Origin of the sequence: Haloechinothrix halophila YIM 93223 (assembly GCF_000504245.1) — a bacterium.
GTDB classification, from domain to species: Bacteria; Actinomycetota; Actinomycetes; order Mycobacteriales; family Pseudonocardiaceae; genus Haloechinothrix_A; species Haloechinothrix_A halophila.
In genome coordinates, this window is record NZ_KI632509.1 from 3311599 (window position 1) to 3367044 (window position 55446).

Genomic DNA, 55446 nt, shown 5'->3' on the forward strand with positions numbered 1-55446 from the left:
GCTGGCAGCGCCTCGACTCCCGCGACAGAAGCGTCCTGTGCCGACGCGTCCTGCGCCTGCTGCTCATCGAGGAAGTCGGCCCGGAAGACGGAGGTTCGCTCCGGAGCCTCTTCTGGGGGAACGCCGGGCCCGTCGTTCGTGCTCACCTGGACTCTCCTTACGCGCTGCTCTATCTGGGACTCGCGATCGTGTGGTTGCCAACGTACCGTGCCCGCGTGCTCACGTCCCCCCTGACTCCCCAAAACCCGCCAGGAAAGTGGCGGTCTCACGCACCCGTGCCGCTTGCCGGTTCCGCCCGGCCTTTACGCGCTATACGGACTCCCCGGATCGCCAGCACTGTTTGCACTGCGTACAGCACCCCTGACCACACGTAGAGCACGCCGCCCCAGATCATGAAGGCGTAGGCGAGCGGACGGACGATCTCGACCACCCATGCGGCGGCGAACGCGCCTTGGACCAGCAGCAACAGTGGAAAGGCGTACATCAGCACGAATGTCGCGCCCTTACCGATGTAGGTGACCTCGGGATAGCCGAACCGGTAGCGCCGCAGCGCGAGCACGCACAACACCAGCAACAGTTCGCGGGCCACCAGCGCGCCGATCACCCACGGCGGCAAGATGTCCCGCAGCAGGAAGGCGATCAGCAAGGCCACGATGTAGAGCCGGTCCGCCGCGGGGTCGAGCAGTTGTCCGAGCTTGCTCGTCTGGTCCAGCCAGCGGGCGAGCTTGCCGTCGAGCCAGTCGCTGACGCCCGCGAAGATCAGCACCGCGATCGCGAGGCCGTCCTCCTCCGGCCCGAGCAGCAGCCACAGGAACACCGGCACCAACGCCAGCCGAAGCAGCGACAGCAGGTTCGGTAGCGTCACCACCTGCTTCAGTCGCGAGGGCGTGTCGCCAGCGGCGTGTCCCACGCTGTCCCGAGTGCTCACCAGACCACCATAGGCGACATCGGTGACGAGGCTGGCCAGGTCAGCCTGCCGATCTGATCACGTACCGGGCCAGTGCGCTTACCATGGTGAGCACCCGGTCGGGCGACGTCCCGCACTGGTGCGGTGAGGAGATGAGGAGGTCAGGCAGTGAGGAACGCGGCATCGGGGTCTCACGCCCCCCACGACGGCTCGGCGCGGGCCACGCGCCCGCTCACGCTCGCTCCACTCGAACTCGCGGGCGCCTTCACCTGGAATGACTTCCGGCTCGAGTACACCGAGTACGGCAGGGGCGACAAGGTCGTCGTGCTGACTCACGGCCTGCTGATGACCCGCAGGCTGCACCGGGATCTCGCGCGCAGGCTGGCGCGGGAAGGCTTCCGCGTGATCACCCTCGATCTGCTCGGCCACGGCGGCTCCGACCGGCCGGAAGAGTCCTGGCGGTACTCCATGACCGACTGCGCGGCGCAGGTCGTGGCGCTGCTGGATCACCTGGGGATCGACAAGGCCGTCGTCGGTGGGACCTCGCTCGGCGCGAATGTCTCGCTGGAGGTCGCCGTGCTGGCGCCTGACCGGCTCACCGGACTTCTGGTCGAGATGCCGGTGCTGGACAACGCGATCTTCGCGGGCCTGATCGCCTTCCCGCCGTTGCTGTTCGCGGGACGGTTCGCGCCGATCACAGTGCGCGTCGTCGCCCGGCTGGCTGCGATGGTGCCGCAGGGCAACCAGTGGATCGATGTCGTCACCGACACGCTGCGCCAAGAGCCAGCCGCGATGGCTGCGGTGCTGCACGGGCTGCTGTTCGGCAGACTCGCCCCGCCCCGGCGACTGCGGCAGGAGATCGAGACCTCGACGCTCGTCATCGGGCATGCCAGGGACCCGATTCACCCGTTCGGTGACGCTGACGCGCTGGCGGCCGACCTGCCGGACGCGCGGTTCGTCAAGGCGAGTAGCCCGGTGGAGCTGCGGTTCCGCCCGGAACGGCTCACCGAGACGATCATCACGTTCCTGCGGGAACGGTTCGACGCCGCCGACACCACCGTCGCGGCGGGGGCCTGAGCGGGTCACGGCGTCGTGTCCGACACTCAGCACGTCGTGTCCGACGTTCGGGGCGTCGTGTTCTCGCTCAGCTGAGCTCGGTGTACAGACCCGCGACCGGGCCGATCACGATCACGGCTGGCGGGCGGATGTCCTCGGCCGTGATGTCGTCGGCGACGTCGTGCAGTGTCGTGCGCACCACTCGCTGCCGCCGGGTGCTGCCGTCCTGAATCACCGCGACCGGAGTGTCACCCTTCCTGCCGCCAGCGAGTAGCACGTCGGCGAACTGCCGGATGCGCTGCACGCCCATCATCAGCACGATGGTGCCGCTGAGCTTGGCGAGCGCGTCCCAGTCGACGAGGCACTCGTCGCTGTCCGGTGCCACATGCCCAGACACCACCGCGACCTCGTGCGTCACGCCCCGGTGCGTCACCGGCACGTTCGCCAGCGCGGGCACCGAGAACGCGCTGGTGATGCCGGGCACGACGCTGACAGGGATCCCTGCCTGCGAGCAGGCGATGAACTCCTCGAAGCCCCGGCCGTACAGGTACGGATCGCCGCCCTTGAGGCGGACGACGAACTTGCCCTGCGTGGCCTTCTCGATCAGCGTGGAGTTGATCACGTCCTGGCTGGCGGAGCGACCGTAAGGGATCTTGGCCGCGTCGACGACCTCCACGTGCGGCGGCAGGTCGTCCAGCAGTTCACGAGGTGCGAGCCGGTCGGCGACGACGACGTCGGCCCTGCTGAGCAACCTGCGCCCAGCGACGGTGATCAGTTCGGGATCGCCAGGCCCGCCACCGACGAGCACCACAGAGCCGGTGCGCTGCTCGCCAGGGCCCGGTTCCGGCCGCTTGTCGGCGACCCTGCCCTCGTGCAGCGCGTCGAGCAGGCCGTCGCGCACGGCGGCCGAGCGCAGCGGTTCACCACCGGAGAGCACCCCGACCAGCAGCCCCTCGTGGTTCCCTGTCGCTGGCGTGACGGCGCTGCCCAACTCACCGGCATCCGCCCGCACGCAGAACACGGCACGACGATCCGCTTCGGCGCACACCGCCGCGTTGACCTCGGGATCGTCGGTGCAGGCGAGCGCGTACCAGGCGCCGTCGAGGTCGCCCTCGACGTAGCCGCGCTGCTGCCAGGTCACCTCACCCGCGTCGATCATGCCTTCCACGGACGGCGTCGTCTCCGGGGAGATCACCACCACCCGCGCACCGGCACCAACCAACCGTGGCAGCCGCCGCTGGGCGACCGTTCCACCACCCACCATGACAACCTTGCGTCCGGTGAGATCGAGGCCTGCGAGGTAGTGCTGTTCCGGCATGCCCTAAGCATGACGGGCGTCCCGCTGGGCGGCGCGATGAGGTGGCGAGCTTCATGTCGCGCCCCACACCAGGGGTTACAGCACGCCACGGAAGCCGTAGGCTGCCGCGACCCCCGCCCGCGCCTCGTCCCGCGTGGCGAAACCGTAATTCTCCACAGCGGCGAGTTCCGGCACAGTGAGCGTGGCAGCAGCGATATGCCAGGCCGCCGGGAGCGCCCCGACTGCTCCCGACGGCCGCGCCCCAGAGTCAGAGCCGCCCTGGCTTACCTGGATACGGCAGCAGCGCCATCTCCCTGGCGTTCTTGATCGCGGCAGCCACCTCGCGTTGCTGCCTCGGCGTCAGGCCGGTCACCCTGCGCGCCCGAATCTTGCCCCGGTCGCTGATGAACTTCCGGAGCAGGTCGACGTCGGTGTAGCGGACCTCGGTGACGTTCGCGTCGAGCAACATGTTGCGCTTGCGCTTCGGGTATCGCTGCGGTCGTGGCATGGTCACCAGCTCGCCTTCGATACGCCGGGCAGCTCGCCGCGATGCGCCATCTCCCGCAGCCGGATCCGGGACAGCCCGAACGCGCGGTAGTACGCCCTCGGCCTGCCGTCCACGACGTCGCGGTTGCGCAGCCGGGTCGGGCTGGCGTCGCGCGGCATGCGCTGCAACGCCGACACCGCCGCGGCCTTGTCCCCCTGCGAGGACGACGGCGACGCGATGATCGCCTTGAGCTCGGTCCTACGTTCGGCGTAGCGCGTCACGACGGCCCGCCGCTGCGCGTCCTTGGCGATCTTGGACTTCTTCGCCATCAGCGCTCCTCCTTGAACTCGACGTGGGCCCGCGCCACGGGGTCGTATTTGCGCAGCACCATGCGGTCGGGGTCGTTGCGCCGGTTCTTGCGGGTCACGTAGGTGTAGCCGGTGCCAGCCGTCGACCGGAGCTTGACCAGCTGGCGGATCTCGGTGCGGGCCATCAGCAGCGCACCCCCTTCGCGCGCAGCCCGGCCACGACGGCCTCGATACCGCGCTTCTCGATCGTCTTCATGCCCTTGACCGACACCCGGAGCCGCACCCAGCGCCCCTCGCTCGGCACCCAGTACTTGCGCCGCTGCAGGTTCGGCTCCCAGCGCCGCGAGGTGCGCCGGTGTGAGTGCGACACCCGCTTGCCATAACCGGGCTTGCGCCCGGTGACCTGGCATATCGCCGACATGAACCCTCCTCTTAGTAATGACATTCGTTTTCAATTACACTACACGGTATGCCAACCGACTCCCGCACCCCGCTGGTGCTCATCAGCGGTCTCGCCCTGACGCCAGCCACCGAGTTCGCCGAACGCTTCCTCGCCCAGCCGGGCACGGCCGTGGTCGAGTACAACCTCAGGCAGGTCACCGAAGGCGTCGTCACCCGCAGACTGCGGCAGGGCCAAGCGAACCAGCTCAGCGTGCTCGAACTCGCCCACGGCTGCGTGTCCTGCACGTTGCGCCACGACATGCTGCCGCTGTTGCGCAAGCTGTCCCAGCGGCCCGAGGTGCGCCGGATCGCCGTCCGCCTCGACGAGGCGATGGAGCCGGAGCCGGTCTGCTACGCCATGCAGCACGTCCTCGTCGGCGACGCGCCGGTGGACGACTTCGTGCGCCTCGACGGCGTCTACACCGTCATCGACCGAGGCAGCTGGCTCGACGCGGCGACCGGCGACGAGCTGCTCGCCGACTACGACCTCATCGCGAGTCCCGAGGACGACCGCACCCTCGCGCAGGTCGCGATCTCCCAGGTGGAGTTCGCCGACGTGCTCGTCGAGGCGGGCAGGGAGCCGGACACCTGGACGGCCGCCCGCACGAACGCCGTGCTGGACCGCGTCGCGCCGGGAACGCCGAGGGTTCCGCTGTCCAATCTGGACGCCGCGGGCGCGCTGGCCCGCGTACCGGACGACGCCCGGCTCGGCGAACTGATCGATATGCACGGCGCGCTGCTGCACGGCCAACCGCCACTGCACGACGAATGCGGGGTCAGCACCGTGCTGTTCAGCGCCACCCGCCCGTTCCACCCCGAGCGTCTGCACGAGGCCATCGACGTCCTGCTCGACGGCGTCGTCCGGACCAGGGGCAGGGCCTGGGTCGCCAGCCAGCCCGACGCCGCGCTCTGGGTGGAGTCAGCGGGCGGCGGGCTCGGGATCGGCCACGCCGGTCCGTGGCTGGCGTCGGAGGATGGCCCTGGCTGGGAGAACGTCAGCGACGAACGCAGCGCCCTGGCGTCGTTGCGCTGGGACCCGAGGTTCGGCGATCGCGCCCAGGAGCTGGTGATCGTCGCGCACCGGGCCACCGCGACGGAGATCGAGACCGCGCTGACCGAAGCCCTGCTCACCGACGCCGAACTCGTTGCCGGTGAACAGGCGTGGTCGCGCTACCCGGACCCGTTTGGCGAGTGGCACACCGACCCCTGTGAGGACTCCCAGGTCCCCGACAACCGCACCGACGCGACCCGCACCGACGAGCACTAGACAAGAAAGGGGTGACCGCTGATGGCCGTCCCCAAGCGCAAGAAGTCCCGCGCCAACACCCGCTCCCGCCGGTCGCAGTGGAAGGCCACGGTGCCCGACCTGGTGCCCATCACGGTCGCGGGTGAGCGCAAGCTCGTGCCGCGCAGGCTGGTGAAGTACTACCAGACGCTGGGCCGGTAACCCCGCTACGAAGTGTCGGTGCCTCGGGGCACAATGCGAGCATGACCCGCTCCCCTGGCTCACCGACGCTCGCGACCGCCGACCTGGCCACGCCAGTGGGCCGGGTGGCGGTCGCGGTGAGCGACGCGGGCGTTCGTGCCATCGGCTGGTGTTCGGCAGGCGAGCTCGCCGACCGTGCCGTCTCAGACGAACGCGCCGACACCGTCCTGGCCCAGCTCGCGGAATACTTCCGGGGCGAGCGACGCGAGTTCGACGTCCCGCTCGACTGGAGCGGCACGACCGAGACCCAGCGCCGAGTCCTGCGCGCGCTGTACGAGCAGGTCCCGTACGGCACCTCGGTGACCTACGGCGAGTTGGCGGTGCTGTCCGGCACCGGGGTGCCCGCGCGGGCGATCGGCTCGATCATGGGCAGCAACCCGATCCCGATCGTGGTGCCGTGTCACAGGGTGCTGGCCCACGACGGTCTCGGCGGTTACAGCGGCGGCGGTGCGGGCCATGGCTTCGAGGTGAAGCGCTGGTTGCTCACCCTGGAAGGCGCGCTGCCACCCACGCTGGACTGGAGCCCCGCCGGACTGCCGTGAAGCGTCACGGCGTACCCCGGAGCCGCCAGCCCTGGCTAACTCAGAACGACATCAGCCGCCGCACGCAGGCGCGACGCGTCGCCCTGCAACAGCAGCGTCGTCGCACACGTCTCGCGCCAGCGGTCCAGCTCGTCGCGGATCTTGGCGGCCGGGCCGATCAGCGCGACGTCCTCCACCAGCGCGGTCGGGATCGTCGCGGTCGCCTCGTCCTTGCGGCCGTCCAGGTACAGCTCCTGGACGGTGTCCGCGACCGACTCGTAGCCCATGCGCACGAACACTTCGTGGTGGAAGTTCGCCTGCTTGGCTCCCATGCCGCCCATGTAGAGCGCGAGGAACGGCCGGATCATGTCGGCGGCCTGCTCGACGTCGTCGTGCACGATCAGCGGCACCGACGCCGCCACCTCGAAGTCGTCCCAGCCGCGCCGCGCGCCGGGCCGGGCGAAACCCTCGGCAAGACGTTCCCGGTAGAACGACTCCATCTTCGGCGAGAAGAAGATCGGGAACCACCCGTCGGCGATCTCGGCGGCGAGCGAGACGTTCTTCGGCCCCTCAGCGCCCAGGTAGATCGGGATGTCCTCGCGCAGCGGGTGCACGATCGACTTGAGCGGTTTCCCGAGGTTCGCCCCGCCCTGGTAGGGCAGTTGGTAGTGCTTGCCGTCGTAGGTGACCGGCCCCTTACGCGCCAGGACCTGCCGCACGATGTCGATGTACTCGCGGGTCCGCTCCAACGGCCTCGGGTACGGCTGCCCGTACCAGCCCTCCACGACCTGCGGCCCGGACGCACCGAGCCCGAGGATGAAGCGACCGCCGGACAGGTGATCGAGGGTGAGCGCGCTCATCGCGGTGGCGACCGGGGTGCGGGCCGACATCTGGACGATGTTGGTACCCAGCTTGATCCGCGACGTCGACGCGCCCCACCAGGCCAGCGGAGTGAAGGCGTCGGAGCCGTACGCCTCGGCCGTCCACACCGAGTCGAACCCGAGCCGCTCGGCCTCCAGGATCGTCTCCTGTGCGCCCTCCGGCGGACCGGCCGACCAGTACCCGATGTGGTAGCCGAGCTTCACACGATCTCCTTTGATCGGACTCACGCCGTCGCCCCTGCGCGACGTCGCGTGCGATGTTCAGACTCGCGGCGAATAGTGCTTCGGATCGTCGCGCCGTGCAAGAGGCGGCAGGTTCCGCGCCGGGGTTTCGACAACCGGCTCGCCCGGCGCGCTGGCGCCACGGGCGCGCTGCCACCCTGCTCTCGCCCTCGGATGGAAGCGCCACTCGAACGGCAGTAGCGAGAACATGAAATTGATCACTCTACCCGCGAGCCGGTGCAGCCGGGCGTCCCGCGACGTCCAGCGGTAGCCGAGCCGCCGCCGCACCGCGGGGTGGTAGAAGCCGACGCTCAGCCACAGGTAGCCGCGTGCGATCGGGATCCGCAGCACCCGCCACAGCGGGTCGGGCAGCCACGCCACGAGCGGCGGCTTCGGCAGGTCGGAGAGGTCGAGCACGTCGCGGGTGGCCTTGTTGTCCTCCAGCACCTCGGTGCACATGTGGTCGTAGTAGTCGAGGAACTCTTCCCACGTCGCGGGCACCGGCCGCATGCTCATGCCGTAGAGCCGGTACCACTGCACGTGCTCGTCGAACAGCCTGCGCTTGTCGGCTTCGCTGAGCCCGCCGGCGAACACCTCCGCGGTGTGCAGGGTGACCAGGAAGAACGTCGCGTGCGCCCAGTAGTAGGTGTCCGGGTCCAGCGCGTGGTAGCGCCTGCCGTGTTTGTCGACGCCCTTGATCGTGTCGTGGTAGCCGCGCACCTGCAGCGCCGTTTCGTGCGCCCGAGGGCCGTCGTAGACGACGCCGCCGATCGGGTAGAGCGAACGAAACAGCCGTTCGAAGCGCTCTTCGAAGAACTCGGAGTGCTCCTCGACGCCCGCGCCCAGGCCGGGATGCATGTTCTGCATCGACCCCGCCCAGAGTGCGACAAGCAGTCCGCGCCAGTCGCCGAAGTAGCGCCAGGTCAGCGAGTCAGGCCCCAGCGGCTCCGGCTCGCCCTCCGCGAGTCTCACCTTATTCGCTCCGAGTCGCACCGTGTCGGGCCGCGAGTCACCCGTTCCCGCATCGCGAGTTCCGCCATCCTGACGCGCGACGTCGTGGCTCATTACGGCCCCTTTCCGGCGTTTCCCTATCTGACTACGCCCGTTGTCACGTTAGAATTGACAACGACCGTAGTCAAGCGAGGAGCGACCCCCGTGACCGCCGAGCAGCGCACCTGGGCAGGAACGACGCTGGCCGATCGCAAGGCGACGAGACGCGGCCAGCTCATCGAGGCGGGACTGGAACTGCTCGGCACGACGGGCACACCGGCCGTGTCGGTGCGCGCGGTGTGCCGCACCGCCAAGCTCACTGAGCGCTATTTCTACGAGAGCTTCGCCGACCGGGACGCGCTGCTGCTCGCCGTCTACGACCAAGTGGCCCAGGAGGCACACGACGCGCTGGTGGCGGCGGTGCGCGACGCGCGGGACGAGCTGACCGCGCTGGTCCGCGCCGCGGTGACGTCGTTCGTCGAGCTGATCATCGACGACCCGCGTAAGGGCACCGTGCTGCTGCTCGCGCCGCTGACCGACCCAGCGCTGGTCCAGCGCGGCGCCGAACTGCTGCCGAACTTCACCGCGCTCATCCACGACCAGCTCCCGGCCAGCATCGACGACACCGAGCGGCGGCTGATCGCGGTGGGCGTCACCGGGGCGCTGACGAACCTGTTCACCGCCTACCTCAACGGCAGCCTCGACGTCCCCCGCGACCGGCTCGTGGAGCACTGCGTGCGGATGCTGCTCGCGGCGGCGCATGGCGCGCGGTGAGCGACGGGGCTCGGCACGGTGAGACAGGAGTTGATCACGGCCCCTGCTCGTAGTACCAAATCGTGTCCGCTTTGCCCGATGCTGATGGGCCTACGAGCAGGGTCCCTGATCAACTCGTCAGCGACGCGGTGATGGCGCCGATCGGCCGGGCGCTCAGTCCCGCTCCGACGAGCGTCCGACCAGCTGGAAGTCGGTGGGCTTGACCTTGCGGGTGCCGAGCCAGTACTTCCACGTGAAGCCCGGCCAGATGGTGCGGTTCACGCCCTGCGAGTCCAGGTACCAGGACGTGCAGCCACCCGTGGTCCAGATGCCGTCCGCGAGCTTGCGCTGGATGTCGTCCTGGAACTCGTCCTGCACCTCGGGACGCACCTCCAGCGCGGCTGCTTCGGTGCGCTCGGCGAGCCGGATGGCGTCCAGCACGTAGCGGGCCTGCGACTCGATCATGAACACCACGGACATGTGGCCAAGGCCGGTGTTCGGGCCGAGCAGGAAGAACAGGTTCGGGAACCCGGCGACGGTGATGCCCTTGTGGGTGGTCATGCCCTCGTCGCGCCAGGTCTTGGCCAAGTCCCTGCCGCCGACGCCGGTGATCTCGATGTAGTCGAACGCGTCGGTGACGTGGAAGCCGGTGCCGTAGATGATGACGTCGACCTCGTGCTCCACCCCGGCGGCGTCGACCACGCTGTGCTCGCGAACCTCGGTGATGCCCTCGGTGACGACGTCGACGTTCTCCCTGGCTAGCGCCGGGTAGTAGTCGTTGGCCTGCAGCACTCGCTTACAGCCCATGGTGTAGTCCGGGGTGAGCTTGGCCCGCAGCTCCGGGTCCTTGATCGCGCGCCGCATGTGCCACTTCGCGATCCGCTCAGCGGCGCGCATCAGCGCCGGATGGCCGTTGAAGCCGATGGCGCGGGCCTCGAGGAACCAGTACAGGAACGTGCGCACCAGTCGCTGGGTGAACGGCAGCGCGCGAAACAGGGCCTTCGCGAACGCGGGCACCTGGTGGTCCGGTTTCGGCATCACCCACGGCGCGGTGCGCTGGAACAGCGTGAGCTTGTCCACTTCGGGCGCGATCTGCGGTACGAACTGGATCGCGCTGGCCCCGGTCCCGACCACGGCGACGCGCTTGCCGCGCAGGTCGACGTCGTGGTCCCAATCGGCGGAGTGGAACGACGGCCCCTGGAAACTCTCCACCCCAGCCAGCTTGGGGATATTCGGGATGTGCAGCGCTCCGATGCCGGAGACCAGGAAACGTCCGGTGAAGCTCTCCCCCTTGGCGCCGGTGACGGTCCAGGTCTGGGCGTCCTCATCCCAGCGGGCGCTGGTCATCTCGACGCCGAACCGCATGTGCTCGCGCAGCCCGTACTTGTCGGCGACACCCTTGAGGTAGTCGAAGATCTCCGGCTGCCCGGAAAACGCCCGCGACCAGTTCGGGTTCTGCTCGTAGGAGAACGAGTACATGTGCGACTGGATGTCGCAGGCGCAGCCGGGGTAGGTGTTGTCGCGCCAGGTGCCGCCGACCTCATCAGCCTTCTCAATGATGACGAAGTCGTCGATACCCGCGTTCTTGAGCTGGATGCCCATACCAAGGCCGGAGAACCCGGTACCGACGATGATCACCTTGGCACGCTCGGGCTGCGCCATGCTTCCTCCACACCCTCGGGGCTGCACTTGTGTTACCAGAGGTAACGGTTACCTACTGGTAGCATGAGCGACCAGGTCCAATCGTGTCAAGTGCAACTGCAAGCACCCCGCAAGCACACGACCGGCTATCCTGGATTCTTGAGCAACGGCGCTCAACGCACGACGACGTGCCCGTGACAGCGAAGGATCGGCAGGCTTTTCGCAACGCAGCGGAAACCCGACGAGGCGCACATCCCAGACCTGGCTACGCCACGGTAGGGGTATGCGGGGCGTGATTACCCCGCAGGAGCGTCAACCTCGCGTGGGATTTCCCACGACTCGGCCCGCAGGTATCCACATAACCCGAATTTCACACTAAAGTAATCTGACCCCGGAAATCCCGGGGCGCAGCGAAGTGCGCGCCTGCGGCCTCCGCCAATCCGGAGGCGACGCGGAGCGCGCAGGGACACACGACGAGGTGTGTCAGCAGGTCACACAGTGCGGTGTGATCGCCTGCCTAATCGGGCAGCTCAGTCTCACTATCGCGACTCCGGGCGGCATCGTTAGCTGCCGGTCTCAGCAACGCTGGATCGGACTAATCAGCGCACGATCAGCCGCGACCGGCAGCGCCGACACCCATGGGAGGACGGCCAGCCGTGACCCACCACAACCCCCTTACCCGCAGCGGCGCGGGGCTCTACGACGAGTCTTTCGAGCACGACGCCTGTGGCGTCGCCTTCGTCGCCGACCTCGCGGGAAGGCGCGATCACGACATCGTGCGTAAGGCTCTCGTCGCCCTGCGAAACCTGGAGCACCGCGGCGCACGCGGCGCCGAACCGGACACCGGTGATGGTGCCGGCTTGCTGATCCAGGTGCCTGATGCGTTCTACCGCGATGTCGTCGACTTCGAGCTGCCCGAGGCGGGCGGCTACGTGGTGGGCACCGCGTTCCTGCCGACCGACGCCCAGGCGCGGGACAAGGCCAAGTCCACCATCGAGCGCATCGCCGCCGAGGAGGACATGCGCCCGCTCGGCTGGCGGGAACTGCCCGTCGACCCCGAGCACGTCGGCCCGACGGCGGCCACCACGATGCCGCACTTCTCCCAGCTGTTCCTCGCGCCCCGCGACGAGGCCGTCACCGGGCTTGAGCTGGAGCGCCTGGCGTTCGTCGTGCGCAAGCGCGCCGAGCACGCGCTCGAGGAGCAGAACGTCTACTTCCCGAGCCTGTCCTCTCGCACCATCATCTACAAGGGCATGCTCACTGAGCCGCAGGTGGAGAAGTTCTTCCTCGACCTGTCCGACGAGCGCGTGACCAGTTCGATCGGCCTGGTCCACTCGCGGTTCTCCACCAACACCTTCCCGTCGTGGCCGCTGGCGCACCCGTACCGCTACGTCGCCCACAACGGTGAGATCAACACGCTGCGCGGCAACCGCAACTGGATGGACGCGCGCGAGTCCATGCTGGACAGCGACCTGTTCCCCGGCAAGCTCGAGCGCGTCTACCCGATCATCACGCGTGGCGCGTCCGACTCGGCGTCGTTCGACGAGGTGCTGGAGCTGCTGCACCTCGGCGGCCGGTCGCTGCCGCACTCGGTGCTCATGATGATCCCCGAGGCGTGGGAGAACCACGACGAGATGGACCCGGAGCGCAGGGCGTTCTACGAGTACCACTCCACGATGATGGAGCCGTGGGACGGCCCCGCCCTGGTCGCGTTCACCGACGGCACCCAGATCGGTGCGGTGCTTGACCGTAACGGTCTGCGGCCCGCGCGTTACTGGGTGACCGAGGACGGCCTCGTCGTCGCGGCTTCCGAGGTTGGCGTGCTCGACATCGAACCGTCGTCGATCGTGAAGAAGGGCCGCCTCGAGCCGGGCAGGATGTTCCTGGTCGACACGGCCGAGGGCCGCATCATCGACGACGCCGAGATCAAGGGGCAGCTCGCCGCGGAGCACCCGTACGGCGCGTGGGTCGAGAAGGGCATGCTGCGGCTGGCCGAGCTGCCCGAGCGGGAGCGCGAGGTGCCGACGCACTCCTCGCTGGTGCGCCGTCAGCAGGCGTTCGGCTACACCGAGGAGGAGCTGTCGGTGCTGCTCGCGCCGATGGCCAACGTCGGCGCGGAGCCGATCGGCTCGATGGGCAACGACTCGCCCCTCGCCCCGCTCTCGGCGCGCTCGCGGCAGCTGTTCGACTACTTCACCCAGCTGTTCGCGCAGGTCACCAACCCGCCGCTGGACGCGATCCGTGAGGAGATGGTGACCGCACTCGGCGCGCAGCTTGGCTCCGAGCCGAACCTGCTCGACGCCGGGCCCGAGCACGCGCGCAAGATCGTGCTGCCGTTCCCCGTCGTCGACAACGACGAGCTGGCCAAGCTGGTCCACGTCAACGACGACGGCGACCTGCCAGAGTTCCAGTCGGTCACCATCGACGGCCGCTACGACGTGCACGGCGGCGGCGAGGCACTGGTCCGCAGGCTGGACGAGATCCGCAGCGAGGTCGTCGAGGCCATCAACGACGGCGCGCGGCTGATCGTGCTGTCCGACAGGGGCGTCGACGCCGACCACGCACCAATCCCGTCGTTGCTGCTCACCGGCGCGGTGCATCACCACTTGGTGCGAGAGAAGCTGCGCACTCAGGTGGGCCTCGTCGTGGAGTCCGGCGATGCCCGCGAGGTGCACCACATCGCGCTGCTGATCGGCTTCGGCGCCGCCGCGGTCAACCCGTACCTGGCGATGGCCACGGTCGAGGAGATGGCCGAGCGCGGCATTCTCGGCGACACCGACCCGAAGCACGCCACCCAGAACCTGATCAAGGCGCTGGGCAAGGGCGTGCGCAAGACGATGTCCAAGATGGGTGTCTCCACCGTCGCCTCCTATACCGGTGCGCAGATCTTCGAGGCGTTCGGGCTCGGCGAGGAGGTCATCGAGTCCTGCTTCACCGGCACGACGTCCCGGCTGGGCGGCGTCGGCTTCGACACGCTGGCCGAGGAGGTCGCGCAGCGACACCGGGTCGCGTTCCCGGCAGACGGTGTGCACGCCAGTCACCGCGAGCTGGAGTTCGGCGGTGACTACCAGTGGCGCCGCGAGGGTGAGCACCACCTGTTCAACCCGCAGACGGTGTTCAAGCTGCAGCACTCCACCCGCTCCGGGAAGTACGACATCTTCAAGGAGTACACCCAGTCGGTCGACGACCAGGCCGAGAAGCTGATGACGCTGCGCGGGCTGTTCGAGCTCAAGGAGGGCGCGCGCCCGCCGGTGCCGATCGAGGAGGTCGAGCCGGTCTCGGAGATCGTGAAGCGGTTCTCCACCGGCGCCATCTCCTACGGCTCGATCTCCAAGGAGATGCACGAGACACTGGCGATCGCCATGAACCGGCTCGGCGCGAAGTCGAACACCGGTGAGGGCGGCGAGGACGTCGACCGGCTCTACGACCCGGAGCGCCGCAGTGCGATCAAGCAGGTCGCCTCCGGCCGCTTCGGTGTGACCAGCGAATACCTGGTCAACGCCGACGACATCCAGATCAAGATGGCCCAGGGCGCCAAGCCGGGCGAAGGTGGTCAGCTGCCGGGAACCAAGGTGTATCCGTGGGTGGCCACGACGCGGCACTCGACGCCGGGTGTCGGGCTGATCTCGCCGCCGCCGCACCACGACATCTATTCGATCGAGGACCTGGCGCAGCTGATCCACGACCTGAAGAACGCCAACCCGAACGCGCGGATCCACGTCAAGCTGGTGTCCGAGGTCGGGGTCGGCACGGTCGCGGCCGGTGTGTCCAAGGCCCATGCCGATGTCGTGCTGATCTCCGGTCACGACGGTGGCACGGGTGCCTCGCCCTTGTCGTCGATCAAGCACGCTGGCGCCCCGTGGGAGCTCGGCCTCGCCGAGACGCAGCAGACGCTGCTGTCCAACCGGCTGCGGGACCGGATCGTGGTGCAGACCGACGGTCAGCTCAAGACCGGCCGCGACGTGATCGTCGCCGCGCTGCTCGGCGCCGAGGAGTACGGCTTCGCCACCGCTCCCCTCGTCGTGTCCGGCTGCATCATGATGCGGGTCTGCCACCTGGACACCTGCCCGGTCGGTGTGGCCACCCAGAACCCGAAGCTGCGGGAGAAGTTCTCCGGCAAGGCCGACTACGTGGTGAACTTCTTCGAGTACGTCGCGCAGGAGGTGCGGGAGTACCTGGCCGCGCTGGGCTTCCGCTCGCTGGACGAGGCGATCGGTCACGCCGAGATGCTCGACACCAGCAAGGCGGTCGACCACTGGAAGGCCAAGGGGCTGGACCTGTCGCCGATCTTCCACGTGCCGGAGATCTCCGAGGACGCGGCCCGGCACCAGGTCGTCACGCAGGATCACGGCCTCGACAAGGCACTGGACAACACGCTGATTCAGCTCGCGGAAGGCGCGCTCAACGAGGGCACCCCGGTCAAGCTGGAGCTGCCGGTGCGCAATGTGAACCGCACCGTCGGCACCATGCTGGGCCACGAGCTGACCAAGCGCTGGGGCGGCGAGGGCCTGCCGGACAACACCATCGACGTCACGTTCACCGGCACCGCGGGCCAGTCGTTCGGCGCATTCGTGCCGAAGGGCATCACGCTGCGGCTGATCGGTGACGGCAACGACTACGTGGCCAAGGGGCTCTCCGGTGGCCGGGTCATCATCCGGCCGCACGCCGACGCGCAGTTCGTCGCCGAGGAGAACCTGATCGCGGGCAACGTCATCGCCTACGGCGCGACCGGCGGCGAGCTGTACCTGCGCGGCAAGGTCGGTGAGCGGTTCTGTGTCCGCAACTCGGGCGCGACCGCCGTCGTCGAGGACGTCGGCGACCACGGCTGCGAGTACATGACCGGCGGCAAGGTCGTCGTGCTCGGCGGCATCGGCCGCAACTTCGCGGCAGGCATGTCGGGCGGGACCGCCTACATCCTGGACCTGGCTGCCAAGCAGCACCGGGTCAACACGGAGATGGTCGATCTCGACCCGCTGGACGACACCGACCGTGAATTCCTGCGCGACGCCGTCGAACGGCACTACGCCGAGACCGGCTCCACCGTCGCGCATCGGCTGCTGACCGACTTCGACACCGCTGTCGAACGGTTCGGCAAGGTCATGCCGAAGGACTTCAAGCGCGTGCTCGCCGCGCAGGCTCAAGCCGAGCGCGATGGCCGCGACATCAACGAGGCAATCATGGAGGCGGCACATGGCTGACGCCAAGGGTTTTATGACCACTGAGCGGGAGGTGCCGAAGACTCGGCCGGTGCCGCTGCGATTGAAGGACTGGCGCGAGGTCTACGAGGACCCTGCCGAGTTCGCCCAGGGCAAGCTTCCCAAGCAGGCCGGCCGCTGCATGGACTGCGGCATCCCCTTCTGCCACGAGGGCTGCCCGCTGGGCAACCTGATCCCTGACTGGAACACCCTGGTCTGGCGGGACGACTGGCAGGACGCCATCGAGCGGCTGCACGCGACGAACAACTTCCCGGAGTTCACCGGGACGTTGTGCCCCGCGCCGTGCGAGTCGGCGTGCGTGCTCGGCATCAACGATGATCCGGTCACCATCAAGCGCGTCGAGATCTCGATCATCGACCGCGCATGGGACGAGGGCTGGGTCAAGCCGGTGCTGCCGGAGACCAAGACCGGCAAGAAGGTCGCGGTCGTCGGTTCCGGTCCCGCCGGGCTGGCCGCCGCGCAGCAGCTCACCCGCGCCGGGCACGACGTCGTCGTGTTCGAGCGGGCCGACAAGATCGGTGGCCTGCTGCGCTACGGCATCCCCGAGTTCAAGATGGAGAAGTTCCGGCTGGACCGGCGGCTGGACCAGATGCGGGCGGAGGGCACCGAGTTCCGCACCAGCGTCAACGTCGGCGTCGACGTCACCGCCGCGCAGCTGCGCGAGTCCTACGACGCGGTGGTGCTGTCCGGTGGCGCGACGCAGTGGCGGGACCTGCCGATCCCCGGCCGCGAGGCAGAGGGCGTCTACCAGGCGATGGAGTACCTGCCGCCCGCGAACAAGGTCGCCAGCGGTGACCTGGCGGACACACCGATCAGCGCCAAGGACAAGGACGTCGTGATCATCGGTGGCGGTGACACCGGTGCCGACTGCCTCGGCACCGCGCACCGCCAGGGCGCGCGATCGGTGACGCAGCTGGAGATCATGCCGAAGCCGCCGGAGTCGCGCGGCGAGGCGAACCCGTGGCCGACGTATCCGATGATCTACCGGACGTCCTCGGCGCATGAGGAGGGTGGCGAGCGGGTCTTCTCCGTCAACACCCAGGAGTTCCTCGCCGACGACGAGGGCAAGCTGCGGGCCATCAGGCTCGTCGACGTCGAGCGCGTCGACGGCCGTTTCGAGCCGGTGGCAGGCACCGAGCGGGAGATCCCCGCCCAGCTGGTGACGCTGGCGATGGGCTTCGTCGGCCCGGAGAAGGGCGCGCTGCTGGAGGACCTCGGCGTCGGCTACGACGAGCGCGGCAATGTGGTGCGCAGCCAGGACTACCAGACCAACGTCGACGGCGTGTTCAGCGCCGGTGACATCGGCAGGGGTCAGTCGCTGATCGTGTGGGCCATCGCCGAGGGCCGTGCCGCGGCCGCCGGCGTGGACGCCTACCTCACCGGCCGTGACGTGCTGCCCCGTCCGGTCAACCCGACCGACCGCCCGATCGCATAACCCACGGCCACCGATCGGCCGTCGCTGCCCGCCTGGCGGGTGCGGCGGCGGCCGGTGTGCCGGACCCCCGAACGCGGCCCGCTGACAATGGCGTCAGCGGGCCGTTTCTGTGTTGGCTCGCGGCTGGCGCTGGCACCGCGCGCTGCTCTGCCCCGCATGGCGCGCCTTCGCCGGGCACGTTGCGTGATGTGCGCCGGATTCGGTGCTGTTTGCCGGTTTCTCGTCGCCATATACCCGGCGAAGGCGTTCCCGGCCTTGGTATTCGCCCGCGACGGGTGACTCTCGATACAAGCGGTATCCACACCGGTCCCCCTGCGTTATTTTACGCATGAGTAGGTTTGGAGGATTGGTGCTGCAGCTTCTGACAACGCACGCGACCACCGCGGCCCGCAACGCCTTGGCGCTGGCATTCGGCGACGGCGTCGAGCCGCCGCACGCCACGCCGTCGACCGTGCTCCATGATGAGCCGCACCAGGTGCTGCGCCGGTTCAGCGGTCCAACGCCCAGCGCGGCGTCCAGCACAACGGCCGCCTCCGACGCCACCTCCCCTACGTCGCCGGTGCTGCTGGTGCCGCCGCTCGCCGCGCCCGCGAACTGCTTCGACCTACGCAAGGGCCAGAGCCTCGCGGAGTTCCTCGTCGAGACCGGCAGGCGCACCTACCTGGTCGACTACGGCGAGATCGGCTTCGCAGACCGGCGCATGGGCATGGAGGACTGGATCGACGAGATCATCCCCAACGCCATCCGCCGCGCCTCAGCCGCCGAAAACGGCGCGGCGGTCGACGTCGTCGCCTGGTCTATCGGCGGCACGCTCAGCCTGCTGACCGCCGCCGCGCACCAGGAGCTGCCGATCCGCTCGATCACCGCCGTCGGCAGCCCGATCGACTACAGCAAGCTGCCGATGCTCCAACCCTGGCGGCGGGTTGGCAAGCTCACCGGCGGCGAGCCGGTCACCAGCGTCTACCGCCTCGCGGGCGGAATCCCCGGAGCGCTCGTACGCACCGGGTTCAGTGTCACCGCACTGGACCGCACCCTCACCAAACCGGCGTTCATCGCCCGCAATCTGCTCGACACCGACGCCCTCGGCAAGATGCAGGCCGTTGACCGGTTCATGTCCGCGATGCCCGCCTACCCCGGCCGGTTCTACGGCCAGGTCAACGGCAGGCTGATCATCCACAACGACCTCGCGCGCGGCACGCTCAAGCTCGGCGCGCGCCGGATTCACTTGGCCGACGTCACCGTGCCGGTGCTGCTGGTCGCGGGCACGACCGACGTCATCACCACCGAAGCGGCGGCGCGAGCTGGCACCAGCGTGCTCACCGGCACGTCCGTGCGGTTCACGACGACACGCGGCAGCCACCTCGGCATCCTCACCGGCCCCGATGCGCGGGAGACGACGTGGCGTTACCTCGACGAGTTTCTCACTGCCCAGGATCCGCCCGCACGACAAGCACCGGGCAGTACGCATGGTGCAACAGCGCCTGACTCGTCGACCCGAGTAGCAGCCCGCTGAAGCCGCCCCGTCCCCTGCTGCCGACCACGACAAGGCAGGCGGACTCGCTCCACTCGAGCAGCCGTTCGCGCGGCTTGGACCGCACCAGGTCGCGCTCGACGGTCACGTCGGGGTAGAGCTCGCTCCACCCGGCGAGCCGTTCCGCGAGGATACGTTCCTCGGCCTGTTCCAGCGGCTCCCAGTCGTGGGCCATCCTGGCCTCGCTGAACACCGCCTTGGCGTCGGCGTCGGTGTAGGCGTGCATCGCGACCAGCCGCACGCCGCGAAACGCCGCCTGTTCGAACGCGCAGCCCAGCGCGTGCTCACTGAGCTCGCTGCCATCCACGCCGACCACGACGGGCGCGTCGGCGGGCCGGTCGACGTCGCCCCGTACCGCGATGACGGGACAGTGCGCGTGCGCGGCGAGAGTGACGGTGGTTGAGCCGAGCAACAACCCGGCGAACGTGCCCCTGCCCGACTCGCCGAGCACGATGCTGCGCGCCGAGTTGGACGCCTCGATCAGCGCGATCACCGGCGGGTCCATTGTGGACTCCGACTGGACCTCGACACCAGGCGCGACCTCCTCGGCGGCGACCTCCGCTTCCCGCAGCACGCTCTCGGAGTCCTGTTCGAGCAGGTGGTACAGCTCGGTTGACGGTGAGATCGCCCCGCCGGGGAAGAACTCCGGCACCCCGATCGCGTGCACGACGCGCAGCCCGACCCGGTGCCCGCTGGCCTCGCGCGCCGCCCAGCGCACCGCGCGCAGCGCCGATTGCGAGCCGTCGACGCCCACCACGACCGGGCCGATCCACTCCTGGTGCTGCTGTGTCATCGCCGCCTCCCGCGGTGCCGACGTGCTCGACATCAACTTTCGCAGACCCACGGCAGGCAGGAAAGCCGACACTCGTTCGACAACCAGCTCAACCGGCCACGACGCCGACACGAACGGGTTGTGCGGTCGCCATCGATCGCGCACCGTTGACACATGCCGTCACGGGCGCGCGTGGTCCTGTTCGTGCTGCTGCTCATCACAGCGGTCGCAGCGTTGCGTGCCCCGGCACCTGGCGCACCGATGCCCGCCGCCGACAACACTCCAGCCACCGTCGTGATCGGATGGCTGATCGTGCTGCTGGCCCCTGCGCTGCTGGTGGTGCTGTACGCGGGCCTGCGCTACCGCCCCGCTCCGGTCCACAGGCCACGCAGGCCACGGCCCGCGCGGCCACGGGGACGTGCCGCGTTGCTGGCGCTCGCCGCGTTGCTCGCCGTCACGGCCGCGCTGGCGGCGCTCGCGCGAGTGCTGCCGCCTGCCCGGCCAACGATGCGCGGCGGCACCGACCCCGATGGCACGCAGGAGACATCGCCACCGGCACCGGCACCACCGTCCGAACCGGACGGCGCCAGCTCGGCACCGGAACTAGCGGCCACGGCCGTCGCCGTCGCGCTGCTACTCCTGCTGGCGGTGGCCGTGCTCCGCGCCCGCCGCCCCGCGCCCCACGACCTCCCCATGCCCGGCACGCCCGCGCCCAGCGGTGCGAGACAGCAGCCGCTGGCCACCGCGGCCGGGCGGGCGCTCAGCGCCGTCGAGACGCCCGGTTCGGACCCGCGCGCCGCGATCATCAGCTGCTACGCGGCGATGGAACGCGCGCTGGCCGAGGCACCAGCGTCGGCACCGCGGCCCGCCGACGCGCCCGCCGACGTGCTGCGCAGGGCTGCCGAGCAGGGCCAGCTCAGCGCGTCCACCGGCAGCAGGATGCTCGAGCTGTTCCACGAGGCCCGCTACAGCACGCACTCGATGACCGAAGCCGATCGCAGCGCGGCCGCGACGACGCTGCGCACGATTCTCGCCGAACTCGGGAGGCCGCGATGGCGATCATCGTGATCAACGCCGTCGCCAGCGGTGTCGCCGTCCTGGTGCTCATCGGGGTGACGTTGTGGGTCGTCTCGCGCGCGCTCCCCCGCGGTACCGGGCCAGCGCCCGCCGTTGACGCGGCCGAATTGGACTCCACGCTCGCGCACGCGCAGGCCACGGTGAGCTGGGCATCCGGGACGCGTCGCGACTGGGATCGCCACGTCCGGCCGGTGCTCGCCCGGCAGCTCGAGGAAGCGCTCGGCCCGCGTCGCGGCGACGAGTCCCGCCACGCGGCCGGTGAGATGCTCCTCGGCCCACTGCTGTGGCCGCTGGTCGACCCGCACGGCGCCTTCACAACGCGGCTCGACGGTCCCGGTCCAGGCCGAGATGCCCTGGCCACCATCCTCGACCGGTTGGAGTCGTCATGAGCGAGACCGGCACCACGACGGCGGCGACCGCGGCGCGAGCCGACGAAGTGCTTGCCGAGATCGAACGCGCGGTCGTTGGCAAGCGGGCGGCCCTTGAGCAGATCCTGACCGGCGTGCTCGCGCACGGCCACATCCTGATCGAGGACCTGCCCGGCATGGGTAAGACGCTCATCGCCCGATCGTTCGCGACGGTGTTCGGGCTGGACTTCACGCGGGTGCAGTTCACACCTGATCTGCTGCCCGCCGACCTGCTCGGCTCCACCGTCTACGAGCAGTCCACCGGGGAGTTCGTGTTGCGCAAGGGCCCGGTGTTCACCCACGTGCTGCTGGCCGACGAGATCAACCGCACGCCGCCAAAGACCCAGTCCGCGCTGCTTGAGGCGATGGCCGAGGGCCAGGTCAGCATCGACGGCACCACACACCGGCTGGCCGAGCCGTTCCTCGTGCTCGCCACGGACAACCCGATCGAGTACGAGGGCACCTACCCGCTGCCAGAGGCGCAGCTCGACCGGTTCTGTCTGCGGGTGCGGCTGGGCTACCTGCCAGCGGACGGTGAGGTGGAGATGCTGCGGCGCAGGTTGCGGCGTGGCGCGGAACCAGAACGGCTGTGCGCGGTGCTCACGCCAGCCGATCTGCTGCTCATGCGGGAGTCGGTCGAGTCGGTGTCAGTGCACGCTGACGTCCTCGACTATGTCGTCACGCTGGCGGACGCGACCAGGAATCACCACCAGGTCGACGTCGGGGCCAGCCCACGCGCCGAGCTGGACCTGGTGCAGCTGGCGCGCGGCAGGGCGCTGCTCGCGGGCCGCGACTACGTGATTCCCGAGGACATCAAGGCGCTGACCAGCCCGGCGTGGGCGCACCGGGTCGCGTTGCGCCCCGAGATGTGGGTGCGCCGGGTGCGACCGGAACAGGTGCTAGCCGATCTGCTGGACCGGACGCCGGTGCCTCGGGTGGGACCAAGCTCATGAGCACATCGAGCAGGGAACCTGGCGCCGAGGCGCCGCGGTGGCGGCCGTCGCCCTTGGCGGTGACGCTGACCGTGCTCGCGTCGGCGGCACTGATCAGCGCGGTGTTGTGGCGGCGGGTCGAGTTCGTCGCGTTCGCGGCGCCCCTGCTGGGCGCACTGCTCAACGCGCGTTCACCGACCGGGCAGGTCAGCGTGAGCAGTGATCGCGCTGAGGAGCACTGCTTCGAAGGGGAGACCGTCGACCTCGCGGTGACCGTCACCGTCAGCGGCTGCGCAGTGGAACGGATCTCGATCGCCGGAGTGGATGTCGACGTCACGGCCGCCACGGTCACCAGGACGTCGAACGGCGCTATGCGGCACTGCCAGGTGTACACCCCCGCATGGGGACGATTCGCACCCGCCGTGACGGTCGACCTGCGCGCGTGCTCCGGACTGCTGGCGGCGACGGTGGTGCGGCACCCGGTGCGGCTGCGGGTGTATCCGAGGCCCGAGCCGATGCGCACCGCGCCACGCACCGCCGAACTGCCGGACCGTATCGGCGCGCACATCGGTCGCCGGCTGGGCACGGGTGTCGAGTTCGCGGGCATCCGGCCGTACGTACCTGGTGATCAGTTGCGCATGGTGAACTGGCACGCCAGCGCGCGGCGCGGCAGGCTGCACGTCACCGAGCGGTTGGCGGAGCGCTCGGCGACCATGGTCGCGTTGATCGACGCCTGGATGCTGCACTCCCCCGGCGGCGCGTGCCCACCACCGGTGCGGCGGGCGTGTTCGCTGGCCGTCGCGGGCGCGGCGCAGCTGACACGCGCCGCGTTGCGGCGTGGTGACCAGGCAGGGGTAATCGCACTCGGTGGCCCGTTGCGCTGGGTGCGGCCGGACATCGGGCGGCGGCAGTTCTACCGGATCGCCGACGCGGCGCTGGATGCGATCCCCGCCGCGGGCGAATCCGAGTCCAGCCACGCGGGCCACGGAGATGTGCTGCCGCGCGGCATTCTGCCGCCGTCGGCGCTGGTGGTCGCGTTCACGCCGCTACTGGATGGTCGCATCGCGACACTGCTCAACGACGTCCGGCTGCGGGGGCACGCCGTCGCTGTGGTCGACGTGCTGCGGGAGTTGCCAGCGCATGGCGAGACCGACCCACTGGTCGGCACCATGTGGCGCTGGGAGCGCACCACGATGTACCGCAACTTCGGGCTGCTTGGCATCCCGATCGTCGCGTGGCGACAGGACTCCACTGTGGACGAAGCGCTCGCCCCACTGGCGCTCCGGCCACTCGCGGTAAGACGGCCATCGCCATGACGATCCCGCTCGCACTCGCCGCCGGTGTCGCGACGCTGGCGCTGTTGGTCACGCTCAGCGGCGGCAGGCGGGCGGGCGCGCGGCTGCGCGAGAGCGTGTCACTGTTGCCGGGCGTCGCCCTGGCCTGCGCGGCGGTGCTGGTCGCCGACGCGCTGCCCGGCATCCCACCATGGGCGTCGCTCGGTGCGGTTGGTTCTGCTGCCGCGGCCGCGCTGCTGCTGACCGTGCTGGCGTCCCGGTAGAGCAGGGCGGTCAACCCCTGACGACCTCGCCCAGTGCCGCCATCGCGTCGGTCAGCTGGGTGTCATTGAGGTACGGCGCGGGACCGAACCGCAGGTACGGTCTCCTGGCGTCGGTATGTACCCCGCGTTCGGCCAGCGCCCGTCGCAGTCCCTGCGCGTCCCGGCAGCGCAACGCGAGGAACCCACCATAAGCGGACAGCGATGACCTCCGGTCCCTGCTGACGACGTCGGGCGGCAGCGCCAGCTCGTCGAACGCCGTCGCCAGCACCTCGAGCTGATGCTGGGCGAGCGCACGCAGGAACGCGGGCCGCAGACCGTGCTCGTCCCGGAACCGCAGCACGCGCGCGGCCCGGTAGTGGCTGGTCGGGTCATAGGTCGCCCCCGCGAACCGGGCAGCGCCATTCGGGTACCGCACCAGGCCTGGCGCCTTCTCCTCGGCAAGCTCACCGAACTCGGCGAACCATCCGGTGATCACCGGCCGGAACCGATCGGCATGCGGCGGCAACCGCAGGAAACAGTTCCCCTCACCGAGCTGGAGGTACTTGTACCCGCCGCCGGTCACCCAGGCATCGGCCAGCCCCAGCGCGGCGAGGTCCACCTCAACAACGCCGAGCGCATGGTAAACATCCACCAGCAGCTCGGCCCCGTGCCGTGCGCACGCCGCGGCGACTGTCTCCAGCCCGCCGACGATCCTGGCTGTCTCGAACAACACCAGCGAGACCAGCGCGGCTGCGGTGCCGTCATCGACTTCGGACGCGAGGCGTTCGGCGAGGGTGTCAATCGGCTCCACCGGCACCCGCACTACCTCGATACCTTCCTCGCCCAGCCGCGCCAATTGCCTGCGTAGGGTGTGGAACTCGCCGTCGGTGGTCACCAGCCGTTGCCTGCGCCGCAAGTCCAACCCGGACAGGAATCGCAGCACGAGTTCGTGGGTGTTCGCGCCGAGCGCGACCTCGCCGGCAGGGTCAGCAAGCAACTGACGATAGCCATCGGCCACCTCGTCTGCCTTGGCCGCTGCCCGATCCCACTTGCCGTCGACGTGCGCTGCGGCATCGGCCAACGCGTCGAGCTGACCGTCAGCCGCCACGTCCGGCCACGCCTGGTGCGAGTGCCCGGTCAGCAGCAGCCGGTCGGCGACGCGGAACCCGGAGTAGTGCGCCGCCAACGCGTTCGGCGTGCGTGTCAGATCCTCGATCCGGTAGCTCACAGCTTGCTCCGCACGGCCCACAGGTCGGGAAACGCCGGACGGCCGACGGTGGTACGCAGGTAGGCCGCGCCAGAAGACCCGCCGGTTCCTGCCTTGTCCCCGATGGTGCGCTCGACCATCTTGACGTGCCGGTAGCGCCACTCCTGGAAGCCCTCATCCAGGTCGACCAGGTTCTCGCACACCGTAGCCGGACCCGCGTCATCGGAATACACCCGCAGCAGCAGATCCTGCACCTGCTCCGACGGCTCAAGCGGCCGCGTCACATCGCGGTGCAGCGCCGCGGCGGGCACGTCGTAATCGTGCACGGCGAGGTAGCGCAGGAAGGAGTCGAACAGCGATGGGCGTGCCATCCGCTCCGCGATGCGCTCGCGCGCCTGCGTGCCCTCCGGGTAGTGCTCGAACACCCGCCGGTCACGCCTGCCGAGCACCGCCTCCAGCTCACGGAACTGTCCGGATTGGAACCCGCTGGAGGCGTCCAGGCGCTCCCGGAAGCTGAGGAACTGGCTCGGCGTCATCGTCTCCAGGACGTCGATCTGCGCGACGACGACCTTGAGAATGGTCAGCACGCGCCGCAGTGTGCGCACCGCGTGCGGGGTATCACCCGCGTCGAGCCGCACCGTGAGGTGGTCCAGCTCGTGCAGCAGCTGCTTGAACCACAGCTCATAGACCTGATGGATGACGATGAACAGCATCTCGTCGTGCTCGTCCGAGCGCGGATGTTGCGCGTTCAGGACGTCGTCGAGAGCGAGGTACGACGTGTAATTCAGGGCGGCGTGCTGCTCGGTCATGGCGTGGTCACCTCGTCGAAATGGCGCTGCGCTGCTGGTGCCAGCGTGGCGTACAGCTCGTGGAACAGCGCGACGGCGTCGGCACGCTGTTCCGGAGCGGCGATGAGCTCCGCTGGGAGTTCCGGGTCGCGGAACGGAAATTGTCTGAACGTGTGTACCAACCGGGTACGCAGGAGAAACGCCGACCGGTCGTCGGTGGCCGATGCCGCCGCGAACTCGCCAACGAAGGCGGCGTAGGCCTCGGCGAGCGCATCGAGATCCCACGCCCGGGTGATGAGCGCGCGAGCGTCGGCCACACCGCCGGGCGAACACCGCAGCAGGCCGGCGTGCTCGCGCACCTCAAGGTCGTCGAGCAGGTCGCTGACCTGGCCCACCGCGTCCCGCACCGCGAGCCAGGTGCCGTCCTGGATCGGGCCGAACCCGAGAAACCGCAGCCGCCGCACGAGCGCCTCCCGCGCGCGCCGGTGCGTGTCCGGGATGCCGTGCCAGAGCAACGTCCACTGCGCGGCGGACCGCGTGCCGTTGGCGCCGAGGGTGAAGATACGGCTGTCACCTTCCGCGAGCACCCGCCGAGCCCGCTCGGTGAGGGTGTAATACACCAGCCTGCCCTGCTTGCGCCGCGCGATCAGGTCGCGACGGGCCAGCCTGGTCAGCGCGACCCGCGCCGCGCCCTCCCGAAAGCCCATCTCCGCGAGCAGCGCGACCAGCCCGCCTGCCCACACCTGGCCGTCCTCACGCGGCCACACGTAGGCGCCGAGCAGGGTCATCACGAGCTCCTGCGGGGTCGGGTCGAAGCGCGTCCCTCGCGCACCGTCTGCCTGCACACCTCAACTCTATACATAGCAACCCGCTCCGCTGTAATGTGACGTTCATGGAGATCGGGGTCGGGCTCCCCAACACCACTCCGGGCACGACCGGAGCACTGCTCACCGAGTGGGCGCGCCGCGCTGACGCGGGCCCGTTCGGCTCACTGGCCGTGCTGGACCGGCTCGTCTACGACAGCCTCGAACCGTTCGCCGCGCTGTCGGCCGTCGCTGCGGTCACCGACCGCATCCAGCTCGCGACGATGATCGCGATCGGCCCGCTGCGCCCTGCCGCGCTGCTGGCGAAGCAGGCCGAGGCGGTGCACCGGCTCGCCGACGGCCGGTTCACGCTCGGGCTCGGCATCGGCGCTCGCCACGACGACTACACGGCAGCCGGTGCGGACCACAGCCGCAGGGGCGCGCTGCTCTCGGAACAGCTCGCTCACCTGCGCGGCAGCGACTACCCAGGCGAAATCCTGGTCGGTGGCAACAGCGGACCCGCCTTCGCGCGGATGGCCCGCTACGCCGACGGTTACGCGCACGGCGGCGGCCCGCCCCGCGCGTTCGCCTCGGCGGCGACCAAGGCGCAGGCGGCGTGGCGTGACCTCGGCAGGCCGGGTACCCCCCGGCTGTGGGCGCAGGGTTACTTCGCGCTCGGCGATGACGACACCGTCCAGGCAGGCCGGGACTACCTGCGCGACTACTACGCGTTCACGGGTCCGTTCGCGGAGACGATCGCATCGGCCAACCTCACCACAGGCAGGGCGATCAAGGACTTCGTGCGCGGCTACGCCGCCGAGGGCTGCGAGATGCTGGTGCTGCTGCCCACGGTGTCCGATGTGGGCCAGATCGACCGGCTCGCTGAGGTGATCGGATGAAGGTCACCATCGTCGGCGCGGGTCCGGCAGGGCTGTACCTCGGCATCCTGCTGGCCAAGGCCGAGCAGCCGCACGAGATCACCGTGCTGGAGCGCAACCCCGCCGACGCGACGTTCGGCTGGGGCGTCGTGTTCTCGGAGGAGACCCTCGGCGCGCTGCGCGACGCCGACTACGCCAGCTACCTCGACATCACCGACACCTTCGCCCGCTGGGACGCCATCGACATCTCCTACCGGGACACCGTGCTGCGCTCGCGCGGCCACGCGTTCTCGGCCATCGCCCGCAAACAACTACTGGCCATCCTGCAGCGCAGGGCTGCCGAGCTGGGAGTGACGCAGCGCTTCGGCACCGAGATCGACGGCCAAGCTGGCGTCATGGAACTGTGCGCCGACACCGATCTGCTGGTCGGCGCGGACGGAGTGCGCAGCGTGGTACGCGAGACGGCGACCGAGACATTCCGGCCCACGATCACCCCGCAGGGCGGCACCTACATCTGGTACGGCACCGACCTCGTCTTCGACGCGTTCCGGTTCATCTTCGCCGAGTCCGAACACGGGCTGTTCCAGGTGCACGGCTATCCGTTCGACGAGCACGCCAGCACGTTCATCGTGGAGTGTCCCGAGACGACGTGGCGCGAGGCCGGGCTGGATGAGATGTCCGAAGCGGACAGCATCGCGTTCTGCGAGCACCTGTTCGCCGACGAACTCGGCGAGCACCGGCTGCTGTCCAACAAGTCCACCTGGATGCGGTTTCCGTTGGTGCGCAACGGGTCCTGGCACGCCCGTATCGCGGACACGCCGGTGGTGTTGCTTGGCGACGCCGCCCACACCGCGCACTTCACCATCGGCTCAGGCACCAAGCTCGCCATGGAGGATGCCATCGCGCTCGCCGCCGCGTTCGTCCGGCACGGCAGCGACAACCCGGCCGCGATCCAAGCGGCCCTGGTGCACTACGAACGCGAGCGCAAACCCGTTGTGGAGCGCTTCCAGCAGGCGGCGACCGACTCGGCGGAGTACTTCTCCCGTGTTCACGAGCACACCCACCTCGCGCCGCCGCAGTTCGCGGTCAACCTGCTCACCCGCAGCGGACGCATCAGCCACACCAACCTGGCCCAGCGGGACGCCGACTTCGTGCGCGGCGTCGACGTCTGGTTCGCCACCGGATCGGCCGAGCGGGCGGTCGCCCCTCCGCCCGCGTTCACCCCGATGACGCTGCGCGGACTGCGACTTGCCAACCGCATGGTCAGTGCCACGCCTGGGGACGCCGGCCTGGTGCTGACCCCGCTCACGGCGGTGACCCCCGGCGGCAGGGTCAACCCTGACACCCCCACGCTGCGCACGGACACCGACACCGCTCGACTGCGAGCCGCCGTCACCGAGGCGAACGCCGAGGGCAGCGCGCTCGGGGTGCTGCTCGGTCACGCCGGACGCAGGGGCGCCACCCGGCCACCGGACCGCGGCGTCGACATCCCGCTGCCCGAGGCCGAGGCGTGGCCGCTACTGGCGCCGTCGGCACTGCCGTTCGGCAAGGGCAGCCAGCCGCCGAACGCCATGACCTCGGATGACCTCGCCGAGGTGCGGGACGCCTTCGTCGCCGCCGCCGGGTGCGCGGTCGAGGCGGGCTGCGGGCTGGTGGCGCTGGACTGCGGCTACGGCTATCTGCTGGCGAGCTTCCTGTCGCCGCTCACCAACCGCCGCACGGACGACTACGGCGGCGCGGTCGACAACCGGCTGCGGTTCCCGCTGGAGGTGGTCGGCGCGGTGCGCGCGGCCCTGCCGGACGATTGCCCACTCGCCGTGCGGCTGACCGTCACCGACTGGGCGCGCGGCGGGATGACCGCCGATGACGGCGTGGCGGCGGCACGCGCGTTCCGCGAAGCAGGCGTCGATCTGGTGCACGTCGTCGCGGGCCAGACCGTCGCGGAAAGCACCCCCGAGTACCGGCGCGGCTACCTCAACACGCTCAGCGACCAGGTGCGCAACGGCGCGCGGGTGCCGACCATGGTCGGCGGCCACCTGACCACGGTGGACGCGGTCAACACGGTGCTCGCGGCTGGCCGCGCGGACCTGTGCGTCACCGAGTTCCTCACCGAGCCCGCGGCGCTCACATCGGGGAGGGCGGCATGACCAAACCCACCTACTTCGCCGAGCTGACTTCCCCGCAGGTCGCCGCGCTGCGGGAGTCGTCCCGCATCCCGGTGCTGTTGCTGCCGCTTGGCGCGGTCGAGCCGCACGGCCCGCACGCTCCACTCGCGACGGACCAGTTCATCTCCACCGGCATGTGCGAACGCGCGGCGCTGGACCTGGCCGACGACCCTGAGGTGCGGGTGCTGCTTCTGCCGCCGCTGCCCTACGGCGTTACCCGGTATGCCGCCGGGTTCGCGGGCGCGGTCGGGGTCAGCGAGGACACGCTGCACGCGCAGCTTGTCGACATCTGCGCGTCGCTGATCGAGCACGGTCTGCGCTGGATCGTGCTGGTCAACAACCACTTCGAGCCGGAACAGGTCGCCACCGTGCGCCGCGCGGTGGCCACGGTCGCGGCGGAACACGGCATCACCATCGGCCACCTGGACCTGGTGCGCAGGCGCAACGCCGAGCGGCTGACCGAGGAGTTCCGCTCAGGGTCCTGCCATGCGGGCCGGTACGAGACGTCGCTGGTACTGGCCGAGCGTCCCGGGCTGGTCGACGTCGAGCGGATGCGCGCGTTGCCGGAGGTACCGGTGGACATGCCCGCCGCGATGGCGCGCGGCGAAACCGGCTTCACCGCGATGGGCATGCCCGACGCCTACTGCGGCGCGCCCGCCGAGGCCAGCGCCGCCGAGGGCGCGACGACATTCGACATGCTGGCGGCCATGCTCGTCGAGACGATTCATGCGCTGGTCAGGGAGTGATGCCGATGGCCGCCAGGTTCAACATCGCCAGCTACTTCGTCGACCGGCACCTCATCGAGGGCACCGGCGAGCGCACCGCGCTGATCCACGACGACACCACCACGAGCTACGCCGAGCTGGCCGCGCTGGTCAACCGGGCGGGCAACGTGCTGCTCGATCTCGGTGTCGCGCGCGGCGACCGCGTGCTGCTGATCCTCTCCGACAGCCTGGAGTTCGTGGCCTGCTGGTACGCCGCACAGAAGATCGGCGCGGTCACCGCGGAGGCGTACACCTTCCTGCCCGCCAAGGACTACGCGCACTTCCTCAGCTACACCGAGGCGGACGTGGTCATCGTGGACACCGTGGCGCTCGATGCCGTCCGAGAAGCCTGTGCGCTGGGCAGGACGCCGGCGCATCTGCTCGTGCTCGCCCACGACGACACCGAGCTGCGGGCCGGACAGGGTGCCAACGAGCTGGCGCTGTCGACCGCGCTGGCGCAGGCGTCCGAGCGGCTCGACCCCGCGCCGACCACAGTGGACGACGTCGCGATCTGGAAGTTCACCACCGGCAGCACCGGGGCGCCGAAGGCGTGCGTGCACACGGCGGGCGCGTCGCTGGCCAGCTACGAGACCTACGCCAAATCGGTGCTGGGCATCCGGGCCGACGACCGGGTGATCGCGGTGCCGAAGCTGTTCTTCGGCTACGCCCGCGACCTGGTGGCGCTGTATCCGTTCGCGGTGGGCGCGGCTGGCATCCTGTTCCCCGAGCGCAGCACCCCGGAGCTGCTGTTCGAGCTGATCCGGCGGCATCGGGCCACGATCCTGGTGAACGTGCCAACGATGATGTCCGCGATGCTGGCAAGCCCCGCGATCACCGACGCGGACCTCAGTTCGCTGCGGCTGTGCACCTCGGCTGGTGAGGCGCTGCCCGCCGATTTGTTGCGCGCCTGGCAGGAGCGTGTCGGGGTGGACGTCATCGACGGCGTCGGATCCTCGGAGGCGTATCACATCTATCTCTCGCAACGGCCCGGCGAGGCCACGCCTGGCGACGTCGGCACCCCGGTGCCCGGCTATCGAGCCCGCGTCGTTGACGACGACGGCAACGAGGTCCCCACCGGCGAAGTGGGCGTGCTTGAGGTGAGCGGACCGACGATCGCGCGGGAGTACTACCGCGATCCAGCGAAGTCGGCGCGCACCTTCCGGGGCGACACCGTGCACACCGGCGATCTGTTCAGTGTGGACGAACGCGGCCACTACCACCACCACGGTCGCGCGGACGACCTGCTCAAAGTCAGCGGCATCTGGGTCGCGCCGAGCGAGATCGAGCACTGCCTGATCGGTCACCCTGACGTCGTGGAGTGCGGCGTCATCGGCCACACCGAGGAAGGCCTGGTGCGGCCCAGAGCGTACGTCGTCGTGCGGGAAGGTGCGACGACGACCGAGGACGAGCTGATCTCCTACGCCAAGCAGCGACTCGCCGGGCACAAGCGGCCCCGCGACGTCCGGTTCATCACCGAGCTCCCGCGCACCAGCAACGGCAAGCTGGACCGCCGCGCGCTGACGGCGTTCGAGGAGACGCCGTGACGAGCAGGGTCGTGGTGGTGACCGGTGGCGGCACAGGTATCGGCGCCGCGGTCGCGCGGCGGTTCACCGAGGCAGGTGACCAGGTGTTCGCCGCGACGCACGCCGACTGCGACGTCACCGACGAGGCCGCCGTCGCGGAATACTTCGCCCATGTCGGCGACATCGACGTGCTGGTGAACAACGCGGGCATGTCCGCGAGCGCTCCGGTGGAACGGACCACGCTAGAGCAGTGGGAGGCGCAGCTCGACGTCAACGCGACGGGCGCGTTCCTGTGCACCCGCGCGGTACTGCCAGGGATGCGTGAGCGCGGCATGGGCCGCATCGTGACCGTGGCGTCGACGGCAGCGCTGACCGGCGCGCGCTACACGGCGGGCTATGCCGCGTCGAAACACGCCTCGGTCGGTCTGATGCGGACGGTGGCCGCCGAGGTCGCCGGGACCGGCATCACCGCGAACGCGGTGTGCCCGACGTTCGTGCGCACCGAGATGACCACCCGCTCGGTCGAACGCATCGCGGCGAAAACTGGCCGCGGCGAGGCCGACGCCATCGAGGCGCTGGCGACAGCGAGCCCACTGGGGCGGCTGCTGGAACCCGACGAGGTGGCGTTCGCGGTCAGCTTCCTCGCCGCGCCGGAGGCTGCGGCGATCAATGGCCAGGCCCTGGTACTGGATGGAGGAGGAATCAGTGTCAGCTGAGCGGACGACCGGAGGATTCCGGGCATCGGCGGGGTTCACCGACCGCTGGGAGCATGTCGACGTCGACATCTCCGGCGGCGTGGCGACGGTGACCTTCACCCGGCCGGACAAGCTGAACGCCCTCACCTTCGACGTCTACGCCGACCTGCGGGACCTGCTCACCGAGCTGCCGCACCGGGGCGATGCCAAGGTCGTGGTGATCGCCGGGCAGGGCAAGGGTTTCTGCTCCGGCGGCGACGTCGAAGAGATCATCGGCGTGCTCCAGGAGCTGCCAGCCAAGCAGTTGCTGGAGTTCACCCGGATGACGGGCGCGGTCGTGCGAGCGCTGCGGGAGTGCCCGCTGCCCGTGATCGCGTCGATCAACGGCGTGGCGGCGGGCGCGGGCTCGGTGATCGCGCTGGCCTGCGACTTCCGGTTGCTGGCGACATCGGCAAAGTTCGCGTTCCTGTTCACCAAGGTCGGGCTCGCCGGAGCGGACATGGGCTCGGCATACCTGCTCCCCCGGCTCGTGGGTTTGGGCCGGGCGACCGAGCTGCTGATGCTCGGCGACACGGTGCGTGCGGAACAGGCCGACCGCATCGGGCTCGCCACGCGGGTCGTTGACGACGCCGAGCTACCCGCGACCACCACGGCGCTGGCGCGGCGGCTCGCGGACGGACCCGCGTTCGCGTACTCCGCCACCAAGGTGCTGCTGAGCCGGGAGCTGGACATGGACCTGCCCGGCGCGCTTGAGTTGGAGGCTACGACGCAGGCGTTGTTGATGACCAGCGACGATCATCGGGAGTTCTACCGGGCATGGCAGCAGGGCCGGAATCCACAGTGGACGGGGGCGTGATGACCTCACATCGGATCGTCACCGCCGAGGGCCTCGCGCGCCCTGCCGGGTTCGCGCACGCCGTCGTCGCCGCGCCGGGCACGCCGGTCTACCTCGGCGGGCAGACCGCGCAGGGCTCCGAAGGGTCCATTGTGGGCGAGACCATGGTTGAGCAGTTCGACGTCGCGGCGGGCAATGTCGGGACGGCGCTGCGCGCGGCGGGCGCGACGCCACGCGACCTGGTGCAGTTGCTGATCTACGTCACCGACGTCGCGGCGTACAAGAACTCGCTCGGCGCGATCGGCACGCTCTACCGGAAGCACTTCGGCCGCCACTACCCCGCCATCGCACTGTTCGGGGTGGCGGAGCTGTTCGACGCCGACGCGATGATCGAACTGCTGGGCACCGCCGTCATCCAGGAAGGTGGATCGTGATGCTCACCGACGCGCAGCAGGCGCTGCGGGACGTGGCCGAGGCCAAGGCGAAGAACCACCTCTCACCCATGGCGGGCGCCGCGGGCGACGGCGCGATCAACCGGCCGTTGCTGGCGGCATTGGCGACGCACGGCTTACTGGGCAGGGTGTTCCGGCACGCCGAGGACGGCGGGTTCGAGCGGGTGTCCGCGATGGACCTATGTCTGCTGCGGGAGGGACTGGCGCGGTACTGCACCGAAGCGGAGACCGCGCTGGCGCTGCAGGGTCTCGGGGCGTATCCGATCCTGCTGGCAGGTGGAGCGGACGTCGTCCAGCGCTGGCTGCCACCGGTCGCGTCCGGCGAGATCGCGGCCGGGTTCGCGCTGACCGAACCGGCGGCAGGGTCCGATGTGGCCGCGCTCGAACTGGCCGCCGACCCTGACGGCGACGGCTACCGGCTCACCGGCGAGAAGTCGTACATCTCCAACGCGCCGAACGCCGGGGTGTACTCGGTGTTCGCCCGCACCGATCCTGGCGTGGGCGCACGAGGCATCACCGCGTTCGCGGTGCCGGGCGACGCCGATGGGCTCTCGGGCGAGTCGATCCGGCTGGTGTCGCCACATCCGATCGGCAGACTGGCCTTCGACGGCGTGTACGTGCCGAAGGAGGCGGTGCTCGGCCAGGTCGGTGGCGGAATGCGGGTCGCGATGGACACGCTGAACCTGTTCCGGCCGAGCGTGGGCGCGTTCGCGGTCGGCATGGCGCAAGCGGCGCTGGACGCCGCGGTCGCGCACTGCGGCGCGCGGGAGGCGTTCGGCAAGCCGCTGCGAGAGTTCCAGGGCGTGTCGCACCAACTCGCCGATATCGCGACCCAGGTCGAGGCCGCCCGGCTGCTGGTCTACCACGCGGCGACCGCCTATGACGCTGGCAGCGCGGACGTCGCCAAGACATCGGCCATGGCGAAGCTGTTCGCCACCGAGACCGCGCAGCGCGCGGTGGACGTCGCGATCCAGGTGCATGGCGCGCGGGCGCTGGAGCACGGGCACCCGCTGGAGCACCTGTACCGCGACGTCCGCGCGCCCCGCATTTACGAGGGCGCGTCCGAGATCCAGCGAGAGATCATCGCCCGGGTCCTCTTCCGGGAGTAACCCACCGCGCTGTGTCCGACACTCTCGACGCCGTGTCCGACACTCACGACGCCGTGTCCGACACTCACGACGCCGTGTCCGACACTCACGACGCCGTGTCCGACACTCACGACGCCGTGTCCGACGTTCCGGACGCTGTGTTCGTCGCTCCCGACGCCGAGTTCCCTCACAACCGCTCGGCGAGCAGCGCCTGACCGGGGCCGGACAGCTCCTCGATGGCGTGGCCGCGTCCGGCGAGCGCCATCAGCAGGGCCTCGCCGGGACCACGCAACTCGGGGCCGGAACCTCGGGACCAGTCCAGGTCGGTAGCGACCAGCGTCAGACCGCGTGCCCGCATGAACGCACGGATCGGCGGTGCGAGCAGCGCCAACCGCAGCGCGGTCCGGAGCCGCTCGTGGGGGATGTCGCGGGGCATGCCGAGCGGGCGCCGAATGTCCTGCTGGTGAATCATGCCGTCCACGAGCGCGATCAGGCCGCCGAACGCGGCGGGCAGCCCACGTGGCCGCTGATGGGTGCGGAACAACTCGATCAGCTCGCTCGGATCGCGCCAGTACTCCGCCACACCACGTCGTTGACCTTGCCCGGTGTGAACCGGCCACGGGCGAAGCGCCGGAACGTCCCCCGCCAACCCAGCTCGTCATAGCTGATGACGTGGGCGACGACGTCACGAACTCGCCAGCCGTCGCACAGGCTCGGCTCGTCCCACTGCCGCGGCGACAGTGTCTCCAGGAAGTCCGCGAACTCGGCGCGCTCCTGGATGGCGAAGTCCATCACCGTCCCGATCATGACGCCACCGACCGGATCTCTGTGAACTCTGCTGTCATCTCACGCTTCCTTGGCTCCGACCCGTGCGGGTCTGCTGGTCGGCCGTATCGGCGAAGGCCAGCAGCGCGGCGAATTGATCTACTTCCTGCGCGTTATTACCACAAGGCCTGACAAAACGGACGCAGATGTGGTCACAGCGCGCAGGGAGTTGATCAACATCTGGGGCGAGGCGAAGGCAAGCCGCGCCCACGCCGCGCTGCCCGAACCCTCACACCCCGGCGGGCAACGCCGCCAGGGACTCCCGCAGCGTGGCCTCGTTCAGCTCGTTGTCCACCATCTCGCCCGAGAGGTACGAGCCGTACGCGGGCAGGTCGAGATTGGCGTGCCCGCACAGCGCGGTGAGGATCACCTTCTCCTCGCCGGTTTCCTTGCAACGCAACGCTTCGTCGATGCACGCGGCGACCGCGTGGGTCGGCTCCGGCGCGGGGATGATGCCCTCGGCGCGGGCAAACTGGACCCCCGCCGCGAAGCAGTCCCGCTGACCAAACGCCTGCGCCTCGTACATTCCCAGCTCGTACAGATGCGACAGCAGCGGCGACATGCCGTGGTAGCGCAGCCCGCCAGCGTGGATCGGGTCCGGGATGAAGTCGTGGCCCAGGGTGTGCATCTTCATCAACGGCGTCAGACCGGCCGTGTCGCCGAAGTCGTAGGCGTATGTGCCGCGCGTCAGCGACGGGCAGGCGGCGGGCTCGACCGCGCGGATCACCGGGTTCAGCCTGCCAGCCAGCTTCTCCCGCAGGAACGGGAACGTCAGCCCGCCGAAGTTCGACCCGCCGCCGGTGCAGCCAACGATCAGGTCCGGGGTGTCACCCGCCTGCTCGAACTGCCGCAGCGCCTCCTCACCGATGATCGTCTGGTGCAGCAGCACGTGGTTGAGCACGCTGCCCAGCGCGTACCGCGCGTTCGGATCCTTCGCGGCCATCTCGACCGCCTCACTGATCGCGATGCCGAGGCTGCCGGTCGAGTCGGGGTGTTCGGCCAGCACCGCACGGCCCGCCTCGGTGAGCTTCGACGGGCTGGGGTGCACGGTCGTGCCGTAGGTCTCCATCATGATCTTGCGGTACGGCTTCTGGTCGTAGGACGCCCGCACCTGCCACGCCTCGCACTCCAGCCCGAACGTCGCGCACGCGAACGCGAGCGCGCTGCCCCACTGCCCAGCGCCGGTCTCCGTGGTCAGCTTCGCGACGCCCTCGGCGGCGTTGTAGTACGCCTGCGGTACGGCGGTATTCGGCTTGTGCGAGCCGACCGGGCTGACGCCCTCGTACTTGTAATAGATCCGCGCCGGGGTGCCGAGCGCCTTCTCCAGCCTGCGCGCCCGATACAACGGCGATGGCCGCCACAGCCGGTAGACCTCCAGCACGTCTTCCGGGATGTCGACGTAGCGCTCGGTGGTGACCTCCTGCTCGATCAACGCCGGCGGGAACAGCGGCGCGAGATCGTCCGGCCCGACCGGCTCGCCGGTCCCCGGGTGCAGCGGAGGTGGCGGCGGGACATCGAGGTCGGCGATCACGTTGTACCAGCGGGTCGGCATATCCGCTTCATCGAGAATGTACTTCGTCCGTTCCACCATGACTGCTCCTCACGCTCGATCTCAGGCCTCTCACGCTACGACGTCCTGGCCCCGGCAACCACCGCACGAAATATATGAATCACTTCCGCGTATCTTTCGCGTGGCTCGTGCGTTGAACGGACTGAGACGCTCCGCCGAGAAAGGACCGACGTGACCGTTCGCTCGCCTCGACGCCTGCTCGCGCGGTTGGCCGCGGCCGTCACCGCGGTCGCCGCGATAGCGGCACTCGGGTCGGCGCCCGCGTCTGGCAGCACACCCGCCACACCGGCGACGACGCAGCCGGTGATCTTCGTCGGCAACAACTGGGACGGCACCGTGCAGGTGATCGAGCCCGGCAGCTACGAGGGTCTCGGCCAGATCGACGCCATCCCGGACATCGAGCAGCGGATGCTCGAGATCTACACCAACCCGGTGCGGCTGGCGTACTTCCTCGCGATCAGGATGGGTCCCGGCGAGGGCAACGACCAGTACGTCGACGACATGTACAGCACCCGCGACGGCAGGCTGCTCGTCGCGTCCCGGCCCAGCCTGGCCGACGTCGTCGGCATCGACACCCGCACCGGCGAGATCGCCTGGCGGTTCGAGGTCGACGGCCAGCGCTCCGACCACATGGCGCTCTCCCCTGACGGCGAGCACGTCGCGGTCTCGGCGTCCACCGCGAACCTGGTGCACGTGCTCGACGTCGACACCGGCGAGGAGGTCGGCCGTTTCCCGTCCGGCGACACCCCGCACGAGAACGTCTACTCCGCCGACGGCGAGCGCATCTTCCACGCCAGCATCGGCCTCGTCTACACCCCACTGGACCAGCCAGCGTTCGACACCACCAAGGGCGAGCGGATCTTCCAGGTCGTCGACGCGGACAGCCACGAGATCCTGGAACGCTTCGACCTGCGCGACAAGCTGGACGAGGCGGGCTACCCCGACATCAGCTCCGCGATCCGGCCGATGGCCCACACCCCTGACGAACGCTACTTCTACTTCCAGGTGTCGTTCTTCCACGGCTTCGTCGAGTATGACACCGTCACCGGCAAGGTCACCCGCGTGGCGAACCTGCCGAACCTGGTACCGGACATGCCGCGCGAGCAGTACGTCAATGACTCGGCACACCACGGCCTCGCGATGAACCGCAAGGGCACCAAGCTCTGCGTCGCGGGCACGATGGACGACTACGCCGCGATCGTGGACCGCGAGACGTTCCGGCACACCATCGTCAGCCGCCCCGAGGACGGCAAGCCGTACTGGGCGACGTCCAATAAGGACGGCACCCGCTGCTACCTCTCCTGGAGCGGCACCGACGAGATGTCGGTGATCGACTACAAGACCGAGACCGAGATCGCGCGGGTGCCGGTCGGCAACCACCCACAGCGCATCCGCGAGGGCTTCGTGCCCGCTGATTGGACCCCACCGGCCGGGTAAGGCCCGGCACCCTGCCGCCGGGGTGCCGTCCGGTCCCCCGGCACCCCGGCGGCCCTCCTTAGCTCAGCCTCGTGCGGACGTCTTCGGTCAGCGGCAGGTAGGCGTCCTCTGCGGCGTCGTAGTACCAGCCCCGATCGGTCGGCACGCCCTGTTCACGCAGCGCGGCGGAGTTCGGGCGGTGCCAGGTCGTCAGCGGCATGTCGTCCACGACGTGCACGACGTCCGGCCGCTGGTCCTCGGGCAGCTCCGCGAGCGCCTTGGTGACGTCTTCGGGGACGATCTCCGCACCCTGCCACGGCATCACCGCGGCGACCGCGATGTCGTGGTCTCCCGCCCGGACGCCGTAAGCGACGGCGACGTCGACCGAGGGCAGATCGTCAAGGGCGTCGGCGATCGGCTGGCTGTACACGGGACCGCGCGCCGCCCTGATCACGGTGTGGATGTTGTCGACCAGCCAGTAGTCGCCATCGCTGTCCGCGACGAACAGGTCATCGGTGGCCAGCCAGGTGTCGCCGGACGCGAAGACGCCGCGCAACCTGCGGGCGGTGGGATCGATGTCCACCCTCGGGTTGGCTAGCAACAACCCGACCTCACCCTGCGCGCACGGCACCGCGTAGCCCCGTTCATCCTCAACCAGCCTGCGCGCCACCGGGTCATACTTGGCAAGCCGCACCTCCGCGCTGCCCGGCAGCGGCCTGCCCTTCGCGCCCGCCTTCGCGCCGGAGAGGTTGGCCAGCACGGCGTCGCCCTCGGTGGAGGCATAGAACTCCAGCACCTTCGCGCCGCGGAACCGCGCCAGCACCCGCCGCCACAGCCCCCGCGGCATGCCGGAGCCGAGGAACAGCCGGATAGGCCGGTGCGGCTCACCGCCTGGCGGTTCCGGTCGCGCGACCAGCTCCCGCAGCAACGTCCAGGTGTAGGAGACGACGGTGACGCCGTACTGATGCACCTCCGCGTCGAACTGCTTCGGGTCGAAGCCGCGCGACAACGCGATGCGCGACCCACCGGCCACCGCGCCGCCGACGCTGGTCAGCAGGCCGGACGGGTGGTGTAGCGGGGTGATGCAGTAGACGGTGTCGCGACTGGTGAGCTTGGCGGCCGACGCGGTGCCGAACGCGGACAGCGCCCAACGGTGGTTGGTGATGAGCTTCGCCTCGGTGTGCCCGCAGGACCGGCTGAATACGATGAACGCAAGATCCTTCGCCAGTCCCGGGTTGGGCCGGTACCAGTGCGGCAGGCGGACCGCGCCCGGATCGATGCGCTCCATGTCGACGACGTTGGCGTTCGTGCCGGTGGCCATCGGGATCTCGCGCTCGCCGCCCCCGCCGCCGAGCACCAGCAGTTTGCAGCCAGTCGCGACGGCGGTGTCCACGTGTTGCGGGTCGACGATGATCTCGGACACTTCGCCGAGCCGCACCGGCGTCGACAGGTCGGCGGCGGGCGGCAGCAGGACGGCGACCGCGCCGAGCCTGGACAGCGCCGCGATCGCGACCAGCGCGCTGGGCCGGGTATCCATCAGCACGCCGACGTGGTCGCCCTGCCGGATGCCGACGTGGATCAGCCCGCGCACCACGTTGTCGATGCGCTCGGCGACAGCGGCGTTGGTGTGCACCCTGCCGTCGAACAGGAAGCACTCGCCGTCCGGGTTGTGCGTGTCCTGCTCGGCGAGCAGCTTGCCGAACGAGACCCTGGTGTGACCCTGGATCTGGCCGAGCCGGAACAGCCTCGGCAGCGTGTGTACCGCCTCCGCCGTGATCTCGCGGGACGTCCGCACCGCCTCGGTGGCGCGCGCGGCGATGCTCTTGGTCGCGCCGAGACCGACGTCGGCGAGCTGGTTGAAGCCGTAGGTGATTCGCGACGTCATGTCGGACGAGCGGGTGGTGGCAGTCGGCTCGCTGCTCAGCGGTGCGACGCCGTCCGGTCGGGGGCTATGCCCTTCGCGCCAGCGGATCCAGTCAACAACGGCGGGCCACGTCGTCTTGCTCGCCGCAGAACCGACGACCAGCCCGAAATGCCCCGCGCGCATGGCGAACTCGAACACCTCGGCCTTCGGCGCGGCCTTGCCGATGCCCCGCACGGCGGCGGGCTGGCCGATATCGTCGACCTCGCCGACGAACGCGAGGATCGGGCAGGTGATGTCGGCCAGCGTCACCAGCCGGTCACCGATCGCGAAGCCGCCGGTCATCATCCGGTTGTGCACGACGAACTGCCGCAGCAGCTCCACGATCGCCGGGCCGGACCACGCCACCCAGCCTTCGCCTTCGAGGAACCGGCGCTGCCGTTCCCTGCCGATGAGCGCGTCGCGGTTGTGTAACTGGCGCAGGAAATCGACCTGCGAACGGGCCGACTTGACCGGGTCGAGCAGTTTGAACCCGAGCCGTGCGGCCCAGCTCGGCAGCGCGAGCCTGCTGAAAACGTAGTCAGCCAGGAACTCGGCGCTCTTGGTCAGCACCTCCTCGGACAGCCCGAGCGGCGCGCCAGCAAGGATGTCGGCAGGCGCGCCGAAGGTAATGACGCTGGCGATGTCGCGGGCCTTGCGGTACGCGGCGACCTGGTAGCAGAACATGCCGCCCTGCGAGTATCCGGCGATGTGGACGTCTCTGCCGGTGTGTTTGCGAACCAGGTCGATCGTCTCGCTGACGGCGATGACGTGGTCGGTCAGCGTGCGGTCGAGTCCGCCGGACTCTTTGTCGGGGGCGCCGAAGTCCACCACCCACGGGTCGATGCCCGCCTCGTGCAAGGCGGTGACGGCACTGCTGGACGGCGCGACGTCCCAGACGTCCGCGGCGAGCATCATCGGGTGCACCAGCAGCATCGGTGGCCGGTCGCCTTCTCCCGCGCTGGCAGAGCCGACGGTGTCCGGATAATAGCGGCGCAGCCGAAACATCGGCCCGCGCTCGACCACCTCGTACGGCGACGGCCGCTCACCCGTGTCCAGGCCGCCGAAGCGCAGCACTTCGAGCCCGTTCTGCGCGTAGGCCACCAACCGTCCGAGTGGGCCGGTCACGATATCGGGTTCCACTCGCATGCCGATCCTTTCCGCCGTTCGCCACCGATTCACCATGGTGGCTCTCATTCCGGTTGTTCGCCGGTGTGCGCCCGCGCCTGAGTTGCGCTGAATGCCGCATCGCAGTCTAGTGCGAGCGGGGTATTCGCACGCGCATCGCACAGCGTGAGGTATTGGCTACGCCACACCCACGGCGCCGCCGCGACCTGCGCTTCCCGGCGTCAGAGCGGCCGCGGGGCGCCCGTTCCGGTTGCTGCGCTAACCGAGTGATGCCCATTTTTACCCATTGACCTCGACTTGACCCCCTGAGATGGTTAACTTTCCAACGTAAACCGGCAACTCAACCCACATTTTGGGGCACTGAACATGATGCGCGTCCAGACCTAGCTGGCTGATCGGTATCCACGCATCGCCATGGTGGCGGTCGGCCCGCGGGGAGGAACTGGTCGGCCCGGCCGATTGGAGATCACCATGCTCGCCACCATCGCCTTTCTCGCCCTTATCGCCGTCGCCTTCTGGCGCGAGTCGCTCAAGCTCCTGCTGGCAGGGATGCTCGCGCTCATGGTGCTCGGGCTGATCCAGGTCGCGTCCTTCACCGGCGCCATCGACCTGCCCGCCGACACACCCGTCAGCGACAAGGCCCAGGTCGCCACCGAGCCAGCGGACCGCTGACCACCCGTCCGCGGGCAGGCACTCCAGCAGAGTCGCCTACCCGCGGACATCTCACGCTACCGGGAACCGGTCGCCGTCACTCCGATGCCCGACGCCATGATCATCGTGTGCCGGAGCCGCTGCGGCGGCACCCTCCCGTTGACAACCGGCACTCGGAACAGCACGAAGAAGTTCGTCAGCCCGCCCACCTCGGCGCGAATGGCCTCGACGTTGTCCGCCACGACGTCGGGATGGGTGAAACTGCGCACCGCGCCCAGCACGCCAGCCGGGTGACACCCGGTGCACAGCGTGATGTCGACCGCGGGGTTCGTCGGGTTGCTCGCCCGCAGGAACAGCCCGACGTCCTCGATCAGCTCCCGTTCGCCGTCCTCGAAGTCCGCCATGACCGGACCCAGCTCGGTGCCCTCGGAGGCGCCGTCAAGCAGAAACGTCTCCGGTTCGTCGCCGTGCCCGATGTGCTGCCGGAACGGCAGGTTGAGCAACCGCATCACGTTGCGCGTCATCCGGTTGTTCGACGGGCCGCCAACCAGCACGAGGTTGCTGGCCGGGTCAATGCCGCGGTCGTTGGCCGAACGATGCCGCCGGTTGCGGTAGCCCAGCTCGGCGATCCGCATGTACATCTCGAAGAACGCGTCAATGTGGCCGTATCTGGCAAGCCGGGTGTAGTTGACGCTGCCCGCCCGCGCACTCCCTGGCAGCTCGTCCTCCGGCACCTCTGAGGTGACCACGACGATCTCCTCGTCGCGGTCGTGCCGCCACATCTCGTTCACGACCGGCCGCGCGGGGCCAGGCGCGCGCTCCCTGCGGGCTTCCTGCTCGGCCTCGTCGCGCAGCCGCGCCAGCTCCCTGCGCAACGCGTAGAACTGCTCCCGCGCGGTCTTGTCAAGCGAAGACTCACTCGGCACGTGCGGCTCCGGCTTGAGGTTGTCCGGCGTGCTGAACAGCAGCGCGTACTGCACGATCCGCTCATCAGACGGCCGCTTCTCGCTCTCGCCGTTCTCCCACGTCGAGACGGCGGCGCCGGACAGCCGCTTACGCCCGGACAGCGCGGCCGCGAGCCCGTCCTGGGTCAGTTTCTCCCCCAGCTCGAACTCACGCAGCTCGCGCAGTCGTTGCGCGAGCTGGCGCCGAGCGTTGCGTGCCATGACACCCTCACCTCCGGTTCATCGCGGATGAGCATAACCTGGAAGCTCGGTTAAGTCAGTTAAGAGCACCCGAAAGCCGCACTAACGGCGTGTCGCACCCTACGTACTCGCGACACATCGCCAGCGTAAGCGAACACGTGTTCGACATCGTGGGATATGGTGGTGCCATGTCCGTCGCACTGCAAGGGTCCTTGCTGGACGCCGTGGGCGATGCCACCGCGCCCGCACTGCGCCCGCTGAACCGCACCGAACGCAGCCCGCTCAGCCAGGGCGCGTGGATCGACCTGCTCCCCGGCTGGCTCACCGGGGCCGACCTGCTGTTCGACCAGCTCGCGGAGCACGTGCCGTGGCGTGCCGAACGCCGTCCGATGTACGACAGGGTGGTCGATGTCCCGAGGCTGCTCAGTTTCTACGACGAGGACGACGAACTGCCCCATCCGGTGCTCGCCGACGCGAAGTCGGCGCTGTCCCGGCGGTACCGCGCCGAACTCGGCGAGCCGTTCCGCACCGCGGGCCTGTGTTTCTATCGAGACGGCAAGGACAGTGTCGCCTGGCACGGCGACCGGATCGGCAGGGGCGACTCCGAGGACACCATGGTCGCCATCATCTCGATCGGCGCGCCACGTGACCTGCTCCTGCGCCCGCGTGGCGGCGGGCGGACGCTGCGGCACCGGCTCGGCCACGGCGATCTGCTGGTGATGGGCGGCTCCTGCCAGCGCACCTGGGAGCACGCCGTGCCGAAGACGGCCAAGCCGGTCGGGCCGCGCATCAGCATCCAGTTCCGGCCGCGCGGGGTGCGGTGATGCCTAACGCTCTTTCGGCATCAAGACCCACAGCGCGATGTAGAGCAGGAACTGCGGCCCGGGCAGCAGGCACGAGATCACGAACACCAAGCGCACGGTGTTGGCGTTCCAGCCGAATCGATCGGCGATCCCGGCGCACACCCCGGCGATCATCTTTCCCTCACGTGGACGGACCAGCGCATCACTCATTCCTCCACCATGCCCGAGACCGCTGTCCGCTGCGAGTGGGCGGCACCTCCGAGTGAACCGCCCCGTACGCTGGCTGTGATGCGCAAACGCCTGCAGTCCCCGTTGCCGAAGCGGCATGGCCTCGATGCCGCGCGGCTGAAGCTGCCCGCCGAAGGGCCGTGGCATACGGTGCGGGACCACCTCGTCGACCGACTGCCGGTCGCGCCCGAGCGCATCGACGCGATGTTCGCTGAACAGCGCTTCGTCGGCATCGACGGCCCGCTCTCGCGCGACGCGCCGTTCGTGCCGGACTCCTTCGTCTGGTTCCACCGGGACCTGCCGGACGAGGTGGAAGTGCCGTTCGACATCGACGTCCTGCACCAGGACGACGACCTGCTCGTGGTGCACAAGCCGCACTTCCTCGCCACGATCCCACGCGGCAAGCACGTGCTGGAAACCGCGCTGGTGCGGCTGCGGCAACGGCTCGACCTGCCGGAACTCAGCCCCGCGCACCGGCTGGACCGGGTGACCGCGGGCCTGCTGGTATTCGTGATCCGCCCCGAACTGCGCGGCGCGTACCAGACATTGTTCGCGAACCGCAGGGTGCACAAGGAGTACGAGGCGATCGCACCAGTGCGCGACGACCTGGTGCTGCCGACCACGATCCGCAACCGCATCGTCAAGGAACGCGGCGTCATCGCGGCCCGCGAGGTGGCAGGCCCACCCAACGCGGAAACGCACGTCGAGCTCGTCGAACGGCGCGGCGACATCGGCCGCTACCGGATCGTCCCCACGACCGGGCGCACCCACCAGATCCGGCTGCACCTGGCGAGCCTCGGCATCCCGATCCTGGGCGACCGGTTCTACCCAACGTTGACCGAGACACCGCTCGACGACTTCAGCAGGCCGCTGCAACTACTGGCCAAGACGCTCGCGTTCACCGACCCGGTCTCCGGCGAGCATCGCCACTTCGACAGCCCCGCGAGCCTGGGGGCGTGGACGTCCTATGCGGACTGGGACCAGCCCAGCTACGCGGCAAGGTAGGCGGCGAACTAGGTAGCGAACACCGTGAACGCCGCGACGTGCACCTCCCCATCCACCTGGAACTCCACGAACACCCGGTGCTCACCGCGCTCGTCGAACTCCACCGTGCCGCTCAGCTCACCGCCGGGCAGCGGATCACCGACCTGCTGCGTGAGCTGAACGTCGTGGGCGGCGAGGGTCATGCCATTGAACGCCCAGATCGTCGCGTAGTTGCCGAGGTATGGTTCGAGGTCGATCGGCTTGCCGCTGCCGTCGGTGAACCGGAACCGCAGTGTGACCGGCGTGTCGACGGGTGGCTGCGCCGGACCGTCCGGACGGGTCACGGTGACGCCGCCAACCTCGACCTCCGCGCGCGGCTCCGGCATCGGCACGAACTCGGTGTCACCCGGCACCACGAATGGCGCGCCGAGCACGGTCGGGTGTTCGTCCTCCGGCTCGCCCTTCGGCACGAAGATCGTGAAGATCCGGTACTGGCCACCGTCCGGCACCGTGATCTCGGCGCGCCAGGTGTCACCGTCGAGCGTCGGAGACACCCGCTGGTAGGCGGACGTGTCGTCGCGCAGTACCAGCAGGTGCATCCGCTTCGTCCGGTACGGCAGGTACTCGGTCTGCGGCCTGCCGGACGGGTTGAGGATCTGGAACTCGACCGGCACCCGCTTCCCGGTCTCCCCCGGGAGGACGCCGGCTGCCAGGCGATAGCCGGTGTGCGACGTGGCCAGCCCGTCACCGTGGACGATCACGCCGTCCGACTCGGGTCCCTGCGGGTCGTCCCCTGAGCGCACCGCGGCCGTGATCAGGATGCCGACCAGCACGACACCGACGACCCCGAGCACGATCTCGTACCGCGCGGCGATGGCGCGCAATACCGCCATATCAGAACCGCAGCGACCAGCTTGTCAGCTCACCGGGCTTCCCGCCATTGCGGGTGTCGGTGATCCGCAGCTGCCAGGTCCCGGACGCGGGCGACGCCGAGGCGTCCACCGTGTACGACGGTTGCAGCGCCTCGCCGTCAGCCTTGAGCGGGTACACCGCGCCGTCCGGGGCGACCAGGTCGATGACGAGCGCGCTCGGCGTGCGGTGGGTGATCTCCGGTGCGACCTCAAGGGCGGTTGGCGCGCTGCCGTCGATGCCGCTGACGTCGATCGCGCTGGTCACAGTGCTGCCCGCCTTGATACGGACCGAGTCGGTGCTGCTGAACTCAGTGGTCGCACTGCCGCTGAGGTCCGGCTTGACGACGACAAGGCCCTGCTCGATGCCGCTGATGATCACGGTGCCACTGTCGAAGTACGGATACACGCTCCAGGCACCGTTGAACTCGGCGGCGTCCCCACTCGGGTAGATGTCGAAGTAGGCCACCTCGGACAGCGACCCGCTGCCCACACCGGTGACGTCCAGGATGCGGAGTCCGGCCTGGTAGTTGGCTTGGTAGACGTGGTCGCCCTTGACGTACTGGTTGTGATCGATCGCGGTCACATCAGCGATGTGCGTGCCGATGTGGGCAGGGTTGTCCAGATCGGACACATCGAAGATGTAGGTGCGGGTGCGCTGGTCACGCCGATTGTTGGACTCGTCCAGTTCGTCGTCGAGCACGAAGTACTGCTGGTCTTCGGTGAACCAGCCCTGGTGGGTGTAGTTGGCACCGCTGTAGCCGGTGCGGGACACCTGGACCGGGTTGGCCTTGTCGGTCACGTCCTCGATCGTGAGCGTGTCCTCGTTGGAGTTCATGCAGATCTCACGGCCCGCGTAGTCGGCGTCCGGGCCCGCGTAGTTCACGCACTGCGCGTCGTGGGTGTAACCGTCACCGCCCACACAGCCGGCCGCGACCGGAGACTTGGGCGTCGAGATGTCGACGATGTGCGGACCGGCATTACACGTGTCCGAACCGACCGCGTAGGCGTAGCCGCTGTCGGTGTTGATGACAATGTTGTGCGCGGGGCCGAAGTCGTTGTAGTGGGCGTCTTCGGTGAAGGTCTGTGGCGACGTGACGTTCCGCAGCCGGGTCAGATCGAAGACCTGCATTCCGTGACCACTGATGGCATCGGCGACAACGAAGGCGTGGTCGTTGTAGACCTTCACGTCGCGCCAGGAACTGCTGGTGCCATTGTGCGAGGGCAGGTTACCGAGGTAGACCGGCGAGGTCGGCGTGGTGACGTCGACGAACGCGGTGCCGTTCGTGCGCCCCATGATCGCGTATTCCTTGCCGGTGCTGGCGTCGGTCCAGCCCCAAATGTCGTTGCCGTTCCCGCCGCCGATGTCCGACAGCGGCAACACGCTTTGCAGATCGACATTCTTACACGGATAGTCACCCGCCATGCCGTTCTCACACGGCACCTCGGCACCGGTGACCGCGGCCGTGCGTTCCGCCGGTTCGTGATCGGCCATGAACGCGGCGATCGCAGCGGCGCCCTCCTTGGTTTCCGGGTCGTGCGCCAGCGCGGCGGGCGCACTCACCACCAGCGTTGCCGCCAACGCGGCCGCCGCCCCCATGAGTATTCGGCTAGCCCGTCGCGTGGTGCGCATGCCGCGCTCCTCTCCATTCTTGGCCGACGATCTTCCGGCCAGAGTAGAGACGAGAACGCCCGCCGAGAACCGACGATCGTCGCGACCGCGCGCACCATTTCTCCCGCCGTAATGACACATTCACCGAGACGGATCCCCGCCCGACTTTCGTCGTCGTCTCAATGGCGGTAGCGGTCCGGCGAAGATTATGGTAATCAGCCACACCGACCGACGGGCGACTCCGCTATCGGCCGCACGCCCTCACGCCTTCGAGCGAATTCACCGGAAGACACGCCCCTGGCATCGTGTCCTGCACTTTCCGCTCCGTGTTATGGTTACACGAGTTGAGTTGTCTGCCATACTCGCTGCGCAATGAATTCACGTCTAAGAAGCGGTATACAACATGTCCTTTCTTCCCCGCGTTGGCTCGCAACACTGGGGGTTCTCTGCTGGATAGCCGTGGCTGCCATCGAGTACTGGACTGCCCCATTACTCAATTGGTTTCCACTAGTCGGAGTTCTCGTGATTCTGTGCATGTGGGGGCTGGCTGTCCTCACGACTGTTGTCGTGACTCGGCATTTTGTCCGGAGGAAGTCATATTTGGCCGCGACACTAGCTGCCGTGACTGCTGTAGCTAGTGGTTTCTTAATCGGGTCAACAGATTGGCACACAGCTTATATCGATAGCCAGTTTGCGCTGCATAAAGCCAATTTCACCAATTTGGCTGAAGCGCACAACTCTGGCGCCATCATTGATAGCGCGCCGCTTCCGTTGACAATGCGGTACCTTTCCCTCGACGGAAGGGCACACCTCAGAACCCCTTTGGCGCGGGGATCAGGACATGCAGACACGCCTGACGTCTTGTATGTTCCCGTCTGGCAAAACTGGCGCGCGGAAGACGGTTTCGGTCTGGCTCATTTCCGGTTCAACGCTCAGCCCAGCCCAGAAATTAGCCTCATGACTGCATCGGGTGATTTCGGAAAGCCGCTTCGGCATCTGGGTGGAGGTTGGTGGGTCGTTGACTAATTGCCACACAATTTCTCTGGACACCGCGTAATCCGTTGACTCTGTCGGCGGACAGCCCGGGCTGTTCATCGGGTGTAATGGGCCAAGCGCTTCGAAAGTGACAGTATCCGAGCGTGGACCGATCACAACGATCTCACCCTGCGTCAACCTGCTGCGGTCATCTAAGAGAGCAGACGCGGGCGGATACCTCTCGGGAAGTAATGAACAGGCCGCGTTTCGGGTGGTGAGCGCACCCGAAACGCGGCCTATCACAAGGAGGTCACCTTGAGAGGCGGTTGCTGGGGTCCTGGCTGGTCTCAGTCGCGGGTGGCGCCGTTGGGCCAGATCACGGTGACGGGTAGGGCGCGTTCGCGGGCGGCGTTGACGACGTCGGCGGTGCCGCCGTAGCCGCGTGCGGGCTGCCCGTCCCACACGGCGAGCAGCTCGTCGGCCTCGTCGATCATGCGCACCGACGCGGCCATGTGCGCATTGCTGGTCGAGGCGGTGTGGTCCAGGCGGATCACGTCGGCAGCGTGGTTGAACAGCGCGTCATAGGTCGGGTGGTGCTCGGCGGGTAGCCCGTCGCGGTACTGCTCAGCGGGCACGATCACCACCAGCTCACCGCCGGCGTCGAGCACGGCGCGAGCGAACAGCGTGTCGGCACCGTCGGCGGCATACAGCGCGGTCAGCTCGTCATCGAGGTCGGCCGCGTCGCTGGTGTAGTGCGGCAGGCTGGCGCGGAATTCCCGCACCCGGCCGGTGATGCGTTCGGAGCCGTAACGCCGCCCGATGGTGAGCGCGTCGGCCGCGAGCGCGCACCCCTCGGCGACATGCCCGGCGTCGGCGAGCGCGCGAGCGTGCCCGACGTCGCCGAGCGCGGCGAGGGTGGCGGCCTGGTAGCGGGCGCGGCACCGTGCCAGCGCCAAAACGCTCCCACTGCGACACGATGCGCTGACTCACCCCAAGGTGATCGGCAAACTCACGCACACTCAACCGCAGCGCGAGCCGCAGCGCAGCCGCCTCGCGCCCAGACCATTCGGCTACTTCGGTCACGCGCCATAGCCAATCATGCACACTCGGTGCCAGTCCAACGAACTGTGGGTGCAGGGAAGTTGATGTTCCTGCGGCTACGACGTCAGCCCTTGGCAGATGGCTGGATGGTCACGGCGACGACGACGTCTCGTCGAGTACCCGGCAGGCGAGATCGCGGACACCGGCGCGGATTCGGGACCAGTCGTAGCCCTCCGCTCGCAACGCGGTGTTCAGGTCGGCGTCCACCGCGGCGAGAAGCAAGTGCGCCAGATGGTCGGGGTCCGCCGTGTCCTCGCAGAGGATCGCCAGGTGACGGTGCCAGAAACGGTAGGAGCCGATGCGGTAGCGAGCACCGGGGGACGCGGTCTCGGACAGCCGGATCAGTTCCAGCTGGTCGGTCAGGTAGGAGACGTAGGCGTCGAGGAAGGCGACGGCGCGCTGCGGCGCGGGCGCTCCCGGCCCGAGCGGCGGGTCGCCGGAGAGCACCTCTCGCTGCAGCTCGCGTTCCCGTTCGTCCAGCAGTGCCGCGACGAGGCCTGACTTGTCGCCGAACCGCCGGAACACCGTGCCCTTACCGACTCCGGCGGCCTGTGCCACCGCGTCGACGGTGACCGCGTCGGTTCCGTGCTCGGCGAACAGGCGGGCGGCCGCGTCGAGCACTCGCGTTCGGTTACGTGTGGCATCGGCCCGTTCCTTCGGCGCGCTACGCGCTAGGTGCAGGAGCTCCTCGGTCATATCCCGACCCTACTGGACATTCGGACCATAGTCCGATTATGGTGACAGATGTAATCGGACCATAGTCCGGATAAGGAGAGGTATGACTGAACTCATCAGCCGGGTCGACCTGAAGGCCCGGATCGAAGCCGGCACGGTGACGGTCGTTGACGCTCTCGGCGGCGCCTACTACGAACAGCAGCACCTGCCTGGCGCGGTGCCACTGCTCGAGAACGACGTCGAGAGCCAGGCGGCTGAGCTGCTTCCCGACAAGGAAGCCACGATCGTCGTCTACTGCTCGAATCCGGCATGTGGCAACAGCCAGGCTGTCGCCACGAAGCTGGAGCAGCTGGGCTATCAGCGTGTGCTGAAATACCGGGAAGGCATCCAGGACTGGGTTGAGGCGGGGCTTCCCGTCGAGTCCGGCGTAGCCGCGTGACGGCGCCGCTGGGCCGGGCGCTCTCGTGGGCACCCGGCCCAGCGCGCCGGATCGAACTCAGGCGACTTTTTCGTACATCGTCATGACCACGGAACTGCCGCCACCGACGTTGTGCTGGAGCGCCAGGGTCGCACCGTCGACCTGACGCGGACCCGCTTCGCCGCGCAGCTGCCAAGTCAGCTCCGCGCATTGCGCCATACCGGTCGCGCCGAGCGGGTGGCCCTTCGAGAGCAGGCCCCCGGACGGGTTGGTGACCACGCGACCGCCATACGTGTTGTCGCCGTCGGCGATGAACTTCTCGGCGGTGCCTTCCGGTGTCAGGCCAAGCACCTCATACGTGAGCAGTTCGTTCGGCGTGAAGCAGTCGTGCAACTCCACGACGGGGATGTCTTCCGGGCCGATACCGGACTGCTCGTAGACCTGCCGAGCGGCGTCACCCACGATCCCGGTCCACGCCCAGCCCTGGCGGTCACGTTCCTCGGCCTCCGGGGTGTCAGATGCCATCGCCTGCGCCCGGATGTGCACATCGGCGCGGAGACCGTGTTTGCGGGCGAACTCCCTGCTGCAGATCACCGCCGCGGCAGCGCCGCAGGTGGGTGGAGCACACTGCAACTTGGTCAGCGTGCCGCAGATCGTCGGGGAGTTCAGCACGTCGTCCAGCGTGACCGGATCGCGGAACACGGCGTACGGATTGTTCGCCGCGTGTTTGCGGGCCTTGACCGAGATGGCGGCGAACGTCTCGGGCGTCGCGCCGTACTTCTCCATGTACGCGTCCGCCGCGATGGCGAACCACCGTGGCGCGGGTGGCGCCGACTCGTAGTCGCCACGCTCCGAGCCGACGATCGTGTTGAGCCTGCTGAGCGGATTCGGCCGGTCGGTCCACACCGCGTCCAGCGCCCCGGGACGCATCTGCTCGAACCCGAACGCCAGCACGCAGTCCGTCGCGCCGCTTTCCACCGCCTGCCGCGCCAGCCACAGCGCCGTCGACCCGGTGGAACAGTTGTTGTTCACGTTGATCACCGGCACGCCAGTCATTCCCACGCGATACGCGGCGAGCTGCCCGCTGGTCGAGTCACCGAACACATATCCGGCGTAGACCTGCTGCACCATGCCGTAGTCGATCCCCGCGTCGGCGAGTGCGGCCTTAATGGCGCCTTCCGACATCACGTCATAGGGATCAGCCTTCTTCGGGGTTGCGAACGGCACCATCCCGACACCGACAACGTATGCCCCACCGCCCATAACTTCCGCTCCTTTGATCACGCAGCCCATCGACAGGGAAATCACGCCGGTTCCGCGGCTCCGCGGTCCGCGGTGGCATCGCGTGCCGTCGCACCGGCATATCTGACGTGGCTTGTTCCACCGGGGCGACGCGAATCGCGCGTCAGGAAGTAGACATTGCCGCACAGCAGAACAAGTATCCTGCTACTGAGCCTAGACCTGACCTGAACCGACGGGCAATGCATATTTGTCAGTTACATTTGCGAGAATGAATTGGCCGGAAACGCGGGAGAATTATCGCGTTATCGCACAGTGCGACACCGCGACATTACGACGTTTACTCGACGAGTGCCTACCGGAAAGCCGCACGGACATCGACACCACCATCGCCGCGAATCTCATCGTCTCGATGCTCTCCTCGCCGTACCGCTGGTATGACCCGCACGGCCCGGCCGGGATCGACCAACTGACCGAGCAGATCACGGTCGCCGTCCGGCGCATGCTTGGCGTTGACCCGGCTGTTCCGGTGCCGACGGACGACACGAGGTAGTCCGTTCAGGTCCCGAACGGTGGTTTACCGGCACCCGATCCGGGACATCCCTGGTGGGAGGCCCGGGACTAAGTCCCTCGTAGAAGGGGAACAGCGGCCCTGACCTCGACGACGTTCGGCCGCTGACTCCGGCGCCTGCCGAGAGCAGGATGGAGTCAGCACGCAGGGAGGTCCATCATGATGACGCAGCGGGGCCACCTCACCACGTCGGTGACCCACGAGCCAACCGCTGACGAACGATCCCGTGCCGCACGGGTGGTCGCGGCGTACGCACGCGACGCCACCGAGCTCACCGAGGTGCTCGACATGCTCGGGCTCGCCGCGAGCGAGGCCCGCGAACCGGGCAGCGCTCCCGACCAGGTCGAGCGCCGCGAGCACGCGGCGGCCCGCGCCCGGCGCGGCCGCACCTTGCTGGTGAGCGAGCTGACCGAGATGTTCTCCGGATCCGACGTCACGACCGGCTCCAAGGCACGATAAGCACGGAGCGCGGTGCGGAGCGCGCACTCCAGCCCGAAGCGTGCCGCGGCCACGCGGGCGGCCCGCCGCCTTAGTCCCGCTTCGCCCTGCTTGGTGCGACGCGCGGCGGCTCGTTCGGCATCTTCGGGTACACCGGCGGCCACGGTGCGTCCATCAGCCCGGCCGCCATGTCACGTTCCGATTGCTCAAGCAGCGGCTCGATCGACTGCGGCCGGTCGTGGTAGCCCTGCCACGGATCGCCGCGTTCGGCCAGCAACCCGGGGACTGTCGCGATCGTCAGCCCACCGGGATCGAGAGTATCCAGCTCCTCCCAGCTGATCGGCGCGGACACCTGCGCGCCGACGCGCGGCCGTACGCACCACGCGCCGAACACCGTCTTGTGCGGCGCGTTCTGGTTGAAGTCGACGAACACCCGCTGCCCGCGCTCCTCCTTCCACCATTGCGCCGTCATCTCCGACGGATACCGACGCTCCAGCTCACGGGCGAGCGCGACGGCGGCGGCACGCACCTGGTAGCCGTCCCAGCGCGGCTCCAGCGCGGCGTAGATGTGCAGACCCCGTGAGCCAGACGTCTTGAGCATCGCCTCGATGCCGTACTCCGCCAGCAGGTCCCTGGTCAGCAACGCGCCGCGTTGCAGCTCGTCATATCCGACGCCGGGCGACGGGTCCAGGTCAATGCGCAGCTCGTCGGCGATATCCGGCGTCTCGGCATGGCACGGCCAGACATGAAAGCCCAAGCACCCGAGATTGACCGCCCACAGCACATGCGCCAGGTCAGCGGCGACCAGAGCGTCGCTCGTGGTGCCGTTCGGCGTCGCGACCACGGTGGTCCGCAGCCAGGGCGGCGTCGAGGCGGGCACCCGCTTCTGGAACCACGACTTGCCGCCCGCACCCTGCGGATACCGCTCCATCAGCAACGGCCGGTTCCGCACCGTCGCCATGAGCGGCTCGGCGACCGCCTGGTAATAGCGCACCAGATCCAGCTTCGTCTCGCCGCGCTGCGAGAAGTACACCTTGTGCGGGCTCGAGATCGCCACCTCGACACCATCGACATCCAGCGTGATCGCATCGGCCATGCGCTCCCCCTCATGCCCGCTGTTCGGTGAAGATCTCGGCGAGCTCGGCGGGCGCGACCTCGTCGAGCTGCGCGTAGGTGCACGACTCCGGGGTGCGGTCGGGCCGGAACCGCACCAGCCTGCCACCGTGCCGGAACCGGCCGGCCTGCACGTGTTCGTAGCGCACCTCGGCCACCAGCTCCGGCCGCAACGGCTCCCAGGACAGGTCCTTGCCCGCGCTCCACCTGCTCAGCCCGCCCGGCATCCGGCCCCCGGCGTGCGCCTCGGCCTCGGCCCAGCGCCGCCACGGATGATCGTCCAGTGCGTTCTCCCGCAGCGGCGCCAGTTCGTCGACCAGCTCCGTGCGCCGGGCAGCGGTGAAGCTGCTGGCGACGCCGACGTGGTGCAACACCCCGGCGTCGTCGTAGAGCCCGAGCAGCAGCGACCCGACGCCGTTGCCGTCCTTGTGCCAGCGAAACCCGGCGACGACGCAGTCGGCGGTGCGTTCGTGCTTGACCTTGACCATCACGCGTTTGTCCTGCGTGTAGGCGGCATCGACCGGTTTCGCCATCACCCCGTCGAACCCCGCGCCCTCGAACCGGGTAAACCAGTCCTGCGCCACGTCGGGGTCTTCGGTGAGCGGGGTGAGGTGCACCCGGGCGAGCTGGGCATCCAGCACCTGCTCCAAC

General features: G+C 68.9%; 57 protein-coding genes (2 of these 57 cut by a window edge). 30 read left to right on the forward strand and 27 right to left on the reverse strand.

Features of this window, described 5'->3' with window-relative positions; all coding sequences use genetic code 11:
• On the reverse strand, nucleotides 1-146 hold the start of the coding sequence (gene garA / locus AMYHA_RS15175) for a glycogen accumulation regulator GarA (RefSeq protein ID WP_034271933.1). 319 nt of this gene lie to the left of the window's left edge; 146 of the gene's 465 nt are visible here — the first part of the coding sequence; its start codon is at nucleotides 144-146; its stop codon lies off the left edge, out of view.
• A 119-nt stretch (nucleotides 147-265) separates the two neighbouring features.
• A complete protein-coding gene (locus AMYHA_RS15180; protein ID WP_051399958.1) occupies nucleotides 266-910 on the reverse strand; it encodes a CDP-alcohol phosphatidyltransferase family protein in 645 nt (214 codons plus the stop codon).
• Nucleotides 911-1075: 165 nt separating this feature from the next.
• Between AMYHA_RS15180 and AMYHA_RS15185 the strand changes: the two genes are divergently transcribed.
• Nucleotides 1076-1984, forward strand: coding sequence for an alpha/beta fold hydrolase (locus AMYHA_RS15185; protein WP_051399959.1), 909 nt, complete (start codon nucleotides 1076-1078; stop codon nucleotides 1982-1984).
• Nucleotides 1985-2051: 67 nt separating this feature from the next.
• Here the strand turns inward: AMYHA_RS15185 and cobA are convergent, their stop codons facing one another.
• The 5 genes from cobA to rpmB all read right to left on the reverse strand — a co-directional run bounded on the left by cobA (nucleotide 2052) and on the right by rpmB (nucleotide 4476).
• Nucleotides 2052-3281: a uroporphyrinogen-III C-methyltransferase gene (gene cobA / locus AMYHA_RS15190; protein ID WP_034271935.1), complete on the reverse strand. Its 1230-nt coding sequence runs from the start codon at nucleotides 3279-3281 to the stop codon at nucleotides 2052-2054.
• 247 nt (nucleotides 3282-3528) lie between these two features.
• Nucleotides 3529-3768, reverse strand: coding sequence for a 30S ribosomal protein S18 (rpsR, locus tag AMYHA_RS15195; RefSeq protein WP_084037604.1), 240 nt, complete (start codon nucleotides 3766-3768; stop codon nucleotides 3529-3531).
• Nucleotides 3769-3770: 2 nt separating this feature from the next.
• On the reverse strand, nucleotides 3771-4076 hold the full coding sequence (gene rpsN, locus AMYHA_RS15200) for a 30S ribosomal protein S14 (RefSeq protein ID WP_034271939.1): 306 nt from the start codon (nucleotides 4074-4076) through the stop codon (nucleotides 3771-3773).
• The gene (gene rpmG / locus AMYHA_RS15205) at nucleotides 4076-4240 is read right to left on the reverse strand and encodes a 50S ribosomal protein L33 (protein WP_034271941.1); all 165 of its coding nucleotides are present in this window, start codon (nucleotides 4238-4240) and stop codon (nucleotides 4076-4078) included. Before rpmG ends, rpsN begins: the two co-directional genes overlap by 1 nt.
• Nucleotides 4240-4476: a 50S ribosomal protein L28 gene (gene rpmB / locus AMYHA_RS15210; protein WP_034271943.1), complete on the reverse strand. Its 237-nt coding sequence runs from the start codon at nucleotides 4474-4476 to the stop codon at nucleotides 4240-4242. Before rpmB ends, rpmG begins: the two co-directional genes overlap by 1 nt.
• A 48-nt stretch (nucleotides 4477-4524) precedes the next feature.
• Here rpmB and mrf point away from each other — a divergent pair, with 48 nt between their 5' ends.
• From mrf to AMYHA_RS15225, 3 genes are read left to right on the forward strand one after another with little or no spacing between them, the layout of a single operon-like run.
• Nucleotides 4525-5763 carry a ribosome hibernation factor-recruiting GTPase MRF gene (mrf, locus tag AMYHA_RS15215; RefSeq protein ID WP_034271945.1) on the forward strand — a complete coding sequence of 413 codons (1239 nt, stop codon included), beginning with the start codon at nucleotides 4525-4527 and terminating at the stop codon, nucleotides 5761-5763.
• A gap of 21 nt (nucleotides 5764-5784) precedes the next feature.
• Entirely contained in the window at nucleotides 5785-5943 is a 159-nt protein-coding gene (gene rpmF / locus AMYHA_RS15220) for a 50S ribosomal protein L32 (RefSeq protein WP_034271946.1), read from the forward strand.
• Nucleotides 5944-5984: 41 nt separating this feature from the next.
• Complete coding sequence (locus AMYHA_RS15225) at nucleotides 5985-6524, forward strand: methylated-DNA--[protein]-cysteine S-methyltransferase (protein WP_034271948.1); 540 nt, start codon at nucleotides 5985-5987, stop codon at nucleotides 6522-6524.
• A 35-nt stretch (nucleotides 6525-6559) separates the two neighbouring features.
• Here the strand turns inward: AMYHA_RS15225 and AMYHA_RS15230 are convergent, their stop codons facing one another.
• On the reverse strand, nucleotides 6560-7588 hold the full coding sequence (locus AMYHA_RS15230) for an LLM class F420-dependent oxidoreductase (RefSeq protein ID WP_034271950.1): 1029 nt from the start codon (nucleotides 7586-7588) through the stop codon (nucleotides 6560-6562).
• Between the two features lie 57 nt (nucleotides 7589-7645).
• On the reverse strand, nucleotides 7646-8578 hold the full coding sequence (locus AMYHA_RS15235) for an oxygenase MpaB family protein (RefSeq protein ID WP_034277399.1): 933 nt from the start codon (nucleotides 8576-8578) through the stop codon (nucleotides 7646-7648).
• 183 nt (nucleotides 8579-8761) lie between these two features.
• Here AMYHA_RS15235 and AMYHA_RS15240 point away from each other — a divergent pair, with 183 nt between their 5' ends.
• Entirely contained in the window at nucleotides 8762-9370 is a 609-nt protein-coding gene (locus AMYHA_RS15240) for a TetR/AcrR family transcriptional regulator (RefSeq protein WP_034271952.1), read from the forward strand.
• A 153-nt stretch (nucleotides 9371-9523) separates the two neighbouring features.
• Here the strand turns inward: AMYHA_RS15240 and AMYHA_RS15245 are convergent, their stop codons facing one another.
• Nucleotides 9524-11011, reverse strand: a complete 1488-nt coding sequence (locus tag AMYHA_RS15245; protein WP_034271954.1) for a flavin-containing monooxygenase — start codon at nucleotides 11009-11011, stop codon at nucleotides 9524-9526.
• Between the two features lie 635 nt (nucleotides 11012-11646).
• On the opposite strand from AMYHA_RS15245, the gene gltB reads away from it, so the two are divergent.
• The 3 genes from gltB to AMYHA_RS15260 all read left to right on the forward strand — a co-directional run bounded on the left by gltB (nucleotide 11647) and on the right by AMYHA_RS15260 (nucleotide 19154).
• Nucleotides 11647-16188 carry a glutamate synthase large subunit gene (gltB, locus tag AMYHA_RS15250; protein ID WP_034271956.1) on the forward strand — a complete coding sequence of 1514 codons (4542 nt, stop codon included), beginning with the start codon at nucleotides 11647-11649 and terminating at the stop codon, nucleotides 16186-16188.
• Nucleotides 16181-17641: a glutamate synthase subunit beta gene (locus AMYHA_RS15255; RefSeq protein WP_034271958.1), complete on the forward strand. Its 1461-nt coding sequence runs from the start codon at nucleotides 16181-16183 to the stop codon at nucleotides 17639-17641. Before gltB ends, AMYHA_RS15255 begins: the two co-directional genes overlap by 8 nt.
• A 349-nt stretch (nucleotides 17642-17990) precedes the next feature.
• Entirely contained in the window at nucleotides 17991-19154 is a 1164-nt protein-coding gene (locus tag AMYHA_RS15260) for an alpha/beta hydrolase (RefSeq protein WP_196776904.1), read from the forward strand.
• Here AMYHA_RS15260 and AMYHA_RS15265 read toward each other — a convergent pair.
• Nucleotides 19063-19965 (reverse strand): universal stress protein, encoded by a 903-nt coding sequence (locus AMYHA_RS15265; RefSeq protein ID WP_034277404.1) that lies wholly within the window; start codon nucleotides 19963-19965, stop codon nucleotides 19063-19065. The two genes, AMYHA_RS15260 and AMYHA_RS15265, sit on opposite strands and share 92 nt — an antisense overlap.
• A gap of 153 nt (nucleotides 19966-20118) precedes the next feature.
• Here AMYHA_RS15265 and AMYHA_RS25875 point away from each other — a divergent pair, with 153 nt between their 5' ends.
• From AMYHA_RS25875 to AMYHA_RS15290, 5 genes are read left to right on the forward strand one after another with little or no spacing between them, the layout of a single operon-like run.
• The gene (locus AMYHA_RS25875; protein ID WP_051399961.1) at nucleotides 20119-21012 is read left to right on the forward strand and encodes a DUF4129 domain-containing protein; all 894 of its coding nucleotides are present in this window, start codon (nucleotides 20119-20121) and stop codon (nucleotides 21010-21012) included.
• A complete protein-coding gene (locus AMYHA_RS15275; RefSeq protein WP_051399962.1) occupies nucleotides 20997-21410 on the forward strand; it encodes a hypothetical protein in 414 nt (137 codons plus the stop codon). The genes AMYHA_RS25875 and AMYHA_RS15275 overlap by 16 nt, the downstream gene beginning before the upstream one ends.
• Nucleotides 21407-22381 carry an AAA family ATPase gene (locus tag AMYHA_RS15280; protein ID WP_034271960.1) on the forward strand — a complete coding sequence of 325 codons (975 nt, stop codon included), beginning with the start codon at nucleotides 21407-21409 and terminating at the stop codon, nucleotides 22379-22381. Before AMYHA_RS15275 ends, AMYHA_RS15280 begins: the two co-directional genes overlap by 4 nt.
• Nucleotides 22378-23676, forward strand: coding sequence for a DUF58 domain-containing protein (locus AMYHA_RS15285; protein WP_084037254.1), 1299 nt, complete (start codon nucleotides 22378-22380; stop codon nucleotides 23674-23676). Before AMYHA_RS15280 ends, AMYHA_RS15285 begins: the two co-directional genes overlap by 4 nt.
• The gene (locus AMYHA_RS15290) at nucleotides 23673-23918 is read left to right on the forward strand and encodes a hypothetical protein (protein WP_034271962.1); all 246 of its coding nucleotides are present in this window, start codon (nucleotides 23673-23675) and stop codon (nucleotides 23916-23918) included. Before AMYHA_RS15285 ends, AMYHA_RS15290 begins: the two co-directional genes overlap by 4 nt.
• Nucleotides 23919-23928: 10 nt before the next feature.
• Here the strand turns inward: AMYHA_RS15290 and AMYHA_RS15295 are convergent, their stop codons facing one another.
• From AMYHA_RS15295 to AMYHA_RS15305, 3 genes are read right to left on the reverse strand one after another with little or no spacing between them, the layout of a single operon-like run.
• Nucleotides 23929-25125, reverse strand: a complete 1197-nt coding sequence (locus AMYHA_RS15295; RefSeq protein ID WP_231104765.1) for a kynureninase/PvdN C-terminal domain-containing protein — start codon at nucleotides 25123-25125, stop codon at nucleotides 23929-23931.
• On the reverse strand, nucleotides 25122-25913 hold the full coding sequence (locus AMYHA_RS15300; protein ID WP_034271964.1) for a tryptophan 2,3-dioxygenase: 792 nt from the start codon (nucleotides 25911-25913) through the stop codon (nucleotides 25122-25124). Before AMYHA_RS15300 ends, AMYHA_RS15295 begins: the two co-directional genes overlap by 4 nt.
• Nucleotides 25910-26680, reverse strand: a complete 771-nt coding sequence (locus AMYHA_RS15305; RefSeq protein ID WP_051399964.1) for a PaaX family transcriptional regulator — start codon at nucleotides 26678-26680, stop codon at nucleotides 25910-25912. Before AMYHA_RS15305 ends, AMYHA_RS15300 begins: the two co-directional genes overlap by 4 nt.
• 104 nt (nucleotides 26681-26784) lie before the next feature.
• Here AMYHA_RS15305 and AMYHA_RS15310 point away from each other — a divergent pair, with 104 nt between their 5' ends.
• Genes AMYHA_RS15310 through AMYHA_RS15350 form a run of 9 tightly spaced genes read left to right on the forward strand, consistent with a single transcriptional unit; the run spans nucleotide 26785 to nucleotide 35310 of the window.
• Entirely contained in the window at nucleotides 26785-27594 is an 810-nt protein-coding gene (locus tag AMYHA_RS15310; protein WP_034271968.1) for an LLM class flavin-dependent oxidoreductase, read from the forward strand.
• A complete protein-coding gene (locus AMYHA_RS15315) occupies nucleotides 27591-29720 on the forward strand; it encodes an oxidoreductase (RefSeq protein WP_034271970.1) in 2130 nt (709 codons plus the stop codon). Before AMYHA_RS15310 ends, AMYHA_RS15315 begins: the two co-directional genes overlap by 4 nt.
• Nucleotides 29717-30484, forward strand: coding sequence for a creatininase family protein (locus tag AMYHA_RS15320; protein WP_034271972.1), 768 nt, complete (start codon nucleotides 29717-29719; stop codon nucleotides 30482-30484). Before AMYHA_RS15315 ends, AMYHA_RS15320 begins: the two co-directional genes overlap by 4 nt.
• Before the next feature lie 5 nt (nucleotides 30485-30489).
• On the forward strand, nucleotides 30490-32046 hold the full coding sequence (locus tag AMYHA_RS15325; protein ID WP_034277418.1) for a benzoate-CoA ligase family protein: 1557 nt from the start codon (nucleotides 30490-30492) through the stop codon (nucleotides 32044-32046).
• Nucleotides 32043-32741 (forward strand): SDR family NAD(P)-dependent oxidoreductase, encoded by a 699-nt coding sequence (locus AMYHA_RS15330; protein WP_034271974.1) that lies wholly within the window; start codon nucleotides 32043-32045, stop codon nucleotides 32739-32741. Before AMYHA_RS15325 ends, AMYHA_RS15330 begins: the two co-directional genes overlap by 4 nt.
• Entirely contained in the window at nucleotides 32731-33576 is an 846-nt protein-coding gene (locus AMYHA_RS15335) for an enoyl-CoA hydratase family protein (RefSeq protein ID WP_034271976.1), read from the forward strand. Before AMYHA_RS15330 ends, AMYHA_RS15335 begins: the two co-directional genes overlap by 11 nt.
• Nucleotides 33576-33989, forward strand: a complete 414-nt coding sequence (locus AMYHA_RS15340) for a RidA family protein (protein ID WP_034277421.1) — start codon at nucleotides 33576-33578, stop codon at nucleotides 33987-33989. Before AMYHA_RS15335 ends, AMYHA_RS15340 begins: the two co-directional genes overlap by 1 nt.
• Nucleotides 33989-35116 carry an acyl-CoA dehydrogenase family protein gene (locus AMYHA_RS15345; protein WP_034271978.1) on the forward strand — a complete coding sequence of 376 codons (1128 nt, stop codon included), beginning with the start codon at nucleotides 33989-33991 and terminating at the stop codon, nucleotides 35114-35116. The genes AMYHA_RS15340 and AMYHA_RS15345 overlap by 1 nt, the downstream gene beginning before the upstream one ends.
• 32 nt (nucleotides 35117-35148) lie before the next feature.
• Complete coding sequence (locus AMYHA_RS15350) at nucleotides 35149-35310, forward strand: hypothetical protein (RefSeq protein ID WP_157362139.1); 162 nt, start codon at nucleotides 35149-35151, stop codon at nucleotides 35308-35310.
• Here the strand turns inward: AMYHA_RS15350 and AMYHA_RS15355 are convergent.
• The 3 genes from AMYHA_RS15355 to AMYHA_RS15360 all read right to left on the reverse strand — a co-directional run bounded on the left by AMYHA_RS15355 (nucleotide 35283) and on the right by AMYHA_RS15360 (nucleotide 37511).
• A complete protein-coding gene (locus tag AMYHA_RS15355; protein ID WP_330760485.1) occupies nucleotides 35283-35678 on the reverse strand; it encodes a maleylpyruvate isomerase mycothiol-dependent enzyme family protein in 396 nt (131 codons plus the stop codon). The genes AMYHA_RS15350 and AMYHA_RS15355 overlap by 28 nt on opposite strands.
• Nucleotides 35645-35902: a maleylpyruvate isomerase family mycothiol-dependent enzyme gene (locus AMYHA_RS28305; RefSeq protein WP_330760487.1), complete on the reverse strand. Its 258-nt coding sequence runs from the start codon at nucleotides 35900-35902 to the stop codon at nucleotides 35645-35647. The genes AMYHA_RS15355 and AMYHA_RS28305 overlap by 34 nt, the downstream gene beginning before the upstream one ends.
• A 247-nt stretch (nucleotides 35903-36149) precedes the next feature.
• Complete coding sequence (locus tag AMYHA_RS15360; protein ID WP_034271982.1) at nucleotides 36150-37511, reverse strand: TrpB-like pyridoxal phosphate-dependent enzyme; 1362 nt, start codon at nucleotides 37509-37511, stop codon at nucleotides 36150-36152.
• A gap of 150 nt (nucleotides 37512-37661) precedes the next feature.
• On the opposite strand from AMYHA_RS15360, the gene AMYHA_RS15365 reads away from it, so the two are divergent.
• A complete protein-coding gene (locus AMYHA_RS15365) occupies nucleotides 37662-38927 on the forward strand; it encodes a YncE family protein (protein WP_034271984.1) in 1266 nt (421 codons plus the stop codon).
• A gap of 58 nt (nucleotides 38928-38985) precedes the next feature.
• Here the strand turns inward: AMYHA_RS15365 and AMYHA_RS15370 are convergent, their stop codons facing one another.
• On the reverse strand, nucleotides 38986-41955 hold the full coding sequence (locus AMYHA_RS15370) for an AMP-binding protein (protein WP_034277424.1): 2970 nt from the start codon (nucleotides 41953-41955) through the stop codon (nucleotides 38986-38988).
• A gap of 450 nt (nucleotides 41956-42405) precedes the next feature.
• Between AMYHA_RS15370 and AMYHA_RS15375 the strand changes: the two genes are divergently transcribed.
• On the forward strand, nucleotides 42406-42606 hold the full coding sequence (locus AMYHA_RS15375) for a hypothetical protein (RefSeq protein ID WP_157362141.1): 201 nt from the start codon (nucleotides 42406-42408) through the stop codon (nucleotides 42604-42606).
• A 56-nt stretch (nucleotides 42607-42662) separates the two neighbouring features.
• Here the strand turns inward: AMYHA_RS15375 and AMYHA_RS15380 are convergent, their stop codons facing one another.
• Nucleotides 42663-43751 (reverse strand): hypothetical protein, encoded by a 1089-nt coding sequence (locus AMYHA_RS15380; protein WP_034271988.1) that lies wholly within the window; start codon nucleotides 43749-43751, stop codon nucleotides 42663-42665.
• A 167-nt stretch (nucleotides 43752-43918) separates the two neighbouring features.
• Here AMYHA_RS15380 and AMYHA_RS15385 point away from each other — a divergent pair, with 167 nt between their 5' ends.
• Nucleotides 43919-44554: an alpha-ketoglutarate-dependent dioxygenase AlkB gene (locus AMYHA_RS15385; protein WP_034277427.1), complete on the forward strand. Its 636-nt coding sequence runs from the start codon at nucleotides 43919-43921 to the stop codon at nucleotides 44552-44554.
• A gap of 3 nt (nucleotides 44555-44557) precedes the next feature.
• On the opposite strand, the gene AMYHA_RS15390 is transcribed toward AMYHA_RS15385, so the two are convergent.
• A complete protein-coding gene (locus AMYHA_RS15390; RefSeq protein WP_034271990.1) occupies nucleotides 44558-44743 on the reverse strand; it encodes a PspC domain-containing protein in 186 nt (61 codons plus the stop codon).
• 78 nt (nucleotides 44744-44821) lie between these two features.
• Here AMYHA_RS15390 and AMYHA_RS15395 point away from each other — a divergent pair, with 78 nt between their 5' ends.
• Nucleotides 44822-45766 (forward strand): RluA family pseudouridine synthase, encoded by a 945-nt coding sequence (locus tag AMYHA_RS15395; protein WP_034271992.1) that lies wholly within the window; start codon nucleotides 44822-44824, stop codon nucleotides 45764-45766.
• 8 nt (nucleotides 45767-45774) lie between these two features.
• Here AMYHA_RS15395 and AMYHA_RS15400 read toward each other — a convergent pair whose 3' ends face one another.
• Nucleotides 45775-46638, reverse strand: coding sequence for a hypothetical protein (locus AMYHA_RS15400; RefSeq protein WP_051399966.1), 864 nt, complete (start codon nucleotides 46636-46638; stop codon nucleotides 45775-45777).
• A 1-nt stretch (nucleotide 46639) separates the two neighbouring features.
• Complete coding sequence (locus tag AMYHA_RS15405; protein ID WP_034271994.1) at nucleotides 46640-48286, reverse strand: choice-of-anchor B family protein; 1647 nt, start codon at nucleotides 48284-48286, stop codon at nucleotides 46640-46642.
• 600 nt (nucleotides 48287-48886) lie between these two features.
• On the opposite strand from AMYHA_RS15405, the gene AMYHA_RS27075 reads away from it, so the two are divergent.
• Entirely contained in the window at nucleotides 48887-49291 is a 405-nt protein-coding gene (locus AMYHA_RS27075) for a hypothetical protein (RefSeq protein WP_157362143.1), read from the forward strand.
• 296 nt (nucleotides 49292-49587) lie between these two features.
• Here AMYHA_RS27075 and AMYHA_RS27960 read toward each other — a convergent pair whose 3' ends face one another.
• Together AMYHA_RS27960 and AMYHA_RS15415 are read right to left on the reverse strand one after the other, a co-directional pair.
• Nucleotides 49588-50196, reverse strand: coding sequence for a hypothetical protein (locus tag AMYHA_RS27960; RefSeq protein ID WP_231104766.1), 609 nt, complete (start codon nucleotides 50194-50196; stop codon nucleotides 49588-49590).
• Nucleotides 50197-50431: 235 nt separating this feature from the next.
• Nucleotides 50432-51037 (reverse strand): TetR/AcrR family transcriptional regulator, encoded by a 606-nt coding sequence (locus AMYHA_RS15415; RefSeq protein ID WP_196776905.1) that lies wholly within the window; start codon nucleotides 51035-51037, stop codon nucleotides 50432-50434.
• 82 nt (nucleotides 51038-51119) lie between these two features.
• Here AMYHA_RS15415 and AMYHA_RS15420 point away from each other — a divergent pair, with 82 nt between their 5' ends.
• Nucleotides 51120-51455 (forward strand): rhodanese-like domain-containing protein, encoded by a 336-nt coding sequence (locus AMYHA_RS15420; RefSeq protein ID WP_034271996.1) that lies wholly within the window; start codon nucleotides 51120-51122, stop codon nucleotides 51453-51455.
• Between the two features lie 57 nt (nucleotides 51456-51512).
• Here the strand turns inward: AMYHA_RS15420 and AMYHA_RS15425 are convergent, their stop codons facing one another.
• A complete protein-coding gene (locus AMYHA_RS15425) occupies nucleotides 51513-52697 on the reverse strand; it encodes a lipid-transfer protein (protein ID WP_034271998.1) in 1185 nt (394 codons plus the stop codon).
• 247 nt (nucleotides 52698-52944) lie between these two features.
• Here AMYHA_RS15425 and AMYHA_RS15430 point away from each other — a divergent pair, with 247 nt between their 5' ends.
• Nucleotides 52945-53226 carry a hypothetical protein gene (locus AMYHA_RS15430; RefSeq protein ID WP_034272000.1) on the forward strand — a complete coding sequence of 94 codons (282 nt, stop codon included), beginning with the start codon at nucleotides 52945-52947 and terminating at the stop codon, nucleotides 53224-53226.
• A gap of 177 nt (nucleotides 53227-53403) precedes the next feature.
• On the forward strand, nucleotides 53404-53703 hold the full coding sequence (locus tag AMYHA_RS15435; RefSeq protein WP_034272002.1) for a hypothetical protein: 300 nt from the start codon (nucleotides 53404-53406) through the stop codon (nucleotides 53701-53703).
• A 70-nt stretch (nucleotides 53704-53773) separates the two neighbouring features.
• Here the strand turns inward: AMYHA_RS15435 and ligD are convergent, their stop codons facing one another.
• Complete coding sequence (ligD, locus tag AMYHA_RS15440; RefSeq protein ID WP_034272004.1) at nucleotides 53774-54778, reverse strand: non-homologous end-joining DNA ligase; 1005 nt, start codon at nucleotides 54776-54778, stop codon at nucleotides 53774-53776.
• Between the two features lie 10 nt (nucleotides 54779-54788).
• On the reverse strand, nucleotides 54789-55446 hold the 3' portion of the coding sequence (locus AMYHA_RS15445) for an ATP-dependent DNA ligase (RefSeq protein ID WP_196776906.1). Its footprint extends 419 nt past the window's final position; 658 of the gene's 1077 nt are visible here — the last part of the coding sequence; its start codon lies off the right edge, out of view — the gene reads right to left on this strand; the stop codon is at nucleotides 54789-54791.

Bases quoted from the DNA above. Each gene is read 5' to 3' on its own strand.
- cobA (WP_034271935.1), bottom strand. From the start codon at position 3,281: ATGCCGGAACAGCACTACCTCGCAGGCCTCGATCTCACCGGACGCAAG.
- rpsR (WP_084037604.1), bottom strand. From the start codon at position 3,768: ATGCCACGACCGCAGCGATACCCGAAGCGCAAGCGCAACATGTTGCTC.
- rpsN (WP_034271939.1), bottom strand. From the start codon at position 4,076: ATGGCGAAGAAGTCCAAGATCGCCAAGGACGCGCAGCGGCGGGCCGTC.
- rpmG (WP_034271941.1), bottom strand. From the start codon at position 4,240: ATGGCCCGCACCGAGATCCGCCAGCTGGTCAAGCTCCGGTCGACGGCT.
- rpmB (WP_034271943.1), bottom strand. From the start codon at position 4,476: ATGTCGGCGATATGCCAGGTCACCGGGCGCAAGCCCGGTTATGGCAAG.
- mrf (WP_034271945.1), top strand. From the start codon at position 4,525: ATGCCAACCGACTCCCGCACCCCGCTGGTGCTCATCAGCGGTCTCGCC.
- rpmF (WP_034271946.1), top strand. From the start codon at position 5,785: ATGGCCGTCCCCAAGCGCAAGAAGTCCCGCGCCAACACCCGCTCCCGC.
- AMYHA_RS15225 (WP_034271948.1), top strand. From the start codon at position 5,985: ATGACCCGCTCCCCTGGCTCACCGACGCTCGCGACCGCCGACCTGGCC.
- AMYHA_RS15245 (WP_034271954.1), bottom strand. From the start codon at position 11,011: ATGGCGCAGCCCGAGCGTGCCAAGGTGATCATCGTCGGTACCGGGTTC.
- AMYHA_RS15255 (WP_034271958.1), top strand. From the start codon at position 16,181: ATGGCTGACGCCAAGGGTTTTATGACCACTGAGCGGGAGGTGCCGAAG.
- AMYHA_RS15265 (WP_034277404.1), bottom strand. From the start codon at position 19,965: ATGACACAGCAGCACCAGGAGTGGATCGGCCCGGTCGTGGTGGGCGTC.
- AMYHA_RS25875 (WP_051399961.1), top strand. From the start codon at position 20,119: ATGCCGTCACGGGCGCGCGTGGTCCTGTTCGTGCTGCTGCTCATCACA.
- AMYHA_RS15275 (WP_051399962.1), top strand. From the start codon at position 20,997: ATGGCGATCATCGTGATCAACGCCGTCGCCAGCGGTGTCGCCGTCCTG.
- AMYHA_RS15280 (WP_034271960.1), top strand. From the start codon at position 21,407: ATGAGCGAGACCGGCACCACGACGGCGGCGACCGCGGCGCGAGCCGAC.
- AMYHA_RS15285 (WP_084037254.1), top strand. From the start codon at position 22,378: ATGAGCACATCGAGCAGGGAACCTGGCGCCGAGGCGCCGCGGTGGCGG.
- AMYHA_RS15290 (WP_034271962.1), top strand. From the start codon at position 23,673: ATGACGATCCCGCTCGCACTCGCCGCCGGTGTCGCGACGCTGGCGCTG.
- AMYHA_RS15300 (WP_034271964.1), bottom strand. From the start codon at position 25,913: ATGACCGAGCAGCACGCCGCCCTGAATTACACGTCGTACCTCGCTCTC.
- AMYHA_RS15305 (WP_051399964.1), bottom strand. From the start codon at position 26,680: ATGACCCTGCTCGGCGCCTACGTGTGGCCGCGTGAGGACGGCCAGGTG.
- AMYHA_RS15310 (WP_034271968.1), top strand. From the start codon at position 26,785: ATGGAGATCGGGGTCGGGCTCCCCAACACCACTCCGGGCACGACCGGA.
- AMYHA_RS15315 (WP_034271970.1), top strand. From the start codon at position 27,591: ATGAAGGTCACCATCGTCGGCGCGGGTCCGGCAGGGCTGTACCTCGGC.
- AMYHA_RS15320 (WP_034271972.1), top strand. From the start codon at position 29,717: ATGACCAAACCCACCTACTTCGCCGAGCTGACTTCCCCGCAGGTCGCC.
- AMYHA_RS15325 (WP_034277418.1), top strand. From the start codon at position 30,490: ATGGCCGCCAGGTTCAACATCGCCAGCTACTTCGTCGACCGGCACCTC.
- AMYHA_RS15340 (WP_034277421.1), top strand. From the start codon at position 33,576: ATGACCTCACATCGGATCGTCACCGCCGAGGGCCTCGCGCGCCCTGCC.
- AMYHA_RS15345 (WP_034271978.1), top strand. From the start codon at position 33,989: ATGCTCACCGACGCGCAGCAGGCGCTGCGGGACGTGGCCGAGGCCAAG.
- AMYHA_RS28305 (WP_330760487.1), bottom strand. From the start codon at position 35,902: ATGATCGGGACGGTGATGGACTTCGCCATCCAGGAGCGCGCCGAGTTC.
- AMYHA_RS15360 (WP_034271982.1), bottom strand. From the start codon at position 37,511: ATGGTGGAACGGACGAAGTACATTCTCGATGAAGCGGATATGCCGACC.
- AMYHA_RS15370 (WP_034277424.1), bottom strand. From the start codon at position 41,955: ATGCGAGTGGAACCCGATATCGTGACCGGCCCACTCGGACGGTTGGTG.
- AMYHA_RS15375 (WP_157362141.1), top strand. From the start codon at position 42,406: ATGCTCGCCACCATCGCCTTTCTCGCCCTTATCGCCGTCGCCTTCTGG.
- AMYHA_RS15380 (WP_034271988.1), bottom strand. From the start codon at position 43,751: ATGGCACGCAACGCTCGGCGCCAGCTCGCGCAACGACTGCGCGAGCTG.
- AMYHA_RS15385 (WP_034277427.1), top strand. From the start codon at position 43,919: ATGTCCGTCGCACTGCAAGGGTCCTTGCTGGACGCCGTGGGCGATGCC.
- AMYHA_RS15390 (WP_034271990.1), bottom strand. From the start codon at position 44,743: ATGAGTGATGCGCTGGTCCGTCCACGTGAGGGAAAGATGATCGCCGGG.
- AMYHA_RS15395 (WP_034271992.1), top strand. From the start codon at position 44,822: ATGCGCAAACGCCTGCAGTCCCCGTTGCCGAAGCGGCATGGCCTCGAT.
- AMYHA_RS15400 (WP_051399966.1), bottom strand. From the start codon at position 46,638: ATGGCGGTATTGCGCGCCATCGCCGCGCGGTACGAGATCGTGCTCGGG.
- AMYHA_RS15405 (WP_034271994.1), bottom strand. From the start codon at position 48,286: ATGCGCACCACGCGACGGGCTAGCCGAATACTCATGGGGGCGGCGGCC.
- AMYHA_RS15415 (WP_196776905.1), bottom strand. From the start codon at position 51,037: ATGACCGAGGAGCTCCTGCACCTAGCGCGTAGCGCGCCGAAGGAACGG.
- AMYHA_RS15420 (WP_034271996.1), top strand. From the start codon at position 51,120: ATGACTGAACTCATCAGCCGGGTCGACCTGAAGGCCCGGATCGAAGCC.
- AMYHA_RS15425 (WP_034271998.1), bottom strand. From the start codon at position 52,697: ATGGGCGGTGGGGCATACGTTGTCGGTGTCGGGATGGTGCCGTTCGCA.
- AMYHA_RS15430 (WP_034272000.1), top strand. From the start codon at position 52,945: ATGAATTGGCCGGAAACGCGGGAGAATTATCGCGTTATCGCACAGTGC.
- AMYHA_RS15435 (WP_034272002.1), top strand. From the start codon at position 53,404: ATGATGACGCAGCGGGGCCACCTCACCACGTCGGTGACCCACGAGCCA.
- ligD (WP_034272004.1), bottom strand. From the start codon at position 54,778: ATGGCCGATGCGATCACGCTGGATGTCGATGGTGTCGAGGTGGCGATC.